Annotated in this window: 57 protein-coding genes (1 of these 57 running past the window's edge); 37 read left to right on the top strand and 20 right to left on the bottom strand. The window is 42.4% G+C overall.

What is annotated here, in order from left to right; translation table 11 throughout:
• Nucleotides 1-590 carry the 3' portion of a LysE family transporter gene (locus MMO42_RS15030; protein WP_241321133.1) on the top strand. The gene continues 1 nt to the left of window position 1, outside the view, so 590 of the gene's 591 nt are visible here — the last part of the coding sequence; the start codon is cut by the window's left edge — 2 of its three bases fall inside, at nucleotides 1-2; the stop codon is at nucleotides 588-590.
• 11 nt (nucleotides 591-601) lie between these two features.
• Here the strand turns inward: MMO42_RS15030 and MMO42_RS15025 are convergent, their stop codons facing one another.
• Nucleotides 602-1,240, bottom strand: coding sequence for a DedA family protein (locus MMO42_RS15025; RefSeq protein ID WP_241321132.1), 639 nt, complete (start codon nucleotides 1,238-1,240; stop codon nucleotides 602-604).
• 240 nt (nucleotides 1,241-1,480) lie between these two features.
• On the opposite strand from MMO42_RS15025, the gene MMO42_RS15020 reads away from it, so the two are divergent.
• Nucleotides 1,481-1,897 carry a DoxX family protein gene (locus MMO42_RS15020; protein ID WP_241321131.1) on the top strand — a complete coding sequence of 139 codons (417 nt, stop codon included), beginning with the start codon at nucleotides 1,481-1,483 and terminating at the stop codon, nucleotides 1,895-1,897.
• A 145-nt stretch (nucleotides 1,898-2,042) separates the two neighbouring features.
• Complete coding sequence (locus tag MMO42_RS15015) at nucleotides 2,043-2,414, top strand: NirD/YgiW/YdeI family stress tolerance protein (protein ID WP_005290979.1); 372 nt, start codon at nucleotides 2,043-2,045, stop codon at nucleotides 2,412-2,414.
• Between the two features lie 48 nt (nucleotides 2,415-2,462).
• Here MMO42_RS15015 and MMO42_RS15010 read toward each other — a convergent pair whose 3' ends face one another.
• The gene (locus tag MMO42_RS15010) at nucleotides 2,463-3,689 is read right to left on the bottom strand and encodes a DUF445 family protein (RefSeq protein WP_241321209.1); all 1,227 of its coding nucleotides are present in this window, start codon (nucleotides 3,687-3,689) and stop codon (nucleotides 2,463-2,465) included.
• Nucleotides 3,690-4,133: 444 nt separating this feature from the next.
• Between MMO42_RS15010 and guaA the strand changes: the two genes are divergently transcribed.
• From guaA to MMO42_RS14965, 9 genes are all read left to right on the top strand, one after another.
• Nucleotides 4,134-5,702, top strand: coding sequence for a glutamine-hydrolyzing GMP synthase (gene guaA / locus MMO42_RS15005; protein ID WP_241321130.1), 1,569 nt, complete (start codon nucleotides 4,134-4,136; stop codon nucleotides 5,700-5,702).
• A gap of 462 nt (nucleotides 5,703-6,164) precedes the next feature.
• A complete protein-coding gene (locus tag MMO42_RS15000) occupies nucleotides 6,165-7,049 on the top strand; it encodes a hypothetical protein (protein ID WP_241321129.1) in 885 nt (294 codons plus the stop codon).
• 312 nt (nucleotides 7,050-7,361) lie between these two features.
• The gene (locus tag MMO42_RS14995; protein WP_241321128.1) at nucleotides 7,362-7,883 is read left to right on the top strand and encodes a PadR family transcriptional regulator; all 522 of its coding nucleotides are present in this window, start codon (nucleotides 7,362-7,364) and stop codon (nucleotides 7,881-7,883) included.
• A gap of 13 nt (nucleotides 7,884-7,896) precedes the next feature.
• A complete protein-coding gene (locus tag MMO42_RS14990; protein ID WP_241321127.1) occupies nucleotides 7,897-8,286 on the top strand; it encodes a transcriptional repressor in 390 nt (129 codons plus the stop codon).
• Between the two features lie 21 nt (nucleotides 8,287-8,307).
• Nucleotides 8,308-8,604 (top strand): DUF3861 domain-containing protein, encoded by a 297-nt coding sequence (locus MMO42_RS14985; protein ID WP_241321126.1) that lies wholly within the window; start codon nucleotides 8,308-8,310, stop codon nucleotides 8,602-8,604.
• A 51-nt stretch (nucleotides 8,605-8,655) separates the two neighbouring features.
• Entirely contained in the window at nucleotides 8,656-8,925 is a 270-nt protein-coding gene (locus MMO42_RS14980) for a DUF2798 domain-containing protein (protein WP_005290995.1), read from the top strand.
• 169 nt (nucleotides 8,926-9,094) lie between these two features.
• On the top strand, nucleotides 9,095-10,042 hold the full coding sequence (locus MMO42_RS14975) for a pirin family protein (protein ID WP_241321125.1): 948 nt from the start codon (nucleotides 9,095-9,097) through the stop codon (nucleotides 10,040-10,042).
• Entirely contained in the window at nucleotides 10,039-10,437 is a 399-nt protein-coding gene (locus MMO42_RS14970; protein WP_241321124.1) for an OsmC family protein, read from the top strand. The genes MMO42_RS14975 and MMO42_RS14970 overlap by 4 nt, the downstream gene beginning before the upstream one ends.
• 97 nt (nucleotides 10,438-10,534) lie before the next feature.
• Nucleotides 10,535-11,188: a glutathione S-transferase gene (locus MMO42_RS14965; protein ID WP_241321123.1), complete on the top strand. Its 654-nt coding sequence runs from the start codon at nucleotides 10,535-10,537 to the stop codon at nucleotides 11,186-11,188.
• Between the two features lie 52 nt (nucleotides 11,189-11,240).
• Here the strand turns inward: MMO42_RS14965 and MMO42_RS14960 are convergent, their stop codons facing one another.
• From MMO42_RS14960 to MMO42_RS14950, 3 genes are all read right to left on the bottom strand, one after another.
• A complete protein-coding gene (locus MMO42_RS14960) occupies nucleotides 11,241-11,852 on the bottom strand; it encodes an SPOR domain-containing protein (protein ID WP_241321122.1) in 612 nt (203 codons plus the stop codon).
• 263 nt (nucleotides 11,853-12,115) lie between these two features.
• A complete protein-coding gene (gene argS / locus MMO42_RS14955) occupies nucleotides 12,116-13,921 on the bottom strand; it encodes an arginine--tRNA ligase (protein WP_241321121.1) in 1,806 nt (601 codons plus the stop codon).
• 172 nt (nucleotides 13,922-14,093) lie between these two features.
• Nucleotides 14,094-15,014, bottom strand: a complete 921-nt coding sequence (locus tag MMO42_RS14950; protein ID WP_241321120.1) for a Dyp-type peroxidase — start codon at nucleotides 15,012-15,014, stop codon at nucleotides 14,094-14,096.
• A gap of 157 nt (nucleotides 15,015-15,171) precedes the next feature.
• Between MMO42_RS14950 and MMO42_RS14945 the strand changes: the two genes are divergently transcribed.
• Nucleotides 15,172-15,795 carry a LysE family transporter gene (locus MMO42_RS14945; RefSeq protein ID WP_241321119.1) on the top strand — a complete coding sequence of 208 codons (624 nt, stop codon included), beginning with the start codon at nucleotides 15,172-15,174 and terminating at the stop codon, nucleotides 15,793-15,795.
• A gap of 9 nt (nucleotides 15,796-15,804) precedes the next feature.
• On the opposite strand, the gene znuB is transcribed toward MMO42_RS14945, so the two are convergent.
• Genes znuB through MMO42_RS14930 form a run of 3 tightly spaced genes read right to left on the bottom strand, consistent with a single transcriptional unit; the run spans nucleotide 15,805 to nucleotide 17,876 of the window.
• On the bottom strand, nucleotides 15,805-16,614 hold the full coding sequence (gene znuB, locus MMO42_RS14940; protein WP_241321118.1) for a zinc ABC transporter permease subunit ZnuB: 810 nt from the start codon (nucleotides 16,612-16,614) through the stop codon (nucleotides 15,805-15,807).
• Between the two features lie 3 nt (nucleotides 16,615-16,617).
• A complete protein-coding gene (gene znuC, locus MMO42_RS14935) occupies nucleotides 16,618-17,406 on the bottom strand; it encodes a zinc ABC transporter ATP-binding protein ZnuC (RefSeq protein ID WP_005291019.1) in 789 nt (262 codons plus the stop codon).
• Nucleotides 17,379-17,876 carry a transcriptional repressor gene (locus MMO42_RS14930; protein WP_005291024.1) on the bottom strand — a complete coding sequence of 166 codons (498 nt, stop codon included), beginning with the start codon at nucleotides 17,874-17,876 and terminating at the stop codon, nucleotides 17,379-17,381. Before MMO42_RS14930 ends, znuC begins: the two co-directional genes overlap by 28 nt.
• Nucleotides 17,877-18,096: 220 nt before the next feature.
• On the opposite strand from MMO42_RS14930, the gene MMO42_RS14925 reads away from it, so the two are divergent.
• The 11 genes from MMO42_RS14925 to MMO42_RS14875 all read left to right on the top strand — a co-directional run bounded on the left by MMO42_RS14925 (nucleotide 18,097) and on the right by MMO42_RS14875 (nucleotide 26,911).
• Nucleotides 18,097-18,936 (top strand): metal ABC transporter substrate-binding protein, encoded by an 840-nt coding sequence (locus tag MMO42_RS14925; protein WP_241321117.1) that lies wholly within the window; start codon nucleotides 18,097-18,099, stop codon nucleotides 18,934-18,936.
• Between the two features lie 170 nt (nucleotides 18,937-19,106).
• The gene (locus MMO42_RS14920; RefSeq protein ID WP_004801974.1) at nucleotides 19,107-19,505 is read left to right on the top strand and encodes an ATP synthase subunit I; all 399 of its coding nucleotides are present in this window, start codon (nucleotides 19,107-19,109) and stop codon (nucleotides 19,503-19,505) included.
• A gap of 99 nt (nucleotides 19,506-19,604) precedes the next feature.
• Entirely contained in the window at nucleotides 19,605-20,480 is an 876-nt protein-coding gene (gene atpB, locus MMO42_RS14915) for a F0F1 ATP synthase subunit A (protein ID WP_241321116.1), read from the top strand.
• Nucleotides 20,481-20,562: 82 nt separating this feature from the next.
• Entirely contained in the window at nucleotides 20,563-20,808 is a 246-nt protein-coding gene (gene atpE, locus MMO42_RS14910) for a F0F1 ATP synthase subunit C (protein ID WP_000424060.1), read from the top strand.
• Between the two features lie 39 nt (nucleotides 20,809-20,847).
• Nucleotides 20,848-21,318 carry a F0F1 ATP synthase subunit B gene (locus MMO42_RS14905; protein WP_005154451.1) on the top strand — a complete coding sequence of 157 codons (471 nt, stop codon included), beginning with the start codon at nucleotides 20,848-20,850 and terminating at the stop codon, nucleotides 21,316-21,318.
• 11 nt (nucleotides 21,319-21,329) lie between these two features.
• Nucleotides 21,330-21,866: a F0F1 ATP synthase subunit delta gene (locus MMO42_RS14900; RefSeq protein ID WP_241321115.1), complete on the top strand. Its 537-nt coding sequence runs from the start codon at nucleotides 21,330-21,332 to the stop codon at nucleotides 21,864-21,866.
• Between the two features lie 42 nt (nucleotides 21,867-21,908).
• The gene (atpA, locus tag MMO42_RS14895) at nucleotides 21,909-23,453 is read left to right on the top strand and encodes a F0F1 ATP synthase subunit alpha (protein WP_005186634.1); all 1,545 of its coding nucleotides are present in this window, start codon (nucleotides 21,909-21,911) and stop codon (nucleotides 23,451-23,453) included.
• Nucleotides 23,454-23,542: 89 nt separating this feature from the next.
• The gene (atpG, locus tag MMO42_RS14890; RefSeq protein WP_005154453.1) at nucleotides 23,543-24,412 is read left to right on the top strand and encodes a F0F1 ATP synthase subunit gamma; all 870 of its coding nucleotides are present in this window, start codon (nucleotides 23,543-23,545) and stop codon (nucleotides 24,410-24,412) included.
• A 27-nt stretch (nucleotides 24,413-24,439) separates the two neighbouring features.
• Nucleotides 24,440-25,834, top strand: coding sequence for a F0F1 ATP synthase subunit beta (gene atpD / locus MMO42_RS14885; RefSeq protein ID WP_004801985.1), 1,395 nt, complete (start codon nucleotides 24,440-24,442; stop codon nucleotides 25,832-25,834).
• Nucleotides 25,835-25,861: 27 nt separating this feature from the next.
• Nucleotides 25,862-26,281, top strand: coding sequence for a F0F1 ATP synthase subunit epsilon (locus tag MMO42_RS14880; protein ID WP_005291039.1), 420 nt, complete (start codon nucleotides 25,862-25,864; stop codon nucleotides 26,279-26,281).
• 144 nt (nucleotides 26,282-26,425) lie between these two features.
• The gene (locus tag MMO42_RS14875; protein WP_005291041.1) at nucleotides 26,426-26,911 is read left to right on the top strand and encodes a DUF2846 domain-containing protein; all 486 of its coding nucleotides are present in this window, start codon (nucleotides 26,426-26,428) and stop codon (nucleotides 26,909-26,911) included.
• Between the two features lie 85 nt (nucleotides 26,912-26,996).
• On the opposite strand, the gene MMO42_RS14870 is transcribed toward MMO42_RS14875, so the two are convergent.
• The 5 genes from MMO42_RS14870 to MMO42_RS14850 form a co-directional block, all read right to left on the bottom strand.
• The gene (locus tag MMO42_RS14870; protein WP_241321114.1) at nucleotides 26,997-27,602 is read right to left on the bottom strand and encodes a hypothetical protein; all 606 of its coding nucleotides are present in this window, start codon (nucleotides 27,600-27,602) and stop codon (nucleotides 26,997-26,999) included.
• A gap of 172 nt (nucleotides 27,603-27,774) precedes the next feature.
• Complete coding sequence (locus MMO42_RS14865) at nucleotides 27,775-28,320, bottom strand: glutathione peroxidase (RefSeq protein ID WP_005291047.1); 546 nt, start codon at nucleotides 28,318-28,320, stop codon at nucleotides 27,775-27,777.
• 117 nt (nucleotides 28,321-28,437) lie between these two features.
• Nucleotides 28,438-29,211 carry a helix-turn-helix transcriptional regulator gene (locus tag MMO42_RS14860; RefSeq protein ID WP_241321113.1) on the bottom strand — a complete coding sequence of 258 codons (774 nt, stop codon included), beginning with the start codon at nucleotides 29,209-29,211 and terminating at the stop codon, nucleotides 28,438-28,440.
• A 14-nt stretch (nucleotides 29,212-29,225) separates the two neighbouring features.
• A complete protein-coding gene (locus MMO42_RS14855; RefSeq protein WP_241321112.1) occupies nucleotides 29,226-30,440 on the bottom strand; it encodes an MFS transporter in 1,215 nt (404 codons plus the stop codon).
• A gap of 277 nt (nucleotides 30,441-30,717) precedes the next feature.
• Nucleotides 30,718-31,941: an MFS transporter gene (locus tag MMO42_RS14850; protein ID WP_241321111.1), complete on the bottom strand. Its 1,224-nt coding sequence runs from the start codon at nucleotides 31,939-31,941 to the stop codon at nucleotides 30,718-30,720.
• Nucleotides 31,942-32,089: 148 nt separating this feature from the next.
• Here MMO42_RS14850 and MMO42_RS14845 point away from each other — a divergent pair, with 148 nt between their 5' ends.
• On the top strand, nucleotides 32,090-32,734 hold the full coding sequence (locus tag MMO42_RS14845) for a TetR/AcrR family transcriptional regulator (protein ID WP_241321110.1): 645 nt from the start codon (nucleotides 32,090-32,092) through the stop codon (nucleotides 32,732-32,734).
• 103 nt (nucleotides 32,735-32,837) lie between these two features.
• The gene (locus MMO42_RS14840; protein WP_241321208.1) at nucleotides 32,838-33,758 is read left to right on the top strand and encodes a DMT family transporter; all 921 of its coding nucleotides are present in this window, start codon (nucleotides 32,838-32,840) and stop codon (nucleotides 33,756-33,758) included.
• 394 nt (nucleotides 33,759-34,152) lie between these two features.
• On the opposite strand, the gene MMO42_RS14835 is transcribed toward MMO42_RS14840, so the two are convergent.
• Genes MMO42_RS14835 through MMO42_RS14825 form a run of 3 tightly spaced genes read right to left on the bottom strand, consistent with a single transcriptional unit; the run spans nucleotide 34,153 to nucleotide 37,048 of the window.
• Nucleotides 34,153-34,722, bottom strand: coding sequence for a Sua5/YciO/YrdC/YwlC family protein (locus MMO42_RS14835; protein WP_241321109.1), 570 nt, complete (start codon nucleotides 34,720-34,722; stop codon nucleotides 34,153-34,155).
• A gap of 36 nt (nucleotides 34,723-34,758) precedes the next feature.
• Nucleotides 34,759-35,889 carry a DNA-processing protein DprA gene (gene dprA, locus MMO42_RS14830; RefSeq protein WP_241321108.1) on the bottom strand — a complete coding sequence of 377 codons (1,131 nt, stop codon included), beginning with the start codon at nucleotides 35,887-35,889 and terminating at the stop codon, nucleotides 34,759-34,761.
• 10 nt (nucleotides 35,890-35,899) lie between these two features.
• Entirely contained in the window at nucleotides 35,900-37,048 is a 1,149-nt protein-coding gene (locus MMO42_RS14825; RefSeq protein ID WP_241321107.1) for a LysM peptidoglycan-binding domain-containing protein, read from the bottom strand.
• A gap of 125 nt (nucleotides 37,049-37,173) precedes the next feature.
• On the opposite strand from MMO42_RS14825, the gene def reads away from it, so the two are divergent.
• The 3 genes from def to MMO42_RS14810 all read left to right on the top strand — a co-directional run bounded on the left by def (nucleotide 37,174) and on the right by MMO42_RS14810 (nucleotide 40,331).
• On the top strand, nucleotides 37,174-37,704 hold the full coding sequence (gene def, locus MMO42_RS14820) for a peptide deformylase (RefSeq protein WP_005154485.1): 531 nt from the start codon (nucleotides 37,174-37,176) through the stop codon (nucleotides 37,702-37,704).
• Nucleotides 37,705-37,723: 19 nt separating this feature from the next.
• Nucleotides 37,724-38,161 carry a DUF2946 family protein gene (locus tag MMO42_RS14815; protein ID WP_241321106.1) on the top strand — a complete coding sequence of 146 codons (438 nt, stop codon included), beginning with the start codon at nucleotides 37,724-37,726 and terminating at the stop codon, nucleotides 38,159-38,161.
• 73 nt (nucleotides 38,162-38,234) lie between these two features.
• Complete coding sequence (locus MMO42_RS14810) at nucleotides 38,235-40,331, top strand: TonB-dependent copper receptor (protein ID WP_241321105.1); 2,097 nt, start codon at nucleotides 38,235-38,237, stop codon at nucleotides 40,329-40,331.
• Between the two features lie 46 nt (nucleotides 40,332-40,377).
• Here the strand turns inward: MMO42_RS14810 and MMO42_RS14805 are convergent, their stop codons facing one another.
• Both MMO42_RS14805 and MMO42_RS14800 read right to left on the bottom strand, forming a co-directional pair.
• On the bottom strand, nucleotides 40,378-41,139 hold the full coding sequence (locus tag MMO42_RS14805; protein ID WP_241321104.1) for a hypothetical protein: 762 nt from the start codon (nucleotides 41,137-41,139) through the stop codon (nucleotides 40,378-40,380).
• A 315-nt stretch (nucleotides 41,140-41,454) separates the two neighbouring features.
• Nucleotides 41,455-44,949: a PAS domain-containing hybrid sensor histidine kinase/response regulator gene (locus MMO42_RS14800; RefSeq protein WP_241321103.1), complete on the bottom strand. Its 3,495-nt coding sequence runs from the start codon at nucleotides 44,947-44,949 to the stop codon at nucleotides 41,455-41,457.
• Nucleotides 44,950-45,134: 185 nt separating this feature from the next.
• On the opposite strand from MMO42_RS14800, the gene MMO42_RS14795 reads away from it, so the two are divergent.
• Together MMO42_RS14795 and MMO42_RS14790 are read left to right on the top strand one after the other, a co-directional pair.
• Nucleotides 45,135-45,467, top strand: a complete 333-nt coding sequence (locus tag MMO42_RS14795; RefSeq protein WP_016164811.1) for a DUF485 domain-containing protein — start codon at nucleotides 45,135-45,137, stop codon at nucleotides 45,465-45,467.
• 1 nt (nucleotide 45,468) lies between these two features.
• Entirely contained in the window at nucleotides 45,469-47,184 is a 1,716-nt protein-coding gene (locus tag MMO42_RS14790) for a cation acetate symporter (RefSeq protein WP_171552429.1), read from the top strand.
• A gap of 50 nt (nucleotides 47,185-47,234) precedes the next feature.
• Here the strand turns inward: MMO42_RS14790 and MMO42_RS14785 are convergent, their stop codons facing one another.
• Nucleotides 47,235-48,443 (bottom strand): oxygenase MpaB family protein, encoded by a 1,209-nt coding sequence (locus MMO42_RS14785; RefSeq protein WP_241321102.1) that lies wholly within the window; start codon nucleotides 48,441-48,443, stop codon nucleotides 47,235-47,237.
• A gap of 85 nt (nucleotides 48,444-48,528) precedes the next feature.
• On the opposite strand from MMO42_RS14785, the gene MMO42_RS14780 reads away from it, so the two are divergent.
• A complete protein-coding gene (locus MMO42_RS14780; protein ID WP_005291095.1) occupies nucleotides 48,529-49,125 on the top strand; it encodes a TetR/AcrR family transcriptional regulator in 597 nt (198 codons plus the stop codon).
• Between the two features lie 45 nt (nucleotides 49,126-49,170).
• Nucleotides 49,171-49,854, top strand: coding sequence for an ion channel (locus tag MMO42_RS14775; RefSeq protein ID WP_241321101.1), 684 nt, complete (start codon nucleotides 49,171-49,173; stop codon nucleotides 49,852-49,854).
• Here the strand turns inward: MMO42_RS14775 and MMO42_RS14770 are convergent.
• Nucleotides 49,848-50,804, bottom strand: a complete 957-nt coding sequence (locus MMO42_RS14770; protein WP_241321100.1) for a LysR family transcriptional regulator — start codon at nucleotides 50,802-50,804, stop codon at nucleotides 49,848-49,850. The two genes, MMO42_RS14775 and MMO42_RS14770, sit on opposite strands and share 7 nt — an antisense overlap.
• 229 nt (nucleotides 50,805-51,033) lie before the next feature.
• On the opposite strand from MMO42_RS14770, the gene MMO42_RS14765 reads away from it, so the two are divergent.
• The 4 genes from MMO42_RS14765 (at nucleotide 51,034) to betT (ending at nucleotide 57,222) form a co-directional block, all read left to right on the top strand.
• Nucleotides 51,034-52,242: an acyl-CoA dehydrogenase gene (locus tag MMO42_RS14765; protein ID WP_241321099.1), complete on the top strand. Its 1,209-nt coding sequence runs from the start codon at nucleotides 51,034-51,036 to the stop codon at nucleotides 52,240-52,242.
• 228 nt (nucleotides 52,243-52,470) lie between these two features.
• A complete protein-coding gene (locus MMO42_RS14760; RefSeq protein WP_241321098.1) occupies nucleotides 52,471-53,787 on the top strand; it encodes an MFS transporter in 1,317 nt (438 codons plus the stop codon).
• 15 nt (nucleotides 53,788-53,802) lie between these two features.
• The gene (locus MMO42_RS14755) at nucleotides 53,803-55,026 is read left to right on the top strand and encodes a CaiB/BaiF CoA-transferase family protein (RefSeq protein WP_241321097.1); all 1,224 of its coding nucleotides are present in this window, start codon (nucleotides 53,803-53,805) and stop codon (nucleotides 55,024-55,026) included.
• Between the two features lie 219 nt (nucleotides 55,027-55,245).
• On the top strand, nucleotides 55,246-57,222 hold the full coding sequence (betT, locus tag MMO42_RS14750) for a choline BCCT transporter BetT (protein WP_241321096.1): 1,977 nt from the start codon (nucleotides 55,246-55,248) through the stop codon (nucleotides 57,220-57,222).
• The last annotated feature ends 449 nt before the right edge of the window (nucleotides 57,223-57,671 follow it).

Here is a 57,671-nt window from a genome sequence, read left to right as displayed (position 1 = left end):
TGATTGAGAGTTGGTTTTTTGTTTTGGCAATGTTGGCAGTATTACTGATCCCTGGTCCGACCAATGCTTTGCTTGCCAGTGCAACACATCAACACGGTGTCGCTAAAACCATGACATTTATCCCGATTGAATGGTTGGGATACCTGTATGGTGTGAGTTTATGGGCATTATTCATTCATTTGTTTGACCCGATTTGGCCTGCAATTGGCGGGATTCTACATACGCTGAGCTTGCTCTATGTACTTTGGATGGCTTTTCACCTCTGGAAAGGTTCGCATCTGCAAAAACTAGATCAACATCACCAGCATATCCGTAAAAGACAATTATTTATCTCGACCTTAAAAAATCCTAAAACCGTATTATTGGCTTCAGGAATTTTCCCGAGCGAAACATGGAATTCGATTGAGCAGGCTACGCTGGTTTTTGCGGTATTCAGTTTAATTCTGATACCTGTAAGTATCTTCTGGATGCTATTTGGACGTGCGTTACTGGCGGGAAGTCTGGTTGGAATCAAAGCCGACCACTTATATAAAGGATCGGCAATGTTATTGCTGCTTTGTATGTTGCCAATGATCTTTCGGTTGTTTTAACAGACCTAGAGTTATTGTGCTTTACGAGCATTCATCTTTTGACGAATAAAGCCAATTACACCCGGTAAGACACTGATAATAATGATACCGAAAATTAAATGGGTGAAGTTATCTTTTACGATCGGCATATTGCCGAATAAATAACCCAGCGTAATGAAAGATGCAATCCAGAAAAATGCACCAACCACGTTATAAGTGAGGAAGAATTTATAATTCATGCTCCCTGCACCTGCAACGAATGGAGCAAACGTACGGGCAAAAGGAACGAAGCGGGCAAAAATGATGGTCTTACCGCCATGACGTTCAAAGAACTGCTGGGTTTTAATCAAATGCTGTTTATTGATAAAACGAGAATTGGTTTCAAAAACACGTGGACCAATATAACGACCAATATGGTAGTTCAAAGTGTCACCGAGTACTGCTGCAATAAACAGCAAGACACCCAATACCCATGGATCCATTGCACCTGTTGAAGCTGCCAATGCACCTGCAGCAAATAACAAGCTATCGCCTGGTAAAAATGGCATCACCACTAAACCAGTTTCAACAAAAATGATTAAGAATAAAATGGCATAGATCCATACGCCATAATTGGTAATAAACTCTAAAAGGTGTTCGTCAACGTGCAGAATAAAATCAATGAGTTCCATGAAGATGTTAACACTATAAATGTGAGCTAAATCCTAGCAGTGCATCTGTAGAATGTCAGTATAAAAAGCAAATTAATTGGTAACTTTCAGAGATGGGAAATTAAAAACAAAGAGTTAGGGTGAAATGGGTTTTATTGTTTCAAATAAGGAACGATGTGTTAACTAAACTAGTGTTTATTGCAAAACTAAAGATACATAAACTTGCTAACAAGTTAAAAAACAAACAGTGTGGAATCAACCATGTTTAATCCGAATGTTGTTGTAAAAAATATCGTAACCCAATCTGGCGTGGCAAATGTTGTAATTTTAGTTGCGCGTTTATTAATGGCCTATATCTTTCTTGTTGCTGGTTGGGGCAAGATCGTAGGTTATGCGGGTACCGCAGGCTATATGGAATCAATGGGTGTTCCTGGTGCGCTATTGCCATTGGTGATTCTGATGGAATTTGGTGGTGGTTTGGCGCTATTGTTTGGTTTCCAAACACGTTTTGCTTCTTTGGGTTTAGGGCTTTTTAGTATTATTACAGCCTTTATCTTCCATGCTGGTGCAGAAGATGCCATTAACTTTATGAAGAACTTTGCCATGGCAGGTGGTTTCTTCGCCTTGATGCTCTATGGTGCAGGCCGTTTTAGTCTTGACCATTTGATTGAAAAATAACCATTGTAATGAAAAACCCCGCTTTAATCGGCGGGGTTAAGCGCATGTATCTATTACATAAATTACGCTTGATTACAAACTTAAGCCGACATCATCGGCTATTTCTGTTTAGATTATCAGGTGTTAGAACAAAATAGGACATGAAATGAAAAGAACGATTGCAACTTTTGGGATGGTGGTTTTAACGGGATTGTCTACGGTGACATGGGCAGGTAAAGATGACCATGTGATTGTGCAAGAGGCCGCAAAGAATGTGGTGACAGTCAGTCAGGTTGCCAAACTGAAAGATGAAACAGGCGTGACGCTGACAGGTCAAATCACCAAGCATTTGCAAAGTGATCATTATGAGTTTAAAGACCAGAGTGGCACCATTGGTGTTGAAATTGATGATGATATTTGGCGCCAAGCAGGAATTAAAGTGGGCGATCACGTGCGTTTAGTCGGTGAAGTCGATACGCATCGTTATAAACCGACGGATATTGAAGTGATTAAAATCGAAAAGCATGCGCATAAATAATGCTATTAAAAAAGGAAGCCGAGGCTTCCTTTTTTATCGTTGAAATGATCAAAGCATAAAATGAATTTGCATTTCCCCGACCAGAAAACCGAGCACAGCACCGACAATAATCAATGACCACTCATCTTCTTTAAACGCAGGGCGTAGCATGCCTTCAAACTCTTCAGGGCTCAGTTTCTGCATGCGTTCAACCAATGTATTACGTACATTCATCGCATCTTCAGCATAAGATTCAACATAACGCATGGTATCTGGAAGTTGTTTTAAAATGCGTTCTGCCACTTCTGTCTTCAGATTTTGATATTTTTCACCACCAATGGCATAGACCACCAACGGACGGACAATACCCGCTTGTAAATCAATTTCTTGCTTGACTTGGCGACTCACTAACTCGATGACTTTATCGGAATGTGTGCCTGAGAAAAGCTCTTCCATCATGTTACGTGAGGTGAGTAGTTGCTTTGAAATCAGGGCCGCATAATCAGCCGCGACTTCATTTTGGCGTTTAATGAATAAACCTTGCCAGGTATAACCCATGATCTTTTTTGGGTATAACGGTCGGAACATCATCTGCAAGGCCATCCAGTCACTAAAGAAGCCGACAAAGCCGCCAAACATTGGCAACATCCAAGGGTATTTACCTTGGGTGACGATCCAGCACAACATTTGTACGACACCGATAGCAAAACCAAAAACAAAGCCGACATTACTAAAGAATTTGAATTCCTGTTTGCCGACTTTCTTAAAAATTTCGTTGAGGAGGCGTTTATCTTTGAGTAGATTGTTGACCACCATATGTTTGATATCGAAGTACTTGGTCACATCCTTTTGTACTTCGCTCATGATGTGTTCAACGATTTCAGGCGCTTTGGCTTGAACCCGCTTAATCAGTTTTTGTCGTGCAAACTCGGGCATGCCTTCCCATAAGCCCGGCTGGTATTGCTGCGCAACTTCTCGGGTAATGTCTTCAGCTGCCGCCATCAAAGGTTTTTCAATTTCTTGGGCAATACGTTTAGGGTCAAGTCGGGCAAAAATTTCTTCCGGTTTGATGAGCTTGGAGGTCATCAATTCCACCGCAGTGGTGGCCATTTTCTCTGCTTTGCGAGGAACAATCCCTTGCCATCCGAGTGGAAGACCAAATAATCGCAATCCTTTAAATTCAAGTGGTGAAAACATCATTTGAATTGCAATGACTTTGGTCACATAACCAATAAAGCCACTGATAAATGGGATTGAGATGTATAACCAGAAATTCTGTTGAAAATCCGCAATCATTTCTTGAAACATTATTTTATTGGTCCTTCAAGTCCTAATTGTTGCTCGTGGTCGGGCAAGCGCTAGATGATAGTTAAATATTTTAAGATATTGGTGATGTACCCATACCTTTAGGTTTTTTAGTTACCTTTTTATTTTTCCTTTGATCAAGGACATCGCAATCGCATAAAAAGGGAACGATGCTGTCGATTGAATACCTTTCCATGGTAATGCTCATTTCAACTCATTATCTTAGCACCAATTTTTGTTTTGTGTTGAGCAGAATAGGCAACAATTGTTGATTTAACTCTCCTTATTCGCAGCTTGATTGTGAAATTTTAGTTTAAATATCAGCGCTTATTCGCCAGCCCAACTAAAAAATCAGATAGATGATGAATTGCGGTGCGTCAAAGCGTGAAAAATGTTAGAATGTGGCGCTTAATTCATTTGCCTTTAAGATGAACCATGACGACCAATACTCAAATTACTGAAGATCGTATCCTTATTTTGGATTTCGGCTCTCAATATAGCCAGCTCATTGCACGTCGTGTGCGTGAAGCGGGTGTCTATTCTGAAATGTATGCATTCGATATGTCTGAAGCAGACATTCGTGCGTTTAATCCGAACGGGATTATTTTATCAGGTGGCCCTGAGAGCGTACATGAAGAAGGAAGCCCACGCGCGCCACAAGTTGTATTTGAATTGGGCGTACCAGTGTTAGGTATCTGTTATGGTTTGCAAACCATGTCTGAGCAACTTGGCGGTAAAGTAGAGCCAGGTACAGTGCATGAGTTTGGTTATGCAGAAGTTGATATTCTGGTCCGTGATAAATTGATCGGCAATTTACAAGATCGCGAAAACCAACTTCATGTATGGATGAGCCATGGCGATAAAGTCAGTGCCATTCCAGAAGGTTTCCAAGTGACTGCGAGCACACCAAGCTGCCCGTTCGCTGCAGTTAGTGATGAAGCACGTCGTTTCTATGGTGTTCAGTTCCATCCAGAAGTGACTCACTCAGCAAAGGGTGCTGAATTACTGTCTAACTTCGTACATCAGATTTGTGGTTGTCGTGGTCTTTGGACACCTGAACACATTATCGATTTACGTGTAGAGCAGTTACGTGAGCAAATCGGTGATGAAAAAGTTCTATTAGGTTTGTCTGGTGGTGTTGACTCTTCAGTTGTGGCTGCATTGTTACATAAAGCCATTGGCGATCAGTTAACGTGCGTATTTGTAGACAATGGTTTGCTTCGTTTGAACGAAGGCGATCAAGTGATGCAAATGTTTGCGGACAACATGGGTATTCGTGTGATCCGTGCTGATGCTGAACAGCGTTTCTTGTCTGCATTGGCTGGTGAAGTTGATCCTGAGAAAAAGCGTAAAATCATTGGTCGTGAATTTATCGAAGTATTTGCAGAAGAAGCACGTAAACTTGATGGCGTGAAATTCTTGGCACAAGGTACGATTTACCCAGACGTGATCGAATCCGCCGCTACTAAAAATGGTAAAGCACACGTGATCAAATCACACCACAACGTGGGTGGTTTACCTGAAGATTTAGAATTTGAATTGGTTGAGCCTTTACGTGACTTGTTTAAAGACGAAGTACGTAAATTGGGTACCACCATTGGCTTGCCACATAGCATGATTTATCGTCATCCATTCCCAGGTCCAGGTTTGGGCGTGCGTATCTTGGGTGAAGTGAAAAAAGAATATGCAGATATTCTTCGTCTTGCTGATGATATCTTTATGCAAGAACTTCGCGACAGCGGTTGGTATGACAAAACTGCTCAGGCATTTGCAGTATTCCAACCTGTAAAATCAGTTGGTGTTGTAGGTGATGGTCGTCGTTATGCATGGGTGATTGCGCTTCGTGCGGTTGAAACGGTTGACTTTATGACAGCCCGTTTTGCGCACTTACCATATGAACTGGTGGATAAAATCTCAACCCGTATCATGAATGAGATTAAAGATGTTTCACGTGTTGTATATGACGTGTCATCTAAGCCACCAGCAACGATTGAATGGGAGTAATTCAGGGATTTCAAGAAGCAAAGCTTCTTGCCTGAATTACGCCAAAGGCTATGCCTGCGGCAGTAGGGGCTTTCTAAAAGCGAAGCCTCTTACCAGAATTACACCATGAGCGAGTTTTAAAGTGAAACTTTAAAATGAAGTGCAAGATGCTGTGGCAGAGGGATTTCAAAAACCTCTAAATGGATCAAAAAGCCGACTTGGAAAAGTCGGCTTTTTGCTGTTTATTATAAAATATAGTTTTACGTAATTGATTTATTAAGTAAAAAAGCTTTATTTTTGATAAAGTGTATTATGTTAATTTTATATAACTTTCATCATACTAATCTTCTCTCTTGGTTTAACAGTACTCCTAAATCTGGTAGGTAGATTTCGTTAGCTCGCTTTTTATAATTTTCTTTACTCTTGCAATAATTTCCTTTGTAATCAAAATACTCAATTATTCTAAGAAACTGGGAATCTTATATGGGTACCTCTCAAAACATAGCAGAATTTGATAATGATAAAATTGAACCAGCTACTACAAAGTTTACATGTGGGATTGTTATGCCAATTGCATCTATGGGCGATTACACTGAGTCTCATTGGTCTGATGTTTATAGCATAATCAAAGAAGCTGTTAATCTTTCGGGTTATGAAGCTAGACTAGTAAGTGAATCAAAGGATTCAACTGTTATTCCTAAGTCTATTGTTCAAAATCTTTACGATGACGATATTGTCATTTGTGATGTTAGTGGGAAAAATCCTAATGTAATGTTTGAGTTAGGAATGCGATTAGCTTTTGATAAACCTGTAGTACTTATCAAAGATACTATTACAGGATATTCTTTTGATACGTCAACTATTGAACACCTATCCTACCCTAGAGATCTTAGGTATTCTGAAATACAAAGATTCAAGACAAAGTTAGCTGAAAAGATAGTAGCTACTTACAAAGCATCCCAAGAGCAAGGGTATAGGAGTTTTTTAAGTAACTTTGCAACTATTAAGATTGCTCGATTGGAACAAACGACGTTAAGTGAATCTGAAGTCTTAGAAACTATTTTATATAAACTAGATCAGGTTGAAAGTAAGTTAAAGGAACATCCCCAGTCTCCAAAAGGTTTAGGCTTGAGACTTTATCCATTTCATGAAGAACGAATATTTTGCACAGAAGATGAGCTGAAGGAATTTACTGAGTTTGTAGAGAATCTTTATGGTTCAAACATTATAGTTCGTACAAAACCTTCTTCGATGGGAGGGATTGATCTAATTCTAATAAGCCGTAGACCATTAAATGATGAAGATAAGTCATTGATATTGATGGAGTTGAAACCTAGATTAGATTCACTTGATGAATTACCTTTCTAGTTATCACTACTTACAGAGGGAAGTAATGCTGTTGCTTAGAGCCTATTAAGAGCTTTTCAATACTGCGAAACGGCAAAAACGTATATTTAGCCCAAATCTGTTTTTTATAAATAGATTCGATACTTGTTGCTTGTATTAGAGAGCGCCAGTCGCTCTTTTTTATTACTTAACTCCCCTAAACCTCTTACTTAAAAAATAAATAATCTATTCAATATCAAAATCTTAAAACTTAAAGATATATCTTAACTTGCCATAAGATCATTTAAGATATATCTTAATATGCATAAATTAGGCAATATGAGAAAAATAAAGATGAAACATGCATCAGATCATCACGAACACGATATCCAGCATCGAGAGCATCACCGTTCAGGCCGTCGTGGACGCTTATTTGAATCAGGCCGTATGAAACTTCTAGTTTTACATTTGATTCAGCAAAGTCCCAAACACGGTTATGAAATCATTAAAGAAATTAGTGATTTAGTCGGTGATGGCTATAGCCCAAGCGCGGGTACGATTTATCCTACGCTGACCAGCCTAGAAGAAATGAATTTGATTACTTTGCTGGATGTTGAACGCAAGCAATATCAAGTGACTGAATATGGCGAAGCCTATTTAAAAGAACAGCAAGATATGTTGTTGGCGCTGCTGCAAAAGCTGCGATTGAGACGCGAAATTCACAATAATGATCAGTTGATTGATATTCATCGTGCTATGGAAAACTTAAAAACAGCACTACGTCTAAAACTCAATATCGTTGATTTGCAACAAGAGCAGATCCATCAAATTGCTGAAAAAATTGATCAAGCGGCTATTGCGATTGGGCGGTTATAAGTTGGAGGCGAATATGCTAGAGCTACAGCAGAAAATCAAACAGGCAGGCTTGCGAGTCACGCACCCACGTATGGCGGTATTGTCCATCTTGGCACAGCAGTCAGATGATCTTACGGTAAAGCAGATTTATCAGCAGCTTAACTTACAGCAACAGCAATTAAGTCTAGCTACGGTCTATCGGGTGGTTAGTGATTTGGTGGTCGCAGGTTTGCTTGCCAGTTATCAATTTCATCGTGCTGAGACAAAATTTAATCTACCGACTTTGTCTAAAAGCCAATTGCTACAAATTCGTTGTGCAGATTTAACCACAGCAAAACAAGCACAATTTTTACAGTCATTGAAGGTTGTGTTTAATCAATATCAAGTTGACCTGATGCAGGTCGAAATTAAAGAAAGTGCTTAGAAAGGCATATTGGAGAACCTTATGAAACAACATCAATATCATGTCACAGTGCAACATTTAAAAGATGCGAAGGGGCAAGTCTCGACCTATACCGAGCGTTTAGAATTTTATACAGGAAATCATGATGATATTTTTGAGATCGTGGAACGTTTAAAAACTGCGGCGTTTTTTGATGATCAAACCACCAAATCATTTGCAGTCGGTTTAAAACTGTTTAGTGAAGTGATGCTTGAGAATCGTGATCACCCGTTGTTTGAAGAGTTTTTGCCTCAGTTTGGTCAGTTTATGAAAAATCTAAAACAGCAGGTGAAAAAGTAGAGATGAAACTGCACAACCCAATTGATCTGATTTTATGGAAACGCGCTTAACATGCAGGAATTAAAAATAACACCACGTCTTATTACCAAATTGCCTGCCAAATATGCGGCTTGGATCTTGCCGCTGATTTTATCTTTTTTAATGAGCGGATCCTTGTCATTTGTGAATATGTGGATGAGCCTTGGTTTTATTCCAGAATTTTTGCACAAGTGGTTGGCGACATGGATGTTCTCTTGGTTGATTGCTTATCCGTTGGTTCTGGTTTTATTGCCATTGGTTCGCCGTCTAACGGGTTTGATTGTCGATATGCAGCCTAAATAACGTTTTATGGGCTGATATTTTTACAGAAGAGTCTCATTTCATTTTGAATTGATATTGTCTCATTGATAACACTCTGTGTATTACTAAAAGACTATATTGATGAGTGATTGTATTGTTAAGATCAATAAATCAACTCATTGCAATAGCATAGGTAAAAGAGAGCAATATCATGAGCAATAATAACGATTACGATATTTCTGATTCAAAAGACTGCGAAACTTACATCAATCAATTTATTCAAGAATTCACCATTCGTTCGGCAGAGATTGGTAGGGGAACGATCATTAAGCGTGCTTTACCTAGCCGTCAGAAGCGTTTGGTGGGAGCATGGTGTTTTCTGGATCATGCTGGACCTGTAAGTTTTCCTGCGGGTGATGGCTTAGATGTGGGACCACATCCACACATTGGTTTGCAGACTTTCACCTGGATGATTGAAGGTACCATGATGCATACCGATAGCTTGGGTTCCAAGCAGTTGATTCGTCCTAAGCAAGTGAACTTGATGACTGCGGGTCGAGGAATTTCACATACCGAAGTTGCGCCAGATAGTGAAACGAAAATGCATGCCGCGCAGCTCTGGATTGCTTTGCCAGATGACAAGCTCAATATAGATCCTAAATTTGAGCACTATCCAGAATTGCCAGTGGTAAGTAAGGATCAGGTTGAGTTTACCGTGTTGGTCGGTGATTTCTTGGAAACAACCTCACCAGTTCAAGTACATACGCCTTTGGTCGGTGTGGATCTCACTGCACAAGCCGATACCAAGACCCGTATTCCATTGAATCCCAAATTTGAATATGCCTTCATGGCACTAGAGGGGACAGCTCGAGTCAATGGTCATGAACTCAATGCTGACAATATGGTGGTATTGGAAACAGGTTTAACTGAAATTGAAGTCGAATTAACACAAGGCCATCGTTTATTGCTGATTGGTGGTGAACCGTTTGAATCTCCAATCCTGTTATGGTGGAATTTCGTAGGTCGTACTATGGACGGTTTAAAACAGGCACGTGAAGACTGGATTAATCATGATGCACGTTTTGGGGAAATTCCAGATTACCAAGGCAAGCGTTTGGAAGCACCTGTATTACCAGATCAAATGAGGGCATCAAAATGAGTATTATCGCGAACGCGGCAGTTCAGACTTTACCCGAACCGTGGAAGGGTGAGGTGAGTAGTGGTACGCATCAATTTCTAACTGATAAACCTGAAGCATTTGGTGGGCATGATACTGGCCCAGCGCCTTATGACTTTCTTACTGCGAGTTTGGCATCCTGTACCATGATTACCTTGCGTATGTATGCCAAACATAAGGAAATTGATTTAGGCGAGTTTTCTGTTGAAGTCGATTTTCATACTAATCGTGAACAACAGGAACGTATTGAGCGTCGGGTAATATTTAAACAACCTGTTTCACCAGATTTACAAGAAAAACTTCTTAATGTGTGTAGCAAAACGCCTGTCACTAAAACTTTGTTACGTAGTTTAGACATTCACACCATGATTCTTTAAGACTAAAGTGCTATTGTGCTTGGGCAAAACATAATTCTAAGCGTAACTGTGAGAGGGACTAAAACCATAGTTACGCAGCTAAAAAGCAGGCACAAAAATGATTACCTTACATTACCTACAATGCTCACGATCGTTCCGCATATTGTGGGCGTTAGAAGAACTTGGTGTGGATTGCCAAGTTGAGTATTACCAAAGGTCAGCCAGTTACGCAGCACCAGAAAGCCTCAAACAAATTCATCCTCTCGGTAAAGCGCCTATTTTGGTCGATGGGGATGACGTGATTGTTGAATCTGCTGTGATTCTAGATTATTTACAGCAACAGTATGATCCTCAAAACAAATTTAAACCTCAACAAGCATCTGATCAACGCCAATATTCTTATTGGATGCACTATGCCGAAGGTTCATTGATGCCTCTATTGGTCATGACTTTGGTGATGAATAGTGTCAGTAAACATGTCCCTTGGGTAATTCGTCCAATTGCAGAAAAAATTACCGATGGTGTTAAGGCAAGTTTTGTTCGTCCACGGGTTAAAGAGCATATCCTGTATCTGGAGCAATACTTGTCCGAACATGATTATTTCGCAGGAGATTTTTCTTTTGCTGATATTCAAATGGCATTTCCATTAATTGCCATTCAAAATCGTTTACATGGTAAATATCCAAATATTCAGGCGTTTGTACAACGTGTCCAGCAACGTCCAGCGTTTCAACGGGCGGAGCAACGAACTTTACATTCTCAGTGCGCATAACTTTGAGCATAAAAAAAGGGAACGCAATGTTCCCTTTTTTTATGCGATCTTGTTAGCGTTTAATCACGATGGAATCGATGCCGCTATGTTGTAAAGTTTGCTGCGCTGCAAGAGCCGATTCTTGGCTATCATACGGTCCTGAGAAAACGCGATACCATGTTTGACCATTTTCAACGCTTTTCACCACATCCGCTGATAAACCATTCAAAATAATTTCTGCACGACGTGCGTCTGCACTGTCTGGGTCAGGGTAGCTACGGACTTGCAAAATATAGGTGGCATGTGCAGGAGCAGTCGTTTGTTCGCCTGATGCACTATTTGCTGGATCTTCTGTGGTTGTGGTTTCAGGCTTTGGTGATTCAATAATCACCACGTTGCCTTGAGGTTTGGCCTCAGGTACAGCTTGTTCAGGAATTGGCGTTACTTGCTGTTGCGGAAGTAGGTCATAAAAACGGTAATCTTTATTGGTGTTTTCTTCTTCATAGTGTTCAGACGTTACCTGATTTTTTGCAGGAACAGGCTGCCATGGTTGCCAAAGCATGAGCATCACGGCAACACATAGGATCGCAAGAATTGCGACAAGCATTCCTAACCACTTTGGAATGAGTGGTTTTTTGGGCTTGTTTGGTCGTTCAGATACACCACGTTGCGTTTTTCCAAACACCAGAAATTCCTCTTGATCCTATTAGATTAGTTGTAACTTGAATCTACTTAAAAACAAAGCATTATGTTTAAAAATAATGCTTTGTTTACCATATTGTTTAACAATTATGGCTTAAGTTTACATGTGTTTAAGCTTTGCTGATTACCGTTCACCTCAGGCATAGCCTAGCCATGTGTGAAGCTATCGCTCACTTGTATTACATGACTACTTCGGGCACAGCCCTCCGTCTTGCGACCATGTGTGAAGCTATCGCTTCACTTGTATTACATGGTCTCAGGAGCGGATACGCCGAGTAATTCTAAACCATTGCGTAAAACTTGCTGTACGTTGATTGAAAGCAATAAACGCGATTGTGACAATGGGATATTTGTTTCATCTAGAATTCGAACATTATCCAAGTTATACCAACCGTGGAATAACGCAGCTAATTCTTTCAGATAGTTGCCAATCTGGTGTGGTTCATACACATTTGCTGCACGAACTAAAATATCTGGATAAGCTGCGAGCTTAGCTAATATTTCAAATTCTGCTTCTAAAGTTAGTAATTTTGCATCGTAATTTTGAAGAGCAGTGCGATCAAATGGAATATTCTTTTCTGGTGCACGAATATCTACCATACGGTTAACACGCGCATGTGCATATTGAATGTAATACACCGCATTGTCTTTACTTTGTGAAACTGCAAGGTCTAAGTCAAAGTCGATGTGTTGTTCAGATTTACGCATTACATAGTAGAAACGTGCAGCATCATTGCCGACTTCCTTACGTAAGTCACGTAACGTCACGAACTGACCAGAACGAGATGACATCTGTACCATCTCGCCACCACGCCATAAGCTGACGAACTGAACCAAAAGTACCGTCAATTTCTTCGAATCATAGCCCATTGCATCAATGGCCGCTTTTACACGTGAGATATAACCGTGGTGGTCTGAACCCCAGATATCAATTAGATCTGTATAGCCACGTTGTAGCTTATTTAGATGGTAAGCGATGTCAGAGGCAAAGTAAGTGGTTTGACCATTACGACGTTTCACCACACGGTCTTTTTCATCACCAAACTCAGTGGATTTGAACCAGATGTTGCCATCTTTTTCATATAGGAAGCCACGTTGATCCAGTGTCTCAAGTGCTTCATCAATTTTGTCTGTTAAAGAGTCTTCGCTAAACCATTTGTCAAAAGTCACACCAAAGTCAGCCAAGTCATCTTTAATATCATCCAAGATGGCATGTAGAGCTGCTTGATGGAACACACGATAAGCTGTGCCTAAATGTTGTTGTGAGTTTGCGATTAGACCATCGATGTGCTTTTCTTTGTCGCCAGAAAGCACGACTTTGTTGCCTTCAGCATCGAGTTCTTCTGCATATTGAACGTCTTCTGGTACATCTTTATAGATGTCAGCAACCGCACGAACGTGTGCATCACCATCTTTATCAATAATGCTTTGCGCGATTTCTTTAACGTAGTCGCCTTGATAGGCATTTTTAGGGAATACCAGTGTCTGACCCGTTAATTCTAAATAACGTAAATAAGTTGAAGTCGCCAAGATATCCATTTGACGGCCAGCATCATTGACATAGTATTCACGGTCAACTTTTGCACCCGTTGCTTCGAGTAAGTTCGCAACCGTCATGCCATATGCTGCACCACGACCATGACCGACATGCAGGCTAGAGGTTGGGTTGGCAGAGACAAATTCAACTTGGATTTTTTTAGCAGCATTGGCTTGGCTACGACCATAATCATTTTTTTGTGCTTGGATTTGGTCGAGTACTGCGTAGCGTTGGTCTGCATTTAAAAAGAAGTTAATAAATCCAGGACCTGCAATTTCTGCTTTGCTAATATCTGCCACTTCAGGCAATGCCGCCAAGATTTTTTCAGCAAGATCGCGAGGTTTCATACCTGCAACTTTTGAGCCGATCATGGCGATATTTGAAGCAAAGTCTCCGTGACTTCGGTCTTTGGTACGGGTTAAATGGCTCGTGTTGGTCCAATCGGAAGGAAGTACACCTTGTTGTTGCAGGGTTTGTACCGCATGATCGAGAGCTGCTTGTATTGCCGTATTCATAGTTACCGAAAATAAATGTCGCGGAAAAACGACCAATATAGCAAATTTTGTCGGCTTAAGGGGAGTGGGATTCGTGCGGAATTAACATATTCGCAAAAATCTTTTCTGAGTGAGTCGGAACGCTGTGATGAGGCAGATGCTATGTTATTGAGAAACATAGCATCTGATGGTTTTAGTCTTCTAAAATTTGTTCTAATAATTCATCGCTCGGCGCAAAATAATAAGCACCGTCAATGGCAGTGGTGAAATGTAGCAAACGATCGTGAATGCCATCACCCGTGGTTCCAAACATACGCTTTAGCATCTCATCAATAATACTTAAATTGTTGGTATATGTGACAAAGAATAAGCCTTGTTCACCTTTGCCATCGCCATAAGGCAAGCTGTGACGCAAGATTTCCATTTCCTCACCTTCATCGTCTTCAACAACTGTACGTGCCACATGCGAGTTTTCTGGTTTTACATCGTCATCCAGCTCAATTGACTCAAGTTTAGTACGGCCAAACACATGTTCCTGTGCATCGACTTTCAGCATTTGCCATTTTGTCAGATCGTGAATATAACGCTGTGCAAAGATAAAGCTGCCATCGGCAAAGGCACCTGCTGTTTCTGGCAGTAATGCTGCTTCTGCACGGTCATCTGGAAATTGCGGATTCTCTGTTCCATCAATAAAGCCAGTCATGTCACGGCCGTCAAAGAAGCGGAAACAGGCACGTTCATCCAAGACCTCGACTTTGTCTTGAATTCCTGTAAAAAAAGCTTGGCTCATGGCAAAACAAATATCTGCACGCGCACTGGCAAGATGAATAAATACATCGGCTGGCACTACAGGCATGTTAAATGCGCCCCGTTGCGGGTCGAGCTGTTTAAATCCTTCAGGTGTTTCTGAGTTGAGTTGTGCCCAAAGTTCGGGACCAAAAGCGATGGCTGTTTTAATCTGGTCATTTGGGTGCTGTGTGATCAGGCGGTCACGTGTTGAAAGGAGAGCTTCAATCTGTTGTTTTAATTCGGCAATCGTTAAATCTTTTAAACGTAAAACAATAAAGCGGGCATGGTCAGAAGGTAATGGAAGAATGACAGATTGCGCAGTCATTAAAAACTCCTTAGTTATTTTTAAGGGGGAAAACAATAATTGTGCCTGATGTTGCTTAGGCTGAGTAGCTTATTTGTGAAATTTTATTGCCTAAAAATGCATCGTAAGTGGTCAGTAAAACGGTATAATTCATCTTTTATTGTTTGACGCTGTCGTTATGTCTTTGCAGGTTTGGTTTGCTTTTATGTTGGCGTGCTGGGTGATTAGCATCTCGCCAGGCGCAGGCGCAATTGCATCCATGTCGAGTGGTCTTAATTATGGCTTTCGGCATGGTTACTGGAATGCTATTGGGCTACAGCTTGCATTGATGCTTCAGTTCATGATTGTAGCCGCAGGGGTCGGTGTGCTATTTGCGACAACACCTTGGGCTTTTCAGATAGTGAAATGGTTTGGTGTGGCTTATTTGGTTTATTTGGCCTATAAGCAATGGACTGCACCCATTCAAAGCATTGAGATTCAGCAGGAACAACCTCAATCAGCGACTGCCTTAATATTAAAAGGCTTTGTGGTGAATATGAGTAATCCTAAAGCGATTGTATTTTTGTTGGCTGTTTTACCACAGTTTCTAGATTTGAGCCGACCACAATGGCTGCAATACCTGATCATGGCGGTTACGATGGTGACAATCGATCTGATTGTGATGGCGGGTTATACTGGGCTTGCATCGAAAGTATTAAGACTGCTTCGTTCCCCGACACAGCAAAAATATTTAAATCGTGGTTTTGCAGTGATGTTTAGTGGCGCAGCGCTTTTACTCAGTGCGATCCAACAGTCAAGCTGACTGCCCCGATTAGGCCGATTGAGCTTGGCTTTTTAATTTTTGCGTGATGAAAATCGCGGCAAAGCAAAGTGCCATACACAGCACAATACTTAAGCCTGTCGAAATGTTGAGGGCAGCACTCGACCATAGGCCAACCGTGACACCGAACTGTGCCAACACAAATGCCCAAATCACCATTTGTTTAGGTGAATGCGCTAATAAGCGTGCGCTCAGGGCTGGAATCACTAGTAAAGCACCCATCAATAATGAACCGACCGCACGTAACGCCAATACAGTAAATAATGCCAATAGCAACATAAAGATCAAACGTTGCCAATTGGCACTGACTCCTTCACTCATGGCGATATCTGGATCAATCGCAATTTGAATCTGTGCGGACCACGAGCGATAAAGTACGATTAATGCAGCCGCAATGACAACCGCAAACATCGGTAGATCAGTCCACTCGATACTCAGCAGGTCACCAAACAAATAGCTTAACAGTTCGGGGCGTAAGCTAGGTACTTGCTGAATCAGTAATAGACCAGAACAGAGTAAGGTGGCGGAGCTTAAAGCCAGTAATGCATCATTTGGGAGACGCGAATCGTGTAAAACCCAAAGAAGAGCCACCAGCAACAGCGCAAGGCAAGCAACACCAAGCCAGAAAGGTAAATTCAGAATCCCTGCAACAGCTACGCCAAGTAAGGTGCCGTGTGCCATGGTATCCGCAAAAAAAGACATTCTACGCCACAGCATCAGGCAGCCGAGAGGGGCAGTCAGGAAAACCAGAAGTGACCCCATAATCCAAGCAGGGAGGAGGAGTTGTAACCATTCCATCATGGCTTAGACCTTTGGCTCAGGGTGAATGTGTGGGCGTGGATCGTGCGAACAAGGTTCAGCATGGTCACTGTGTCCACAGTGATTGTGATGATGCTGATAGAACATGCGTTGAGTGCCAAAAATCGCTTGGTATTCAGGATGTTGCTGAATGCTTTCAGGCAGGCCACTGCAACAAATATGTTTATTGAGACATACCACACGATGTGTACCTTGCATGACCCATTGTAGATCATGTGACACCATCAGGACGGCACAACCATAGCGCTCAGGCAAACTACGTACATATTCATACAGTTCAGCCTCAGACTGAATGTCTAGACCTTGCATTGGTTCATCGAGTACCAGAATATCTGGCTGACGTAATAAAGCACGCGCCAGTAAAACCCGTTGCCGTTCACCGCCAGAAAGTTGCTGTACTTTAGATGACTGTAATTTTTGAATGCCTGTGTCCCGAATAATCTCTTCACGTAAAACTGTTTCACAGACTTCTAGATCTAGCAAATCTTGTACGCGTAAAGGTAGGCTGGCAGAAGGATTGAACTTCTGTGGCACATAAGCCAATTTTAATTTTTTAGAAAAATGAACTTTGCCTTTATTCGGCGGCATGATACCCAATAGCACTTTGATTAATGTCGATTTGCCTGCGCCATTGGGACCAATCAGCGTCACAATCTCTTTTGCTTGCAAGGCAAAATCTACGTTTCTTAAAATATCCAGCTCATCACGTCGAACCGAAATATTCTCCAGTTGAATAAGTGGAGTGCTTACTGACGGGTTCTGCACTGATGACATTTTCCAGAAATTTCAATAATGCTGTGTTGAGCGGAAAATTGGTCTGAGGCCGCAAGTTGATCAAGTTGTTGGATCAAACCTTGTGCGGATGCCTCTTTGACAGAATGGCATTCCGTACAAATCAGGAACGCTGCCTGATGGCCTTCACGTGGATGGCAACAAGGGATATAGGCATTAATAGAGGTCAGTCTGTGGATTAAGCCTTTTTCTAATAAAAAGTCTAAGGTACGGTATACCGTAGGAGGCGCAGCAGGGCGGTCTGCCTGACCTTTAATTTTAGCCAATAAATCATACGCACCCATTGGTGCAGAGGCATTCAAAATGAGTTCAAGTACTTCTTTACGTAAAGGTGTGAGGCGAGCGCCAGTCGCAGTACATAAAATTTCTGCTTCGGCAAGGCGCGCTTTAATATCGTGATGACCGTGAACACCATGTAAAGCATTGTCATGTTCATGTGAACAAGAACTCATAGATTGACCTCATTGTTTTTGTAGAGCGGATTGAATTCTCACTGACATGAAGTGTCTGAGTTGTGCTTCAATCGCCCCGTTATCATAACATGCTATTTATGATAACTATCTATATAAGTTAAATGCACGACGGATAGTGCAGCGAATCTAAAAATAGACATAGGCATTTTTTAACTTTTGTTATATTATAACATGCTTCGCTAAATTGAGTAATGTTGAGATGTCTCGCCTATTTGTTTTTGTCTTGTTTTCGATGTTAAGCACATGGGGCTGGACACAAAGCTTGGTGGTTTCAACACACCCGATTTATCTGATTGCCAAACAAGTAACAGAGGGAGTAGAAGAGCCGATTCTGTTATTAAAAGATCAAAGTGGTCATGACGTACAACTGACACCCGCACACCGTAAAGCGATTCAAGATGCGTCTTTGGTGATTTGGCTTGGGAAAGCGCATGAAGCACCGCTCGAAAAAATGCTTAATCAGAACCGTAAAGCAATCGCAATTTTAGATTCAGGCATTTTAACAACCTTACCATTGCGTAATTTACGTGGTGCTTCTCTGGCGAACACTGTTGATAGTCATGTTTGGTTAGATCCAAATAACGCGGTACGTATCGCTTTCTTTATTGCAACCTTGCGTTCGCAGCAATATCCAGAAAATAGAGCCACATATATGGCCAATGCCAAAGAGTTTTCTCAACAAATGCGACAAGCGTCGCAACAGTATGAAAGCTCAAACAAGGCAAAGAACTATTGGTCTTATCATGATGCTTATCAATATCTAGAAAGAGCATTGAACCTGAAATTTGCAGGGGCATTGACTGATGACCCGCATATCGCACCGACTGCAGCTCAAATTAAGTACTTAAGAGACAACCGTCCGCAAAATAAAATGTGCTTATTGGCCGAAACGACAGCAAGTACCAGTCAGTACCAAAAAATGAACCCAGTAGTTTTCCAATCTGTCGATGAAAGCATGCGTGGTGAAGACAATTTTGTAACAGCATGGAAAAAATTGGCTTTAAAAACTGATAAATGCGTAATAAGTGCACAAAATTGATCAAAAAAATAAAAATCAATTGACTCTAGCGTCAAAAAATATGGTAACGAAAAAAGCAGACTTAAGTCGAGAAAAGATTGCATGTTCAGGGGTGTAACTCTATAATGCCTGCGATTCGAAACGATCATGATTAAAACTTGTCAAGCAGTTATGCTGTAAGTGGGTAAAAAATGAGCCAAACTAGTCGCATGATTGACCGACGATTAGCAAAAGCTTTGGTCTTCTTACAAGCCTGTATGATTCCTGTTGCAGCTTTGCTTGCATGGGCAATGAAAGATACAACTGCTGCTTTGAGTGCTGCGCTTGGGGCTTTGGTATGTTGGTTGGCACATTGTTATTTTGCTTGGCAGTCGTTTAGAACGGCAGGCGCAAGAGCATCAAAACAAGTCATGCTGAATATGTACCGAGGAATGCTCGGTAAGTTTGCGATTGTGATTGTGGGTTTTATATTAATTTTGAGCAATGTTAAACCGCTGTCACCGGTTGCATTGTTTTGTGGATTTATTCTCGTACAAGCGATGTCGTGGGTCGCGCCATTTTGGGTGGCACGACTACAAAAACGAGGATAAGGCACATTTTGAGATTTTTGGAAGTAGAGGCGGGATCTTTGCCATCCGCTTGATTCGTTTCTCTTCTTTTTAATGATTGACATTGACCAGGTGTGATTTATGGCTGCTGAAGAACATGCCCTGACTTCGACCGAGTATATCAAGCATCACTTGACCAATATGACCTATGGCAAAATGCCTGACGGTACATGGAAATTGGCTGAGACTGCTGAAGAAGCTCATTCGATGGGGTTCACTGCAATTCACTTGGATTCAATGGGTTGGTCTATCGGACTTGGTGTGATTTTCTGTTTGTTGTTTTGGACAGTTGCGAGAGCTGCGAATGCAGGTGTTCCAACTAAATTCCAATCAGCGATTGAAATGATTATCGAGTTTGTGGACTCAAGTGTTCGTGATACTTTCCACGGCAAATCACGTTTAATTGCACCATTGGCATTAACCATTTTCGTGTGGATTTTCCTCATGAACGCAATGGACTTAATCCCTGTTGACTGGATACCATTCCTAGCTCAACAAATTGGCGCAAACGTATTTGGTATGGACCCTCACCACGTTTACTTCAAAGTTGTTCCATCTACTGACCCGAACATTACCCTTGGTATGTCGTTGTCTGTATTTGTTTTAATTTTGTTCTATAGTATTCGTGAAAAAGGGATCGGCGGTTTCGTCGGTGAATTGGCACTTAACCCATTCAACCCAAGTAACAAATTTGCAAAAGCGTTATTGATTCCAGTGAACTTAATTTTGGAATTAGTAACTTTCCTTGCTCGTCCAGTTTCGTTGGCTCTACGACTGTTCGGTAACATGTATGCGGGTGAGTTGATCTTCATCTTGATCGCATTATTGCCGTTCTGGATCCAGTGGGCGTTATCTGTGCCTTGGGCTATTTTCCACATTCTTGTAATCACGCTGCAAGCATTTATCTTTATGATGCTGACCATCGTTTACTTGAGCATGGCAAGCGAAAAGCATTAATGGTATTGCCTAACTATCACCTGATCGTTGGGCTTAAATTTTAGTTTAATTTGGTAATAACCTAACCTCTGAGGAATTTTTCATGGAACTCACTTTAGGTCTAGTTGCAATTGCATCTGCTATCTTGATCGCTTTCGGTGCTTTAGGTACTGCGATTGGTTTTGGTCTTTTAGGCGGTCGCTTCTTAGAAGCTGTTGCTCGTCAACCAGAATTGGCTCCACAACTTCAAACTCGTATGTTCTTAATTGCGGGTCTTCTTGATGCTGTGCCTATGATCGGTGTTGGTATTGGCTTGTTCTTCATCTTCGCTAATCCATTTGTAGGTTAATAGCTTAATTCCTAAATCCACATATTGAGGAATAGCGAAATGAATATCAACCTCACATTGATTGGCCAAGCAATTGCATTTGCGATCTTTGTCGCATTCTGCATGAAGTTTGTTTGGCCTCCACTAATCAATGCGATTAGTGAGCGTCAGCGTAAAATCGCTGATGGCTTAAACGCTGCTGAAAAAGCAAAAGCTGACCTTGCTGATGCGCAAGCACAAGTTAAGGCGGAATTAGACGCAGCGAAAGCACAAGCGGCTCAATTGATCGAACAAGCGAACCGTCGTTCAGCACAATTGATCGAAGAAGCGCGTACCCAAGCATCTGCTGAAGGTGAGCGTATTCGTCAACAGGCGAAAGAAACTGTTGATCAAGACATCAATGCTGCTCGCGAAGAATTACGTCAACAAGTTGCTGCTTTGGCAGTTGCTGGTGCAGAGAAAATTCTGAACCAACAAGTTGACGCAGAAGCTCATAATGCCATGCTGAATCAGCTGGCTGCTAAACTTTAAGCGAGGCGAATATGGCTGAACTCTTGACGTTAGCACGCCCGTATGCCAAAGCAGCATTTGCTTATGCTTCTGAGCAAGGTGCAACTGACAATTGGTCGAATGCATTACAAGTGCTCAGTGCTGCGGTGCAAGATGAAGCATTTTCCGCTTATTTAAATCGCCCTGAGCTGACTCCTGCGGAACAAGTAGGTCTTTTTGCAAAGGTTTTAGGTGAAGATCAAACTGCATCAGTGTCTAACTTTTTGACATTGCTTGCGGATAACGATCGTTTAGTTTTATTGCCTGAAATCGCAGCAGAATACGAACTACTTAAATCGCAGAACAACAACACATTGGAAGTGGATATTGAATCTGCTTTTCCAATCGATGCGACACAAGAGCATATTTTAGCTCATGCGCTTGAAAAACGTTTTAACAGAACAGTTCATGTCACTGTTAACGTTAATCCAGCGTTGATCGCGGGTGTTGTGATTCGTGCAGGCGACCAAGTGATAGATGACTCTGCGCTTAACAAGCTTGAAAAAATGCGGACTCGTCTTCTTGCGTAATAGCAAAAAGACTGAACTTAAAAAAGATTGAGGAATAGCGCAATGCAACAACTGAATCCATCCGAGATCAGTGCGCTCATTAAACAGCGTATCGGCGATCTGGACACCAGCGCGACCGCGAAGAATGAAGGTACCATCGTCATGGTATCTGACGGTATCGTGCGCATTCACGGTCTTGCAGATGCAATGTACGGTGAGATGATCGAATTCGACGGCGGCTTATTTGGTATGGCACTGAACCTAGAACAGGATTCAGTGGGTGCCGTTGTTTTAGGTAACTACCTAAGCCTTCAAGAAGGTCAAAAAGCTCGTTGTACAGGTCGTGTATTAGAAGTTCCGGTTGGTCCTGAACTTCTTGGCCGTGTAGTAGATGCTTTGGGTAACCCAATTGATGGTAAAGGCCCAATTGATGCAAAATTAACTGATGCTGTTGAAAAAGTAGCACCAGGCGTAATTTGGCGTCAGTCTGTCGACGAACCTGTTCAAACTGGTTATAAATCAGTTGATACCATGATCCCTGTAGGTCGTGGTCAGCGTGAGTTGATTATTGGTGACCGTCAAACTGGTAAAACAGCAATGGCGATCGATGCGATCATCGCTCAGAAACATTCTGGCATTAAATGCGTATACGTTGCGATTGGTCAAAAACAATCAACAATTGCAAACGTTGTACGTAAGCTAGAAGAAACTGGCGCTATGGCGTATACAACTGTTGTCGCAGCTGCGGCCGCTGATCCTGCAGCAATGCAGTATTTGGCTCCGTACTCTGGCTGTACAATGGGTGAATACTTCCGTGATCGTGGTGAAGACGCGTTAATTATTTATGATGATTTGTCTAAGCAAGCTGTTGCTTACCGTCAAATTTCATTACTTTTACGTCGTCCACCAGGTCGTGAAGCGTATCCAGGTGACGTATTCTATCTTCACTCGCGTCTTCTTGAACGTGCTTCGCGCGTTTCAGCTGACTATGTTGAGAAATTCACGAACGGTGCAGTAACTGGTCAAACTGGTTCTTTAACTGCGTTACCGATCATTGAAACTCAAGCTGGTGACGTATCTGCATTCGTACCAACCAACGTAATTTCGATTACTGACGGTCAGATCTTCTTAGAAACATCATTATTCAACGCAGGTATTCGTCCTGCTGTGAACGCGGGTATCTCTGTATCGCGTGTTGGTGGTTCTGCTCAAACGAAGATCATCAAAAAATTGTCTGGTGGTATCCGTACTGCTTTAGCGCAATACCGTGAATTGGCTGCGTTTGCTCAGTTCGCTTCTGATCTTGATGAAGCAACTCGTAAGCAACTTGAGCATGGTCAACGTGTAACTGAGTTAATGAAGCAAAAACAATATGCTCCTTACTCAATTGCTGACCAAGCTGTTTCTGTTTATGCATCTAACGAAGGCTATATGGCTGACGTAGAAGTGAAGAAAATCGTAGACTTTGATGCTGCGTTAATTTCTTACTTCCGTTCTGAACAAGCTGCGTTAATGCAACAGATCGATGAAACTGGTGATTACAACAAAGACATCGAAGCAGCAATCAAATCAGGTATTGAAAGCTTCAAAGCGACTCAAACTTACTAATTTTAGCAATAGCTAGAACTTTAGTTAAGTTTGGTTCACGGATCAACCTTCGGAAGCTCGCAAGAGCTTTCGAATACTAGGTTAAGCGTATGGCAAATTTAAAAGAAATTCGCGCCAAAGTAGCTAGTATCAAGAGCACGCAGAAGATTACTCGCGCGATGCAAATGGTAGCTGCTTCTAAAATGCGTCGTGCGCAAGAGCGCATGGCTCAGGGCCGTCCGTATGCCGATAATATGCGCCGTGTAATTGCTCACTTAGTCCAAGCAAACCCTGAATATAAACACCGTTATATGGTTGATCGCCCTGTTAAGCGCGTTGGCTATATTGTGGTGTCTTCAGATCGTGGCTTGGCTGGTGGCTTAAACATTAACTTGTTTAAGAAAGTTGTGCAGCATGTCAAAGCACAACAAGAGCAGTCAATTGAAGTTGAATTTGCTTTGATTGGTCAAAAAGCGGTTTCGTTTTTTAAGAGCTACGGCGGTAAAGTGCTCGGTGTGACCACTCAGTTGGGTGATACACCAAGTTTGGAACAGTTAACGGGCTCAGTGCAAATTATGCTTGATGCATTTGATAAGGGCGAATTAGATCGTATCTACCTCGTATCAAATGGCTTCATCAATGCAATGACACAACAGCCTAAAGTAGAACAACTCGTTCCTTTAGCACCAGCAGAAGAGAGTGATGACCTTAACCGTACTTATGGTTGGGATTACCTCTATGAACCAGAAGCAGAAGAATTGTTAAATGGTTTGTTGGTCCGCTATATCGAGTCTATGGTTTATCAAGGTGTGATTGAAAACATCGCCTGTGAGCAATCTGCACGTATGGTCGCTATGAAAGCAGCGACGGACAATGCAGGCGATCTCATCAAGAGCCTACAACTCATTTATAACAAGCTGCGTCAAGCCGCGATTACTCAGGAAATTTCCGAGATCGTTGGTGGTGCCGCTGCCGTTTAACATTATTTTTGAATTGAGGAGACAGCAATGAGTAGCGGTCGTATCATTCAGATCATCGGCGCGGTTATCGACGTCGAGTTTGAACGTAATAGCGTTCCTAAGATCTATGAAGCTCTCCAAGTTGATGGTACTGAAACGACTTTGGAAGTTCAGCAACAGCTTGGTGATGGTGTAGTTCGTACTATCGCAATGGGTTCTACAGAAGGCCTTAAACGCGGTCTTAACGTAACCAGCACTGGCGCACCGATTTCTGTTCCAGTCGGCCCAGCTACGCTTGGTCGTATTATGGACGTTTTAGGTCGCCCAATTGATGAAGCGGGTCCTGTAGCAACTGAAGAGCGTTTACCGATTCATCGTCAAGCACCTTCTTATGCTGAACAAGCAGCTTCTACTGATCTTTTAGAAACTGGTATCAAAGTCATCGACTTACTTTGCCCGTTTGCGAAAGGTGGTAAAGTTGGTTTATTCGGTGGTGCGGGTGTTGGTAAAACCGTTAACATGATGGAGTTGATCAACAACATCGCGAAAGCACACTCAGGTTTATCTGTGTTTGCTGGTGTTGGTGAGCGTACTCGTGAAGGTAACGACTTCTATCACGAAATGAAAGATTCTAACGTTCTTGACAAAGTAGCAATGGTCTACGGTCAGATGAATGAGCCACCAGGTAACCGTTTACGCGTAGCGTTGACTGGTTTGACTATGGCTGAATATTTCCGTGATCAAAAAGACGAAAACGGTAAAGGTCGTGACGTATTATTATTCGTCGACAACATCTACCGTTATACACTTGCAGGTACTGAAGTATCAGCATTGTTAGGTCGTATGCCATCTGCAGTAGGTTACCAACCGACACTTGCAGAAGAAATGGGTGTTCTTCAAGAGCGTATTACGTCTACTAAATCTGGTTCGATCACGTCGATCCAAGCAGTATACGTACCTGCCGATGACTTAACAGATCCATCGCCTGCGACAACGTTTGCTCACTTAGACGCAACAGTTGTATTGAGCCGTGACATCGCATCTTCTGGTATTTATCCAGCGATCGATCCACTTGACTCAACTTCACGTCAGTTAGATCCATTGGTTGTTGGTGCTGAGCATTATGAAATTGCACGTTCTGTACAGAACGTATTGCAACGTTATAAAGAGCTTAAAGACATCATTGCAATCTTGGGTATGGACGAGTTAGCAGAAGAAGATAAATTGGTTGTTTACCGTGCGCGTAAAATCCAACGTTTCTTCTCTCAACCGTTCCACGTAGCTGAAGTATTTACTGGTGCTCCTGGTAAATTAGTACCACTTAAAGAAACGATTCGTGGCTTTAAAGGTCTATTAGCTGGTGAATACGATCACATCCCAGAACAAGCGTTCTATATGGTTGGTGGTATTGACGAAGTGATTGCTAAAGCCGAGAAACTTTAATTAGCAACTCTAATTTAGGAGGTTCTCATGGCGACTATGCAATGTGATGTCGTAAGTGTTAAAGAGTCAATTTACTCTGGTACAGTAACGATGTTAATCGCTAAAGGTGCGGGTGGTGAGCTTGGTATTTTGCCAGGGCACGCGCCACTTGTAACCTTGCTCCAACCTGGACCGATCCGTGTTCAGTTGGAAAATGGTACAGAAGAAATTGTTTATGTATCAGGCGGTGTGTTAGAAGTTCAGCCTCATGTTGTTACGGTTCTTGCAGATACTGCAATCCGTGCTGACAACTTGGATGAAGCTGCAATTGTAGAAGCTCGTAAACAAGCTGAACAATTGCTAGCAAATCAAAAGAGTGATTTGGACTCGGCTGCTGCACTAGCTGCGCTTGCAGAAACTGCTGCTCAGTTAGAAACGATCCGTAAGATGAAGAACCGCGCATTGTAATTTGCAGGTTTGACATAAAAAAAGCCACCGAAAGGTGGCTTTTTTTATGGAAATAAAAAGTTTAAATGTATTTAAATAGTTCTCATTATCATATAAATTTGTTGTGCTTATTTATATTATTGTAAAGTCCAAGGGAACTTAAAAATGCAATTTAAAATCGTTCTTCCACTTATTATTTCAAGTCTATTTGTTGGTTGTGCTTCTGTTCCAAAAGCTAACCCACAGCTTTCACAACAAGCAAAACAGTTATCTAATCCTGCTGATGGAAATGCCGCGATTTATGTTTATCGTTCAAATAGCGTGGTCGGTGGAGCAATCAAGAAAGATGTCTGGGTGGATGGTGAATGTTTAGGGGAGACCGCACGTGGCACATTCTTCTTAAAAGAAGTTACAGGTAATCAAGAGCATACGATTTCTACTGAGTCTGAATTTTCACCAAATCATTTAGTCCTTAAGACTGAAGCGGGCAAACGTTATTTTATCCAGCAATTTATTAAGCCAGGTGTATTTGTTGGTGGGGCAAATTTAAAACAAGTCGATACAACCACAGGTGAAAAGGCTGTGGCTGAATATCAACTCGCAGAATCTGGTAAATGCAGTAAAGCGACAATTTCACTTGATAAGAAATAACAGCAAAAGCCACCGAAAGGTGGCTTTTTATAGAAAGAATGCATAGAGCATCAAGTTTGAATCATTGGGACAAAAGCTACCAAAATTAACTTGCGGGCTGTTCGGACTCAGCTTTATTTCCTAAGACCAAAGTTGCCAATTTCACCATATCCATCTGAATGGTATTGAACTGCTTTTCAATCTTGGCAAAATCAATTTTTGAAAGATCTGTTTGACCATGCAACAACGGCATATTGAGTAACTGTTGATTTGCAGCCAATAAGCTTTGGCGAATTTGATCCACTTCCGTACTTTTTAAATTGAGTGACAGCAAGGCATCATGTAAACCATTCAATTCTTGGCTGAGTGCAGTGGTGGTGCTTTGTAAAGTTTGGACATTTTTATCTTGAATCGCTTGTTCAAGGTTGGTTTGTGATTGTTTAAGCAGAGTGACGTAGTCATCCGTCTCAATCTGTAATTTAGCGATATCACGGGCAATGTTTAACATATTGCCACGACTTAAGTTCTGAGTTTCTTGAACGGTCGTTGTGTCAGCTTGTTGATCTTCAGATGCTGTTGTTGATTGTTCCAACTCAGTTGTTTGTTCTGCCTGCTCATTGTCCTGTGGTGTTTGATCACAGCCTGTGAGCGTTAATGCTGTCGCAAATGCTGAAGCAGAGAGAATGGCTTTGATAGAGAAATTTTCCATCATGGCTGAACGACACCAGATTATGAGAGGGAAATCACTATAATGAGAAAATATGGAAAAAAAAGTAATTTTTGCAATTCAGCAACAGTTTGATGAAAGTCGGGAAGGGAAGGACCTGCTTGGTTTGAAATAGAAAAGAACAGATGAACTGCTCTTTTCTATTGTTTGATCATGCTTATTTTGCTAATTCAGCTTCAATCGCGCTGACAATACGTTCATCATCCGCAGTAATGTCTGGTGCAAAACGCGCAACAACTTCACCGTTCTTATTCACCAAGAATTTTTCAAAATTCCATAACACTTCTGGTGGATTATTGGGCGTTAAACCATAATCAACCAGATCTTTCCACCATGGGCCTTCACCCTGACGTTCTGGAATCGCTTGGGTCAGGGTTTGATATAAGGCATGCTTATCCTCACCTGCAACCGAGATCTTGGCGAATAGTGGGAAATGGACGTCATAATTCAGCGAACAGAATTGTTGAATTTCATCGTTACTGCCTGGTTCTTGCTCTAAGAAGTTGTTCGCAGGGAAACCTAGAATTTCCAAGCCTTGATCTTTCTTGGCTTGATAGAGTTTTTCCAAACCTTCGTATTGTGGTGTTAAGCCACATTTTGATGCGACATTAACAATTAGCAGTACTTTGCCTTGATATTGATCAAGATCAACATCTTGACCTTTAATGTCCTTTACGGGAATGTGATAAACCGACTGGCTCATGGGATACGTCCTAATTTGTTGTTGTGACAAGACTTGTTTGTTTTAACTGCAATTGCATCAGAGTGCAATCATCTTCCTCTCAATCCATACAAATAATGAGCAAAACCAACCCTTTGTTTAAAGCGCAGCATTTTTGAGTTGAATTGGAGTTTGTCCAGTATAGCGTTTAAAAAACTCAATAAAACTAGAACTATGATGATAACCCAATGCAAAAGCCAACTGTTTAATGGTCATTCCTTGTCGAATTTGGCTGATCGCAAAAATAATTTTGGCTCGATTACGCCATTCAGACAATGACAGTTGCAACTCTTGCTGACTCAGACGTAATACATGACGTTCACTGACAGAAAAGCCATGTAGAACTTGTTGCAGACTGGCATTAAATAAATTGGGGTCAGACAATTTTTCCAAGATTGGCGACAGAATTGGATGGTTCGTTTGCGGTAAATAATGTGAATAAGCTGGTGCTTGTTTGAGCTGATCGAATAAAACCTGTAGTAGATGCTCAAGATATTCAGGTGCGGCTTGATGTTTTTGCTGTTCTAGAATTTGCACGACCAAGGCTCTGAAAAAAGGTTCAATGCTAAAGCAACGGCAGATATCACCTAAAAATGCACCAAAGTTAGGATGCAAGCGAATGCAAATATAATGGATTTCATGCTCAACAGGTAGCGATTGGTGTTCAGTTCGTGGCGGCAGCCACAGCCCATAACTCGGTGGAGAAAGGTAATATTTTCCTTCAATATCAAATTCTAAAGTGCCATTTAAACTAAAATTGAAATCCCCCCAAAGTGAAGAATGTGGCGTGACAATATCATCTTTTTGATATAGAAATTCATGTACTTCGATACCATGTAAAAATGGGAATTGTTCAGTCGCTGCAAGCTTCATTCAGGGGACTCATTTTAGTTTTCGTAACCCACTTTAGGATTGTTTAAGCCTTTGGCTAAAGTGAAGATGCTAATTAAAGCTAAGGCAACAAAGCTAATTACACCATAAATTAAGATATTTTCATTGAAATGATCAACTACGTAACCACCGAGTAATGATCCAGTTGCGATCATGACTTGGAACATGCCGACGAACAATGGCATACCTTTCTCTACGGCATGTGGTGCGTGTACAAACATCCAGATATTGGCTGAGGTTGGGAAAGCACCGAAAGCAAAGCCCCATAACGCAGTGAGAATAATTGCACCGAGCTCGTGAATTGCAAAGATCGGGAAGCCAAAGAACACAATGGCAAAACAGATTCCTACAAAGGCAAGGGTATAACGTACATTTAAATTACCGCTATAGCCTGCAAATGCATTACCAAAAATACCTGCAATACCATAAAGCAACAGCAGTGAACTAATGGTGGTGCCATCAAAGCCAGCGATATTTTTAAAGAAAGGTGCCAAGTAGCTATACGCACAGAAGTGAGCTAGGCCGATCAGCAAGACAATCAGCATCCCGCTACGTGCTTTGGGTGTACGTAATAATGCAGGTAGATCGCGTAAATGAATAGCAGACTCAGGTTTCAGCTCAGGTAAGAAAATCACTTGTAGGATTAAAACCAGTAGTCCAATGACTGCGGTAATCCCAAAAGCACTGCGCCAGCCATAGAATTCACTCAACCATGTCCCGATTGGAACACCTAAAACGGTTGCAAATGTAACACCGGCCATCACAATCGCGGTGGCTTTGGCAATGGGTAAATGGGGTGGCGCAAGCTTGCCACTTAAGGCGATTGCAGTTGCCCAGAACCCACCGATTGAGATACCAAGGACTAAGCGGCTCAGCAGTAACACATTGAAGCTATCTGCAAAAGCAGTAATGGTATTGGCAATGACCATAATCGCGGTGAGGAGAATCAATACATAGCGACGATCTAGCTGCTTGACTGAGATGGGCAATAGTGGCGCAGCAATAGCAGCCATAACGCCTGGTAAAGTAATGATTAAACCTGCTGTACCGACGGAAATATTTAAGTCAGCTGCAACACTATTGAGTACGCCAACGGGTAAGAATTCACTGGTGACCAGTGCAAAAGCACCAATGGCAACAGCTAAAATCGCATACCAACTGCCTTGCGTGGTTTCGATGGGTCGTGCATCTGAAGAAGTGGATTGTTCCATGTGAATATCCTGATTTGTCAGTAGGATGACAAAAGGGTGAAGAATAAATGAATTTTTTTATAACGATCGATATAAAATAAAATAGAGGATAAAAATTGCGACGTCAATTAATTTATTAACGATCGTTATGAAAATATATGTGACTCTTATGACAAATCAACATGAGTCTTTCTGTGTCAGAGCTAGGGGACGATTCTGAAAAAAACAGCCGTCCCGAAGAGTTGAATAGGATAGAGCACTCATGCTTTAGATAGAAAAATGATCCATTCAGCCGCCATTATGAGTTTTCATAACGGGTTTTAGGATTGTTCAAGCCACGCGCCAATGTAAAGATCAAGATGAGAGAACAGAGCACCAGAGGTAACATCGCAAAAAATAAGATTGTGCCATTAAAGTGATCGACAATAATCCCACCGAACATACTGCCTAACGCAATCAGGATTAAAAAAGTCAAAGTGACCATTGGCATCCCTTTCTCAACCGCTTCAGGTGCGTGCGTAAACATCCAGATATTTACCGCAGTTGGGATAATGCCATAAGCGAAGCCCCATAAAGCAGTTAACACAATGGCAAGCATGACATGCGTACCAAACAAGGGCAGAGTTAAAAATGCAAGGAAGAAGGCAATACCACTCACTGCAAATGTATAACGGATATTGATTTGACCGAGGTAGCCTGCAAAAATGTTGCCAAAAATCCCTGCAATGCCATATACCAACAATAAACGGCTAATCAGATTGTCAGAGAAATCCATCTGATGTTTAAAAAAGGCAGAAAAATAACTATAAATGGCAAAGTGAGCAAAGCCCATAAAAATAAAAATGATCAGACCCTTACGTGCAGCAGGATGTTGCACCAGGATTGGAAGCTCTTTCCAACGTAATGAAGAGGATGGTTTTAATGATGGAAGGTACAGATATTGGAAGATAAACAGTAGCACGCCCAACAGTGCAATGACCGTAAAAGAAGTCTGCCAACCATTATATTGAGCCAGCCATGTTCCCATGGGCACACCCAATACACTGGCTAAAGTTACCCCAAAAGCCACCCATGCAGTCGCTTTGGCAATGGGTAAATGGGGTGGTGCAAGACGGCCACTCAAGGCGACAGCTGTTGCCCAAAAACCACCAATTGCGACGCCCAAAATAATACGACCGATTAATAACGTGATGAAATTAGGTGCAAATGCAGTGAGCAAATTCGCAACACTCATCAACAGGGTTAAAATCAGCAGCAAAGAACGCCGATCTAGCGTTTTGGCAGAAATAGGAATAAGTACTGCGGCAAACATCCCGACAATTGCAGTTAAAGATACGGTTAGACCTGCTGTGCCAACTGAGATTTGAAAGTCCCGTGCAATTTCGTTGAGAACACCAACGGCAAGAAATTCACCCGTAACCATAGCAAAAGCGCTGAGAGTTACAGATAAAAGTGCAAACCAATTGCCTTGAGCAGGATTTGATTCAATGGGGAGTATCTCGGTTGAAGATGGGTTTTCCATGTGAATTTCCTTATTTGTCATTAATATGACAAAAGGGTGAAGAAGAAATGAATTTTTTTATAACGATCGATATAAAATAAAATAGTTGATAAAAGTTACTGCGTCAATTAATTTAGTAATGATCGTTATGAAAATATTTGTGACTCTTATGACAAATGCACATGAGCCTCTGCCAACACTGGGTGAGGATAGCTTGAAAAAAAAGCGCGGCCGTCCAAAGTGCTTTGACGAGCAGCAGGCTTTGGAAAAAGCCATGTTGTTATTTTGGGAGCATGGTTATGAAGCCACATCGATCAGTGATTTAACGCAAGCGCTAGAGCTGACTGCACCGAGCTTATATAGTAGCTTTGGTGATAAAGCTGGGCTGTTTTATAAATGCATTGATTATTATTTGGCACATGAAGCTTGTCCGATTGTTCCTATTTTCTTAGAAGCCAAAACTGCCAAAGTTGCATTTGAGCTTTATTTGTATGACAACGTTAAACGTTTGGCTCAACCCAATAAACCAGCAGGTTGTATGTTGGTTGTTGCGACCATGAGCTGTTCCGACAATGCACAGGCGGTGCAACACAATATTCTGGAAAAACGTTTGCAGACCAAGCAAAAACTGTTTGAGCGTTTAGAGCAGGGAGTTGCCAACGGTGATTTATCAGCAACAGCGCCTCTACAGGAAATGACAGACTTCTATGCAACGGTTGTACAGGGCCTGACTATCCAAGCACGAGATGGCGCAACAGTGGAACAATTGCACAAAGTGGTTGAGCATGCCATGCGAGCTTGGGAGTTGTTCTAGACTGTGATGTCGTGACTGCGATATAAATGTCTGAAATACGATATTTCAATTATTTTGGACATCTTCCACAATACTCACATTGCCGAGATATAGTGAGAAAATGATGGGTCAGTTGAGTAAGTACCAAAAATGGGCCTTCGTATTGCCCTTGATTGCGGTATTGATTTGGTCGATGAATATTGCAGTGACACGCTATGTGGCGGACTACATTTCACCTGTCAGTATTAGTTTTTATCGCTGGTTGGTTGCCTTTCTTATTTTAACGCCGTTTATGTTGCCGAAAGTGTGGCAGCAGCGTGATTTAATTCGTCCATTTATTCCTAAATTAGCAGTACTCAGTGCTTTTGGGATGGTATTGTACCAAGGTCTATCTTATACCGCTGCGCACTATACCACGGCGACCAATATGGGCATTGTGAATGCCTTTGTGCCAATTTTTACTATCTTTATTTCTTATTTTATTCTAAAAGATGCACCAAATCGCTTTGCCATTTTTGGCAGTTTATTATCTTTTGCCGGTCTGATTTATGTGATGAGTCAAGGCCACCTGTCAAAGCTATTTGATCAGGGTGGGCATTGGGGTGATGCGGTCATGGTATTGGCTGTTGGTTTCTATGCTTTTTATGGCGTGTTTTTGAAAAAATGGCAATTACAGCTTCCTTTAATGAGCAGCCTGTATGTACAAATCGGTTTTGCGTTGTTGTATCACGTCCCATTCTTACTCTGGTTTGGCCTAGATGGAATTAATGCACAGAATGCAGCGAGTGTTCTCTATGCAGGCATGTTCCCTTCGTTGATCGCACCGTTATTATGGATGGTGGCAGTACAGGCCATTGGCCCAAACCGGACCAGTATTTTTATGAACTTAATGCCTGTATTCACTGCGATTATTGCGAGTTTTTGGTTGTCAGAGCACTGGACCATTTACCATACCATTGGGGGTCTAATGATCCTGATGGGGATCATTATGGCGCAGAAGAAAACCGTTAAAGCATCAGTTCCACTGGCTGAGTCTGCATCTTAAATGTGAAAATGCGTGGTGTGTTTGTTCAAAATAACAACAAACGCACCAAAAATATTTTTTTATGACTGTGCTTTCTATATGATTTGCAAATATATTTTTAAGATTTACTAAATTTATGATCAAAAAAAAGCTGAATAAAAATATCAATATAATTTTATTGAAAATAAGCAAGTGACAAAATTGGTACGCTTTTCACACTTTTTGTTAGATAAATAATATATTTGTATAAATGGGACGATTCCCTCATAATACCAACCACAGCAAGATGATTCATTTTTAGAATGAATAAGTTGCTTACCAAATTTACGAACCCTCTGGATGTGATTATACACATCCTTTTTATGCTCAGTTATCCCTATATAACTGAGCTTTTTTTTGTCCGCTATTCACCTAATTAGGCACGAACAACTTCACCTGTCAGTGCATTCAAAATGCGACTTGGTTCTCGGCTCAATCCTAAAGCACCTTCGAGATAATTTAATTTATTGTCAAAATAACCTTGAGCATCTTCTAGGCTATGGGCAGGGGTAAGGCCCGCAGGGTTCGCACTGGTAGAGACGATGAAACCACCAAATTGCTGGCAGAGTTGCATGCACAGTGGATGCGTGGTCACCCGAACTGCAACTAAAGGGTGCTGGCCTTTAATCCATGTTGGGATGTGTTGATCAACAGGGAGTAACCAAGTGGTGGCCCGCTCTGTCGGAAGACGGTTTGACCAACTGGCGATGACTTGCTGACGCAGATCGGCGTTTAAGTTTTGCAGTAAATGTTCGACTTGATCTAAATGCCCTGCCAATAAAATCACCCCTTTTTCAACGGGACGATGTTTTAGCTCTAAAATGTCTTGAAATGCTTGCTCATTAAATGGATCACAGCCTAATCCCCAGACGGCTTCTGTTGGATAAGCCAGAACTTGCCCTTGTTTTAAAAGTTGAGCTGCTTCAGAAATTGAGGAAGTAATCATGGGATGTATGTGAAAACAGGAGAGGGTGTGACTAGTTTAATGCATTGGGCGGCAACGTAAATAGCGTCCCGCTTGTTGCATGCATAAACCGAGTAATTCTAACTCCATCAATTGTGCAGTCAGTTCTGCAATTGGCATCGGGTGACGTTGGATCAACTGATCTAAGTCTTGTCCCACCCAATCTAAAACTTGATAAAGTGCAATCAGATGATTGGGCAGGCTTGGAGGGGCGGCGGGTGCTTGTTCGGTGGTTTGTTGCTGGGTTTGCCATTGCGTTGGTAATGCAAGATCTTCGATGACTTGTTCGGGATGATCGACCAGAATCGCACCTTCTCGAATCAGTTGATGACAGCCTTGATGATGCTCACTATAAATATGTCCAGGAATTGCGAACACCATTTTACCTTGTGTTGCCGCTTCATTGGCGGTGATGAGAGAACCACTTTTGAGTGCTGCTTCTACCACTAAGACACCGAGGCTAAGACCACTGACAATGCGATTCCGCCTTGGAAAATGTTGTTGTAAGGGCATCGTGGTGGGGAGAAACTCGGTGACAATCGCACCAGATTGCACAATTTGTTGTGCCAGTTGAGTATGTTGTGATGGATAAACCGTATCCAAACCTGTGCCCGTAACGGCAATGGTGCGCTGATGTGCCAATCCACCTTGATGTGCGGCTTGATCAATCCCATGTGCGAGTCCGCTACTAATATAAAAGCCTTTTTCACTTAAATAATAAGCAAAATCATAGGCAACCTGCCGTCCATGTGGACTTGGTTTGCGGCTGCCCACCATGGCAATTTGAGGTTGTAATAATGCTTGTGCCTGACCTTGTCCAAATAAAATCGGTGGACGATCTACATACGGCAGCAGTTGAGTTGGGTAGCCAATATCATCAGGCGTTAAAATAAAGTCGCTATGTTTGCAAATCAACTGAATCTGTTGTTCAAATTGTTGTTGACCTTGCGGCGTTTGGAATTCTGCTAAACGTTTTAAATGATTGGCATGTAAGCCAAGTTGAGACCATTCAGAGAAACGCTGTGGTAGCGTGGCTTGTTCACAATTGCCAAAATGTTGCTGAATTTTGGCAAAACTTGAGAGTGAATGTTGAACCAAGTACCACACCAACACCGTGTGATAGTGATGAGGCGATAGTTGATTCAACATAAGTGATTACTTAGTCATCGAGACGAGGTGGTTTAATATCTGAACCAATCTTGATTGGTAGCTCGCTCTCGAGTACATAGGCATAGCTGATTCGATCAAAACTCTTAAAAACCATGACGCTACCCAAATATTGCCCAGGTAGTTTTACTTGCTCTTTGGTCTTCGGATCTCGTACAACTTCGCCATCTTGGTAAATACTGAACACTTGCCCCGTTTCTACCCCATCGATAGTACCGCGATCGACAGTGACGACGCCATTTTTGGCCGCTGTACCAATCGATCCCATCACGCGAATGATTTTGCCACCGTCTTTCACTTGATTGGCATCAATAGGATAGAACAACGTCGGTAACATGGCATCTTGTTCAGCCATGACGCGATCGCCACGACGAACTTCACCGTTATAACTATCTGTCAGCTCAACTGTAGTGATGTCGTTTTCATTACGAATCGCAACGCCTGACGCGACTTGGGTCAGTTCAACACCAAGAACCTGCTTTTTGCCATTTTCCAAGACAACATAAGGTTCGCCTTCGCGGAATACGCCGTAACGTTGACCGTTTTCAAGTCCTTTACCGCGAGCATAAACGCTTTGACCTTTACCTGCGAGTACACGATTATCTGCTGTACCCAAAATATAAGGGGTATTGGCAATCGCATCTGCTGGCAGAACTGAAGTACGTTCTAGCCATTGTTGAATATGAGCCAATGGAATCACTGGAACACTATTATTCAATGCTTCGACACGAACTTGCGGACGTAAGTTTGATGTATTGCCTGTATAGCGGCGAATGATACCGTCACAGCCATCACCTTCATCTTTACCGATTAAAGGTTTGCCGTTCAAACTACAAAGTAGTAAGCGATCCCCTGGATAAATCCAATGCGGATTTTTCACATGTTTATTGCTTGCCCAAATTTCTGGCCAGCGCCAAGGCTTATTTAAAAACTTACCTGAAATATCCCAAAGCGTATCGCCTTTTTTCACCACATAGACATGCGGTGCCCCCACTTTTACCGAAGGTGGGCTGACATTCGGGCTTGCTGCATGAGCAAAATTCACGCTCATACCCAATCCCGCACAAATCGCAGCGGCAATCAGTTGTTTTTTTAACCCCAAGGCATGAAATGAGTGTATGCCGTTTAAAACCTTTTTCATTATCATAATTCCTAAAAATTATGTGTGTAGTTGCGCTATAATAACGACTTTACACACAATTTTTTTTTGATCAAGCATTCCCTTCAGTTGGTTTTCTGATCAATGGCTTAAGTGAGGACGACAGTATGGCCTTATTACCTATTCTAAGTTTTCCTGATTCCCGCCTTCGTACCATTGCCAAGCCAGTCGAAGAAGTCACTGATGATATTCGTCAGCTTGCAGCAGATATGTTTGAAACCATGTACGAGGCACCGGGTATAGGTTTAGCGGCAACTCAGGTTGATCATCATATTCAGCTTATTGTTATGGACATCTCTGAAGAGAAAAACCAACCGATGGTGTTCATTAACCCCAAAGTCACTCCACTGACCGAAGATACTCAGCCTTATGAAGAAGGCTGTCTCTCTGTGCCTCAAATATACGACAAAGTTGAGCGTCCGTCACGCGTAAAAATCGAGGCAATTAACCTTGAAGGTCAAGCATTTGTGTTAGAAGCTGACGAACTTCTCGCTGTTTGTATTCAACATGAAATGGATCACTTAAATGGCAAGCTTTTTGTTGATTATTTATCGCCATTGAAGCGCCAACGTGCCCGTGAAAAAGTGGAAAAATTGGTTCGCCAACGCGAAAAAGAAAAAGTTGCAGTCAAACGTTAAGCTTTAAAATCATTTAAAGATGTTTTCTTTGTTTCGTTGTGGCCTGCTACTTGCGTTAACCGCGGTCTGTTTACAGATTGCGGTTTTCTTGCAGCCGCTACTTCCGAAGCAATATCAAATCGCGCCTGTGTGTGAAACGATTACTAAGGCCTTACTTTTGCCTCAAGCAGAAACAGCACATAGTCACTCGGCACACAGGTCGCAGCATCACAGCCATCAACTTGAACAAACGCAAGTTTCGATGCCACAACATGACCATCACGATCTGAATCATCAATGTCAGTACTGTACGGTCTATGCCAATCTGGTATTACCCCCTGAATTGGGCGTGAAAGAGGTTTTAGTCCGAATCCAAGTCCGTTTAGTTGCTTATCAACAAGCGTTTAAGCATGTTTATTTTGCACTACAGCGGCTGTTCTTATTACCTCAAGGGAGAGCCCCACCACTCTTTGCATAAATTAAAACGTCAATTTCATTAGGGTTTTCAAAACTCTAGCTTAGTTTTACTTATGTTTTAAGAGAGACCAATCATGGCTCAACCTAAATTTTTATTACAACCGCTCACGGTTGCGATCTTGGCTACCTCAAATACGGCACTGGTTTGGGCAAATCCAGTTGTACCAGCAGACAACTCACATGCGCATGTTGCACTTGCACCAATTGTTGTGACGGCACAACAACCCAATGAGAACAATGGTTTGGTGGTACAAGCTGATCCTAAACAGCCGATCCAACCAGTCCCTGCAACCGATGGGGCAGATTATTTACAAAGTATTATGGGTTTTAATGCCATTAAAAATGGCGGTACCAATGGTGATGTCACCTTCCGTGGCATGTTTGGTTCACGCATTAAAATGCTAGTCGATGGCAGTGAAAACCTTGGGGCATGTCCATCTAGAATGGATGCGCCAACCTCATATATTCAACCTGAAAGCTTTGACAAAATCACCGTCATTAAAGGGCCACAAACGGTTCAATATGCAACGCCTGGTTCTGCGGCAACCGTGATTTTTGAGCGTCAACCTGAGAACCTGAGCAAAGATCAGCCATATCGAGGACAGGCCAGTGTGGTGATGGGCTCTTATGGTCGTCTTGATCATAATGTTGAAGCAGCGGTGGGTGATGAAACTAAATACGCCCGTCTCAATGCCAATCGTTCTGAAGCGAATGATTATAAAGATGGTGATGATCAATCTGTTCATTCGAATTGGAAACGCTGGAATGCTGACCTGGCTTTAGGTTGGAAGCCGACAGATGATTCATGGTTAGAACTACGTGCAGGTAAAGGTGATGGCGAAGCCGCATATGCGGGTCGTCCTATGGATGGTTCACAGTTTAAACGTGAAAGCCTTGGTTTACATGCAGAGCAGAAAAACCTGACTGATGTGATTAAGAAAGTCGAAGCACAGGTGGACTATAGCTATAACAATCACATCATGGATAATTTCCGTTTACGTACCCCGCCAATGACAACCATGAAGATGCATGGGATGGAGATGACGGTACCCAATAAAATGGAAATGGAAGTTGCTCGCCGTACCTTGAACACCCGTTTAGCTGTTACCACCGATTGGGACAAGTTCAGTGTCGTGTCTGGGGTTGATACTCAGCACAACAAGCATGGCGGCAACATGATCATGTATGCCATGCCAAGCATGAACTCACCATTTAGCAATGATCTCAAATTCCAGTCTTATGGCGCGTTTAGTGAATGGACTTATAACACTGACGCGAATCAAAAATGGGTCGCTGGTGCGCGTGTAGATCAAGTTAAAATTGATAGTCTGGAAAATGGCAAAAATCGAAGTGATACCAACCCAAGCGGTTTTATCCGTATCGAAAAAACCTTACCTGAACATGGCTTAAAAACCTATGCAGGTCTGGGCTATGTGGAACGTACCCCAGATTTTTGGGAACTCTATAGTACATCAACTGATCATGGTGTGGGTTCAACCGATATGATGGGTAAAACCAGTTATCGGATGCTTGATAATTTAGATAATTTGCAAAAAGAACGTACGGCTCAGTTGGATATGGGCTTTCAGGCTGAGCATGGTGCATGGAACACATGGGCATCTGCGTATGCTGGTTTAATCAAAGACTTTATTCTGCTGCAATATAATGGTTCAAGTGATCGCTCACCTTTGGCGCGTAATGTGGATGCAACTATTGCTGGTGCAGAAGCAGGCGTTGGTTATCAATTTACAGATCATCTTCAAGCTGATGTTTCAACCATGTATGCATGGGGTAAAAACACCTCAGATGGTCGTGCTTTACCGCAGATTGCACCGTTAGAAGGACGCATTAATCTCCGTTATGTCGAAGAAAAATATAGCTTGGGTTTATTGTGGCGTACGGTTGCAAAGCAAAATCGTATCAGCCTGAATGAGGGGAATGTGGTTGGCTATGATATGAACCAAAGCAAAGCATTTAATACGTTAGCTTTGAATGGCACATACAAATTAACAGATGCCGTTGATGTTTCTGTTGGTGTCGATAATGTTTTGGATAAAACCTATACCGAGCATCTCAATAAAGCAGGGGCTTCGATGTTTGGTTATGGCGCCAGTGAGCAGTTCAATAATATTGGACGAAACTACTGGATGCGCATGAGCATGAAGTTCTAAGTGATAAAAAAACAAGGTGGAGATGTCCACCTTGTTTTTTTTGGGTTTAAGCCAAGCAGTCTTGTTTTGGCATTAAACTATCGCAATACAACGGATTTAAAGCACATTGCAAATCATCAATCTGTTCTTGGGTGACATAGCCTTTGGCTTTTAAGTATTCTGCTACGCGATCATCACGTAGACTTAAAAACGCCGCATCATAAACGCCTAAATCGACAAATAAAGCGGCGGTTTCCAAGCTATTAAAGTGATCTAAAAACACATCATTTTCATACATCAGGAAAATATGGGTGAGTACTGCATTAGCATCGACTTTTAAGCGCTGTGCTAATTGTTCAGGACGTGTTTTGATAAACAGTAAATCTGACAGTTCATCAAACTGAGTTTTATCCAATTGGTTTTCACCACCTTTGGCATGTGCCAGCCATGCTTTGAAGACCAAAACCGCACCGCCACGTAACAGCATACTCCAGATTTGATGACGTGTTTCATGGTCAAGATGAGATGATTCTGTTTCGAGTACTTCTAAAAAAGTCTCTTCTTGCTCTGCCAGTTTTTCAAATAAGCCGAGACCTTGTGGGTGATAAGCAGCAGGTGCAAACACATCAAAATTCAGTTGATTAAATACATTGAGTGCCAGCGGAACAGCAGCTTGGTAAAGCGTATTCAGTGCACGTAAATGTGTTTCATCCAGTTTGCTATGAAAGAAGATATTCTGCCAGTCCAATTCAGGTAAGAGTGCATTGGCACTGTATTGGCGATAGAACTGTTGTGAGCTATGGTCTGTTGTGGGGTGACTGTTATTCATGATCAATGTCCTTTTTGACAATTTGTGATGAGAAACCCAAAAGGAGTAGATCTAGGTCTCTATTAACTTGATCAATTTATGCGGTATCAGGAAAACAAGTAGAATACGACTAAAGTTGTAGATGTGATTTATGGGGTAAAATTCAATAATAAAAACAGTTGCTTAGTAAATTGTAAGTAAGTGTACAAACGTTCACTAATGTAAGTGAACGTTTTTGCCATAGCCAAAAATCATTTGAGCACTTTGGTCAATTTAGCAGCAAAAAAACAGCATTGTTTTGATTATTTTGGCCTATGTTGCAAAATATTTTGCTAGTTATTGCATTGGCATAATTTTTAGACCAGATAACCATGCCCTTAAGCCAGCAGGTTTCAGTGGTTTTTTCAGTAACACAATATTCTGCTGTTTTAGATACTGCGGTAGCTCTGGGTCAGAGTCTGCAGTAATCAATGCCACTGGAATATGTGCGGGACGATGTTGTTCGATAAAATCTAAACCACGTTGATCATGATTTAAATGCTGATCGATGAGCCAGACCTGAATATCTTCTTGTTCAATCAATTGCAATGCTTGTTCAGGCTCGGTGGCTGTGAAAATCTGATAGCCCCACTTACTCAATAAGGTTCGCATACCTTCTAAAATGGTTTCATCATTGTCCAAGCACAACACTTTATAAGCCGTATGCTGTAGTGCTGTGATATGCGGTGTTGCCATTTGAACTTTAGGTGCTTCCGCGAGTGGGACTTCAATCATGAAGCATGAGCCTTTGCCCAGTTCAGAATAAACATGCACAGGAAAGTCCAACAGACTGGTCATGCGTTGCACAATCGCAAGGCCTAACCCCAGTCCTTGTTCGCCCCACGGTGAGGTATGCCCACAACGTTCGAATTCCTGAAACAATTTGACGCGTTGCTGTTCATTAATGCCCGGTCCCGTATCCCAAACACCGATACGAATATGATTGGGTCGTTGCGCTGAACGTAATACACCGACCACCACACGCCCTTGAGCAGTATAACGGAGTGCATTACTGACAAAGTTTTGAATAATCCGTCGCATCCATTGTGGATCGGTATCGACCCAGAACTTGGTATCGTGCACGGACAGTTGGATATCGCGCTGTGCAGCAATCGATTTGAACTGCAACTCCAAGTCATTCAATAAATCATGCAATGAATAGGCTTGGCGTTTAGGTTGAATGGTGCCCCCTTCTAAACGGGCAATATCGAGCAGGGCAGAGAGCATACTTTCTGCACCGTAGAGTGCTCGATCCAGCTGTTGTAAGGTCTGTTGATCTTCAGTTGAATGCACACTTTGCTCTAGAGCGGTACTAAATAAGCGAGCCGCATGCATCGGTTGAAGTAAATCGTGACTGGCTGCGGCCAAGAAGCGACTTTTCGATTGGTTGGCTTTGTCGGCCTGTTCCAACGCCAATTGTTGTTCGGTCAGCGCATTCGCAAGCTGTTGGGTACGGTCACTGACACGTTCTTCCAACACAGCTTCATTTTCACGGAATGCCGTAATATCAGCGAAAGTGGTAACAAAACCACCGCCTTCAATCGGATTACCACGCATCTGAATGACTAGACCATCTTTACGAATCCGCTCGAACTCATGGGCACTCCCCACTTTCATCCAATGCAGTCGTTTACGTACATGTTCTTCGACGGGGCCGGGGCCACATTCACCCCGTTCAGCGTTATAGCGAATCAAATCAGAAATTGGACAGCCGACATAAACCAGATCTTTCGGATAATCAAACAGCTTCAGGTATTGATTGTTCCACGCCACCAGACACATATTTTTATCCACCACACTGACCCCTTGGGTCATATGGTCGATCATGGTCATGAGGAGATTTTGATTGAAACGTTGCCATTGTGAGGCTTGGTCGAGAATATTAGCGACTTGCCCGAGTGCCAGACCGTTATTAATCATGGCAGTGGTGAGCAAAGTACGGGCAGAGGCTGCACCAATAATCCCCGCCAAATATTGCTCGGTGAAACGCCACCACATGCCATTGGCGACATGATTTTCATTCAACACGATATGGTTTTGTTCACAAAACTGTTGAAATGCCTGAATCGTCAGTTTATCACCAGTGACACGTTTGGCTAAGGCGAGCAAGTCACCGACTTTGAGACGTGCTGCATTGAGGTGCAGGTCGGTCAGATCATTATTGGACTGAGCCGATGGCAGCGGTTTACTTTCATAATAAAAGAAGCTTTCGGCCTGAATTTGTTCAGCCACGCTGGGACGATACAGACGAGATACCCAGATATACAGCACCACGTTCAGACCTAAAGACCACAATACCCCATGGGTAAGCGGGGCAAATGATTCAAACCCAAGCAATGCCTCTGGACGTAGACCATTAATATCAAAGGGACCAAACAGTAATAGATGTTGTGCAAATTCTTGATAATGATCAGGTAAGCTACGTAATACCGTTGGAAATAAAAGTGTATAACTCCACATGGCAAAACCCATGAGTAAGCCAACATAAACCCCTTGGCGACTTGCACCACGCCAATAGAGTCCGCCGATTAAAGCTGGAGAGAATTGTGCCACCGCACTGAAGGCCAATAAACCAAATACGGATAGCTGATTGATATCATTAAAAAAGTGGAAAAATAAAAAACCCAGCAACATCACGCTGACAATACTAATGCGACGGGTCAGTTTGAGTACACGCGGTAAATGCTGATCATGACGGGAAATGATTTTAAAGCGCCACAGGGCAGGCATGATCAGGTCATTACTGAGCATAATCGATAATGCCACAGAGGCAACCAAAAGCATGCCAGTCGAGGCTGAAAAACCACCCAAGAATGCCAGTAAAGCCAGCCATTCTTGTTGATAGCTTAGAGGGAGTGCCAATACGGCAATATCTGGTGTACCGAGTGATTCGGGTAAGGAGTGTAATGCCCAGCTGGCAATTGGAATGATCGCAATAACGGTAAGAATCAAATAAGCAGCGAACCAGCGGCGTGCACCACGGATATGTTTTTCATCGCGTAATTCCACCACAGCCACATGAAATTGGCGCGGTAAGCAAATCATTGCTAACCCTGCGAGCAGCGTCTGAACCCAAAATGTTTCAGGCACACCGAGTTGTTGTAGGTCATGGAAATGTTGATGAACGTCGCTGCTGACCTGTTTAATATTATCTGGTGATTGTAATAAAAAGAATCCAGCCACACAGAGCAGGGCGAATAGTTTGACGAATGATTCAAATGCCACGGCCAGCATTAAACCACCGTGTTGTTCGGTATTGGCAATATGCCGTGTACCAAAAATCATGGCTAAAATTGCCAGTACCGCGGTCAGTACCAACACACTATTGGTGGTGGTATGAATATGAGCGTTCTGTTCAAGAATCACCGATGCACTCAGGGCAATTGCACGTAATTGCAAAGCCAAATAAGGCACAATCGCAATGACCGCAAGAATCGTGACCAGTGCAGCCAAGCTACCACTTTTGCCATAACGGGCAGCCACAAAATCGGCAATTGAAGAAATAGCATGATGCTGACGAATCCGACCTAAGCGCTTCCAGATGTCATAGCCAAACCAGATAAATAACAAGGGTCCCAGATAGATCGGCAGGAAAATCACACCTTGACGAACCGCGGCGCCAGTTGCACCATAAAAGGTCCACGAAGAACAATACACACCCAAGGTTAAGCTAAACAGCAGCATACGACCACGCGTACTTAATCGACTCGCATGCTTTTCACCAAAAAAAGCACAGCCGAATAACAGCACGATGTACAGGGCCAGTACCCCAATAATAAGCCAACTGTTCATATTGCTCACGTGATCAACTTCCATTTTCTATCATACCCGAAGCACAGGTAGAGCAAGGAGTAGAGATTTGCATTTAGAGACCAAAGTCTAAGTTACGAGTCAAGCATAATCTTGTTAATTTGAATAATGAAAAATCCCATGTGAAAAAGGGGTCCACGGTTGGACACAAAAATAAGGAGTTGGTTATGGATGATTCACAGGTAGATCGAATTCTACATAATCCTAAGTTTCAAGAGATGGTCAGCAAAAAACGCACCTTAAGTTGGACATTAACAGCAATTATGCTGTTTATCTACGTTGGTTTTATGCTTTTGGTTGGCTATAACAAAGAGTTTTTAGCAAGTTCATTCAGCGGCGGTGTAACCACGTGGGGAATTCCTCTTGGTTTAGGCATTATCGTATTGTCATTTATCTTATGTGGTGTGTATTCATATATTGCCAATACTAAACTTGACCAACTGAATGAAGCAGCCCTCAAGGAAGTTGAGGCCATTGCACATGAAAAAGGGATGCACTGAGATGAAAGGGACATCATTCAAAGCGAAATTATTCGCACTGTTAAGTTTCTGCTGTTCGAGTGTCGCATTTGCAGGGCCAGACCTAGGTGCTGCTGAACAGCAAGCAACCAACTGGCATGCGATCATTATGTTCACGATCTTTGTCGGTTTTACCTTGTTCATTACCAAATGGGCGGCAAAGCAAACTCAATCTGCACAAGATTTCTATACCGCTGGTGGCGGGATTAGTGGTTTCCAAAATGGTTTAGCCATTGCTGGCGACTATATGTCAGCTGCATCTTTTTTAGGTATTTCCGCACTCGTATTTAGCTCGGGCTTTGATGGCTTACTTTACTCTCTTGGTTTCATGGTGGGTTGGCCAATCGTACTTTTCCTTGTCGCCGAACGTTTACGTAACTTAGGGAAATATAACCTTTCAGACGTGGTGTCATTCCGCTTGGAAGAAAAACCTGTGCGTACCTTGGCAGCATTTAGCTCACTCGTCGTGGTCGCCTTCTATTTGATCGCACAGATGGTTGGTGCAGGCCAGTTGATCAAACTGTTGTTCGGTTTGAACTACAACATCGCCGTGGTGATTGTCGGTCTATTGATGATGGCTTATGTGATCTTCGGTGGTATGTTGGCAACGACTTGGGTACAGATCATCAAAGCGGTGATGCTACTCAGTGGTGCTACTTTTATGGCCTTTATGGTGATGAAAGCGGTTGGCTTTAGCTTTACCAATATGTTTAACCAAGCCATTGGTGTGTATAGCCAAGCGCATAGCATGAGCTGGGAAGAAGCATCAAAAATCATGGGGCCAGGTAAACTCGCGGCCAATCCAATTGATGCATTATCACTTGGTCTTGCCTTGATGTTTGGTACAGCAGGTTTACCTCATATCTTGATGCGTTTCTTTACCGTAAAAGATGCCAAAGAAGCACGTAAGTCAGTCGTAGTTGCGACAGGTTTTATCGGTTACTTCTACTTATTAACGTTTATTATCGGTTTCGGTGCGATTCTGTTTGTTGCAAACAACCCTCAATTCCTTGATGTAGCAAAAGCAGCAGTCACAGGTAAATTAGAATTAGTCGGTGGTAACAACATGGCTGCGGTTCACTTAAGTGATGCTGTTGGCGGTGACTTGTTCATGGGCTTTATCTCGGCAGTTGCGTTTGCAACAATCCTTGCTGTAGTGGCTGGTTTAACCCTTTCAGGTGCATCTGCAATCTCACATGACTTATATGCCAACGTATTCAGAAAAGGTAAAACTACACCTGAGTCTGAATTGAAGATGTCAAAAATTGCAACTTTAGGCTTAGCGATCTTTGCAATGATCTTGGGTATTTTGTTCGAGAAACAAAACGTTGCCTTCATGGTTGGCTTGGCATTCTCGGTAGCATGTTGTGCAAACTTCCCAGTGTTAGTGTTATCTATGTTCTGGAAAGGTTTGACCACTCGTGGTGCGGTGATTGGTGGTGTGGTTGGTTTAGTCGGTGCAGTGAGCTTGATTATTCTGTCTAAAGCCGTTTGGGTCGATACATTGGCGATTTCTGAAACTGCGCCAAACCCATTCAATGGTCCAGCATTATTTGCAATGCCATTATCATTCCTTTGCTGTTGGTTCTTCTCTGTAACTGATAAGTCAGCACGTGCAGAGAAAGAGCGTAAAGCGTTTGATGCTCAGTTTGTTCGTTCAATGACAGGTATCGGTGCCTCTGGCGCATCAGATCACTAATTAAAATAGATTGTAAAAAGCCCTCATTGATTGAGGGCTTTTTTTATGACTTATTGATGCATACTGGCCAGTTGTTGTGACTGATTGCGATACAGCGACAAGCCAATTCGTTGCAGATGACGTCCATTTTGTTCAAGGAAGCTGTTTAATTTTGGAATATGTTTGGCACTGGTATACAGCGCTAAATTTCGACCAATTAAATAATAAGCAAACCATGATGCCGATTGCGGAGCTAAACCTAACTTCTGCATTTTCTTACGACCAATAAAGAACTGGGTAATTTCTAAATGCTGCTTATAAGCTAGTTTTTGTTGGAAAGATCGTAGATAACGGTACTTTCGTTCGAATGGTTCTTTAGAAAGGCTGGAGCCGAGCGAGATACTGCTAGCATCCGATTGCGGATGTGCAAATTGCATCCAGTAAATCAGTTTCCAGCCATCTGCTTCATGATCGACTAACCATTTTTCTTCAACGCCCATCAACCAACCTGCATATTTCCAGAAATGTAAAAAGCTATCGACTTCTTGTTTACTCGGAAAAATCCCCAGAGCACGAATACCAATCAGGACTACGCCACTAAAGGCAATATTGGTCATGGCCTGATCATACTGGTTGATGGGGAGGCCCCAAGTCTCGCTATCCCATTTCTCTGATTTTTGCAGTTGATGACGGACTAAGGCATGAATGAATCGCACAAAAATTGTGGAGGTAAAACCTTTGCTAAAACGTTCAAAACCATCTTGTTCGGTGATGTCGACCCACCATTTGGTGGTTTCAGCGAGACGTGTTCCCGCCTGTTTTTTTAATGCGCCTGTCAGCACCAAAGGTTGATTAAAACCAGGGTACATATAACCCGTCATTAATGATAAATCTCGCAGGATCAGTCCGTTATTGATGCCTAAACGATAAGTAAATTTAAGTGCTTCATCGACTTTGGCTTGCTCATACCACGCAGGTTTTTGTTCAACGAATTGAAAGAAGGCAGTAAGTTCAGGAATTGGATGCGGTAGTTTGTCTAGACCTTCATATAACGCCGTTTCAAAATATTTACGATGTAATTTAGGGTTTTGTAGCACCCAAAGCAGCACTTGATCCATGGGTTCATCACCACTTTGCAGGGCAGTATTCAATGCAAGATATTCCTGATAACTTGGCTGAACTTCCTGTCGGGTCATATAGCTGAGAATCTTGGTTTTGATATTGGATTGAATCATGTCTTCAAACGCCGCCAAGCGTTTAGGTTTAACGATGCTTTGCATTGCATAAAGCCTCTGATTGTTATTTAATCAAAGCTTAATATGAATAATTATTCGCATTCAATTCGCATTTTAATTGAGGCTGAGCATGAGAAAACGACCACAGCAGCAACGCGCCAAAATGATTGTCGAAAGTATTTTGGAGGGGGCACAGAAATGTATTTCTGAATATGGTGTACTGCAAGTGACGACACCTAAAATCTCTGAAAAATCAGGGGTGAGTGTTGGATCCATTTATCAGTATTTTGAAAATAAAGAGCAAATCATCGCGGAACTATTACTGCGTAAAAGCGAAAATTTGGGACAAGCCGTAAAGCAGTTGGTGATGCTGCAACAACAAACCTCTATTCAGGACATCATCACATTAAGCATTGCATTTGGCTTTGAATCATTAAAGTCTGATCAGGGCTTTTTTATCGAAATTTTAAAAAACTGGCATGCGTATAGTGATTCGGAAGCTGCACAAGTGCTGGAGCAGCATTTCTTGGAAATCGGCATGTATTTGTTTGGACGTTATTATCCGCACTGGGATTTTGAAACCTTAAAGCACAAGTCCTTTGTGATTATTAACAGTACCTTATTTACCATGATGCGTTATGCCAGTAAAAATACGTTTCTGATCGAAGAGCAGCGCTTACAACAAGAACTGTCTAAAATGATTGTTTCTTTTTTAGATGCAGTATGATGCACTCAACATCATGAAAAACATAATAAGATTCAGGACAGCAACATGCAAAGTTTAAAACAATTTTGGAGCGGCTTTCGTTTACTGCCATCGGCATGGTTGTTACTGGTGCAGTTGGCTTTGTTGATTTTAGCAATGCTCACCTACGGAGATAGTGAGTTTCGTGCCTTGGCGTGGTCATTGGGAGTATTGGCCTTATTGATTATTGCCAAGGTGATCCGACAAACACCTGTGTTTACCTTTTGGGGATTGGTCTTTGTCAGTGGTGCGTTCTTATTTTCGATCTTAATTTTTATTGGCTATAACCATCAGACCATTCAAATCATTGCACATAGTTTTGAAGCTTTGGCCTATTTTTATGCGGCCTATGGTTTGCTTCGTTATATGTTTGCAGATCGTTATCTGACCAAAGATGAATTGTTTGCTGCAGGGGCGGTATTTACCCTCCTCGCTTGGGGCTTTGCCTTTTTATATAGTATCTGCCAGTTGATATTGCCCGATAGTTTTCAAAACCCCAATCACCCCCAAGCCTTACAGCATTGGCTTGATTTATTATTTTTGAGTTTCAGTCTACAGTCCGCAACAGGTCTGTCCGACTTAATCCCCATTAGTCCTGCGGCCAGAGTTCTCGCGATGCTACAAATGTTTGGCGGGGTGATGTACCTCGCCGTGGTGGTATCTCGCTTGATTGCATTGCAATATATTGCCCATCTGCCTAAAAATCAGTAATCTGATATCGACATTGAACGGGTCGCAGTTTCCTGTTCCAGCCATTCGATGAATTTCAGCATAATTGGGTTATGCGGTTGTTCAGCATAGACAAAATAATAGCAACGCGAACCGCTCAGTTTATGTGATGACACAATGATTAGCTCCCCTCGGCTGAGTTCCTTTTCGATCAGCATTTGTGGAATCAGTGCCACGCCAAGATGATGTGTTGCGGCAACAGCCAGCATTGAAAACAGTTCATGCCGCTGACCTTCCATGGCATAAGGCGCGGTATAAGCTAAGCTGTCGAACCATTCTTTCCAAATCGCGGGGCGAGTGGTTTGTTGTAATAACGGTAGTTGTGATAGTTGGGCTGCTGTCAGGTCCAGTGTCGATGGCGATGCATTTTGAACAAGATCAGGAAAGAACTTTTTGATCAGCGTTGGTGAACAAACCGCAACCACTTCTTCCTGCATCAAAAAATGTGCGGTGGTTCCTGGCCAGTTTTCAACTTGAGCAGGTGTACCTGCATAGATGGCGGCATCAAAAATCTGTTCACTGAATAAAAAGGGTTTGGTGCTGGTCTCAAGATGGATGGTAATTTCAGGATAGATTTCATTAAAACGGTGCAAGCGTGGCAGCAGCCAGCGCGTTGCAAAAGTAGGAACCACCCCTAATTTGAGCGTGCCACCTAAACCTTGATGTGACATCAGGTCGAGCGTGCTGTGTTCCAGTCCCAGCAAATGCGTCTTGATATTTTTTAAATATTGTTCACCCGCAACGGTTAGTTCTACACCATGTCGCACTCGATGAAACAAGGGCAGATTGAGAAACTCTTCCAGTTGTTGAATCTGTCGGGATACAGCACTTTGGGTCATGCTGAGTTCCTGCGCTGCATGGGTATAGGTTTTGTGTTTGGCTGCGGCTTCAAAGCAAATCAATGATTGCAGTGAAGGAATCATACGTCGCATAACAGCATCCTTGTGTTGAGTGCGAAAATGAACGATGGCGTTCGGATCACTCAGGCGTTGTAAATTATTCTCAGCTTTAGTTTTAACAGAACAAAGGGCCAGATTTCAATTGAGCTATGCGTAAATTGCATAGCTGTATGAAAAAACATCGTTTGCTTGAGGGCTCAATCTCGCCTAGCATCAAGTGTATAACTGATATCTAGATTGATCAAAAGGAATGTGAAAACCCATGGCAAATCAAGGAAAGCGTGTCTCTTTTAACTGGCAAGATCCATTTTTACTCGAACAGCAACTCAGCTCAGAAGAACGCATGATTCGTGATAGTGCTCAGGCCTATTGTCAAGACAAACTCATGCCACGCGTATTGGAACAGTTTCGTCATGAAAAAACAGATCCACATATTTTTCGGGAAATGGGTGAGCTAGGTCTATTAGGCCCAACGATTTCAGAACAATATGGCGGTGCGGGACTGAACTATGTCAGTTATGGTCTGATTGCGCGTGAGATTGAACGTGTGGACTCGGGCTATCGCTCTATGGCCAGTGTGCAAAGTTCGCTGGTGATGGTGCCGATTGCTGAATTTGGCACCGAAGCTCAGAAACAGAAATATCTGCCTAAGCTGGCGACAGGTGAATACATTGGCTGTTTTGGATTGACTGAGCCTGACCACGGTTCTGATCCAGGCAGCATGCTGTGTCGTGCCAAAAAAGTTGCAGGTGGTTATCATCTCAGTGGCAGTAAAATGTGGATTACCAACAGTCCAATTGCAGATGTATTTGTGGTTTGGGCCAAAGAAGTCACTGAAGCAGGTAATGTCGGAGAGATTCGCGGCTTCATTCTTGAAAAAGGTTGGGAAGGGCTGTCTGCACCTGCCATTCATGGCAAGGTCGGACTCCGTGCATCGATTACGGGTGAAATCGTGATGGATCAGGTCTTTGTTCCAGAAGAAAATGCGTTTCCTGAGGTACGCGGTTTGAAAGGACCGTTTACCTGTCTGAACAGTGCACGTTATGGTATCGCATGGGGTGCAATGGGCGCTGCGGAATTCTGTTGGCATACTGCACATCAATACACCATGGATCGCAAACAGTTCGGTCGCCCGTTGGCAGCCAATCAACTGATCCAGAAAAAGCTGGCGGATATGCAAACTGAAATTGCTCTGGGTCTACAAGTCGCTTTACGTTTTGGGCAAATGAAAGATGCAGGCATTGCTTCAGTCGAAGGCACGTCGCTGATCAAACGTAATAACTGTGGTAAAGCACTCGAGATTGCACGACTGGCGCGCGACATGATGGGCGGCAATGGCATCAGTGATGAGTTTGGCGTAGCACGTCATTTGGTCAATCTAGAAGTGGTGAATACCTATGAAGGTACCCATGATGTGCATGCTTTGATTCTCGGGCGTGCGCAAACGGGGATTGCTGCATTTTCTAACTAAAAATTCATGACTCGTTGAACACAAAGATGCGCTTTCGGGCGTGTCTTAAGGCAAATTCATGCCTAAAAAATATCGACCTATACCAATTAAAATCGTCAAGGATTCATCAAGTGTATTTTAGGTGGAAAATGACACTTTGCTGAAAACAATAAATAGAACGAGAGCAAAGTACTCATCGCCAGAATGATTGATGAAAGACCAGACCCATTTGAGAAAATGAGGTGTCAAATGAACAATGATGTTCAAACGGTAACAAGCTCAGGTATGAGCAAATGGCCTTCCAATCTAGGAACCTATGAGCGAATTACGCCACATACATGGAAATTTGCATTGCTATTTGCTTATTTCGCCATGGTGGTGGATGGCGTTGATATTATGTTGCTGTCATACAGTCTCACTAGTTTAAAGGCAGAATTTGGATTATCGACCTTTCAGGCGGGTGCGCTTGGCAGTGCATCTCTCGCTGGGATGGGAATTGGCGGCATATTGGGTGGTTGGGCCTGTGACAAATTTGGACGGGTGAGAACCATTGCCCATTCGGTGACTTTCTTTTCGGTGGCAACCTGTTTATTGGGCTTTACCCACAGCTTTGAACAATTTATGTCGTTACGCTTTATTGGGGCTTTAGGGATTGGCGCCCTTTATATGGCCTGCAATACCTTAATGGCGGAATATGTTCCGACCTCCTATCGCACCACAGTACTGGGGACCTTACAAACAGGTCAGACGGTGGGTTATATTGTTGCAACATTACTGGCAGGTGCCATCATTCCAGAACATGGCTGGCGTATTTTATTCTTCATTACGGTGATTCCAGCCGTAATTAATATTATTTTGCAGCGTTTTGTGCCTGAGCCTAAATCTTGGCAGCTCTCAAAAATGAAGACATTGCCTGCTCAAACGCAGGAGGTGGTTACGACGCAGGAACAACCGAAAAGCCAAAGTATTTATAAACAGATTTTTGCCAATCTAAAACATCGGAAAATGTTCCTACTCTGGATGAGTACAGCCTTCTTTTTACAGTTTGGTTATTACGGCATTAACAACTGGATGCCGAGTTATCTGGAAACTGAAGTGAATATGAACTTTAAGTCGCTCACCAGTTATATGGTCGGCTCTTATACTGCGATGATTTTAGGCAAAATTCTGGCGGGTTATTTGGCAGATAAATTCAATCGCCGCGCCATTTTTGTGTTTGGGACCTTGGCCAGTGCGATCTTCTTGCCGATCATTATTTTCTTTAATACGCCTGACAATATTCTGTATTTATTAATTACTTTTGGATTCCTTTATGGGATTCCGTATGGGGTCAATGCGACCTATATGGCGGAATCTTTTTCGACGGATGTACGTGGCACTGCGATTGGTGGGGCTTATAACATTGGTCGAGTGGGCGCAGCAATCGCACCCGCAACCATTGGTTTTTTAGCCTCTGGTGGAACATTCACGATGGCATTTATTATCATGGGGGCCGCTTATTTTATTGCAGGGGTACTACCAGGGTTATTCATTCGAGATCGCCAATACGATCCACAAAAAGCATAATCAGGAGGGAATATTATGGGTGCATTAACTGGTTTGCGTGTACTGGATCTCAGTCGGGTTTTGGCGGGACCATGGTGCAGTCAGATTCTAGCGGATTTAGGTGCTGATGTGATCAAGATTGAACGCCCTAAAACAGGCGATGATACCCGTATGTGGGGGCCACCGTGGATGAAAGATGATGCTGGTCAGTCCACACGCGAGGCGGGATATTATCAATCCGCCAATCGGAATAAATACTCTGTCGCCATTGATATTGCTTCAAAGGAAGGCCAAGCCTTGCTTCGCGAAATGGTCAAGGACAGTGATGTCCTGATTGAAAATTATAAAGTCGGTTCATTACGCAGATACGGGTTGGACTATGCCAGTTTGAGTGAAATCAATCCACGACTGGTCTATTGCTCTATTACGGGTTTTGGGCAAACAGGACCCCGTGCATCTGAGCCAGGCTATGATTTTGTCATTCAAGGAATGGCAGGGTTGATGAGTATTACGGGTGAAAAAGATGATCTACCAGGTGGAGGTCCACAAAAAGTCGGGGTAGCCGTTGCGGATTTACAAACAGGTTTATATGCCACCGTGGCGATTCAAGCTGCACTTTGGTCTCGGCAGACGACCGGAAAAGGGCAGCATATTGATTTGTCCTTGCTCGACGTACAGGTCGCAGGCTTGGCCAACCATGGGATGAACTATCTAATCACAGGTCAGGCACCAAAACGTTGGGGAAATGCACACGCTAATATTGTCCCTTATCAAACGTTTAAGGCAAAAGATAAAGATTTTATTATTGCGTGCGGCAATGATGCTCAGTTTAAAGCGTTGTGTCAGGCCATCGGTCGTGCTGAATGGGCAGAGCAACCTAAGTTTAGATTTAATCAGGATCGGATTGCGCATCGTGGGGAATTAACCAGTTTAATGGATCAGCATTTTCTCACGCAATCTGCACAGTATTGGGTAGAGCGGATTCATGCGGTCAAAGTGCCTGTAGGGATGATCAATAATGTGGATGAGGCCTTGCAAGAACCACAAGTACAAGCGCGGGAAATGGTGGTTTCTATTCCACATCCACAATATCGCCAGTTTAAAATGATTGCATCGCCGCTGAAATTGTCTGCAACACCTGTGGAATATCGTCTTGCACCCCCACGCTTGGGGGAACATACCCAAACGGTTTTAGCAAAGTATTGTTCAACAGAGGTCTTGGCGGAGTTAGCCGAACAAGGAGTGATTGGGCATTTATAAAGTACACTCGATCCTCAATTGAGGATCGGCTTTTAAAAATTATAGAATGTTGCGAGCTATCTTCTCATTCTGTTACAGCATTACAACTGCTTTATTTTTCACATTTTTTATAATTAGTATCGAGTTTTACATGCTTTAAGCTCGCTTTTATTCACATTGTGAATGTCTTCTTTGGCTGTTATGGCCTATCCATGATCATTAGAATAACGTGAGGGAATTATGCCTTCCAAGCCATCTTCGCATTTTGCGAATGTGAATCCAAACGTGTTTTTAAGCACGGTGATTATCATTGCGATTTTTCTCGCAATCGTCATTATCGCACCCAGTTCATTTGAACTTCTTACGCAGCAGTTAAAACAATGGATCACTGATTCATTTAGCTGGTTTTACGTTCTATCAGTCGCGGTCTTTCTGATCATACTGATTTACATTGCCTGCTCCGCCAGTGGAAAAATCAAATTAGGTCCTGATCATAGTCAGCCTGAATATAGTAATGGCTCGTGGTTTGCCATGCTGTTTACAGCTGGGATGGGGATCGGTCTGATGTTCTTCGGTGTGGCTGAACCTGTTATGCATTATGTCAGCCCACCTAGTGGTGATCCTGAAAGTGTAGAGTCGGCGCAGCAAGCATTGCGCATTACCTTTTTTCACTGGGGATTACATGCCTGGGCCATTTACGCGCTCGTTGGTCTCTCCTTGGCTTACTTTGCTTATCGTCATAATTTGCCTTTAAAAACCCGCTCTGCTTTATATCCCATTATTGGCAAGAAAATTTATGGCCCATGGGGCGATAGTATTGATACTTTTGCCACCATTGGTACGGTTTTTGGTGTTGCAACTTCCCTTGGTTTCGGGGTAACCCAGATCAACTCAGGGCTACACTATCTCTTTGGGATCGAGCAAAGTAGCAATGTTCAGGTCATTCTAATTATCTTTGTCAGTACCTTGGCATCTTTATCTGTGTTCTTGGGACTAGATAAAGGGGTGAAGCGTCTTTCTGAACTGAATCTGATCTTGGCTTTGGTGTTATTGGCATTTGTGTTCATTGCAGGTCCGAGTATCTACTTACTACAAACGACCATTCAAAACACGGGTTCTTACATTTCTAACCTGTTTAGTATGACGTTTAACTTATACGCCTATCAACCAAATGGTTGGATCGGTGGTTGGACCATTCTCTATTGGGCATGGTGGATTTCATGGTCACCATTTGTGGGGATGTTTATTGCACGAGTTTCGCGTGGTCGAACGATCCGTGAATTTATCGTCGGTGTATTACTGATCCCAACGGGTTTTACCATCATCTGGATGGGATTTTTGGGTAATGCTGCCTTATTTAGCATTATGCAAGAACATAATGTCACCCTGATTCAGGCTGTACAAAGCGATTCATCGGTTGCTCTATTCGAATTCCTGAATCATTTACCGTTTTCAGGGGTAATGAGTTTACTTGCGACTGTATTGGTGATGTTGTTCTTCGTCACATCGGCAGATTCAGGTGCACTGGTCACAGATTATCTGACTGCGAAATCTGAAAATTCACCGACATGGCAAAGACTGTTCTGGACAGTATTGATGGCCGCTTTGGCGATTATTTTGCTGTTAGTGGGTGGTCTGGCTGCTTTGCAAGCCTCAATCATTATGAGTGCTTTGCCTTTTACCTTGGTGATGTTGTTGATGAGTTGGGGGTTATTGAAAGCCTTGAAACTTGATGTAACCAAGATGAATGCCATTCAGGAGGCACGAATTACACCGAGAGCCATTCATAATCCACGGAGTTGGCAACAACGTTTAGGTTTGATCATGCATTATCCGCATACTGAAGATGAAGTGCAGCAGTATATTAATACTGAGGTACGTAAAGCATTTGAAAGTATTCAGCGTGAATTTAAACGCCGTCATCTAGAAGTAGATATCCGCGAGATTGAACATGGTTTACAACTGCATGTGGATCATCATCATGAGATTAACTTTACTTATAAAGTGATTTCACACGCGACTGTTCCGCCCAGCTTTATGTTGGGGCGTGCAGATGAAGATGAAGCCAATTATTTCCAAGCAGAAGTTTTCTTAAGAGAAGGCGGTCAAAATTATGATGTGATGGATTGGACCCAAGAAGATTTAATCCAAGACATTATTGACCAGTATGAGCGTCATCTTTACTTCTTGAATATTGTTCGAGGTACAACGCCTTAGATTGAGGAGTGTACTCAAACAATAAAAACAACGGCTTTGATTTGATCAAAGCCGTTGTTTTCTTTTATATGATTAAGTTTTGGGCATCAGAGGATGATAAATAGGATTCTTGAATTGCTTTATGGATGGAGAAGTGGTGAAAAAATATCAAAAAGAATCTGTTTTTTGTTTGGAATTGCAGCGGAATACATAAAAAACCAATAAATAACAGTATCTTAGTCCTATGGTTGAGTGTTTAAATTCTCTTTTAAGATAATTAATAAATTTTAAATTATATAAATCAGTGAATTAGATCAGTTAAAGTTTAAAAATAAAACAACCGATTTTTTAATTTTCTAAAAGTGCTTGCACCCTGTCTGAAATGCTGTAGAATGCACATCCATCGGCGGTGATGCAGATAAAAACTTGTTGAGAAACAAGGATTTGGCTTAAGGGTTAAATTTTTGGGT

Origin of the sequence: Acinetobacter sp. ANC 3882 (assembly GCF_022549545.1) — a bacterium.
Lineage (GTDB): Bacteria > Pseudomonadota > Gammaproteobacteria > Pseudomonadales > Moraxellaceae > Acinetobacter.
This window is presented reverse-complemented; position numbering and strand designations above follow the sequence as displayed.

Bases quoted from the DNA above. Each gene is read 5' to 3' on its own strand.
- MMO42_RS15025 (WP_241321132.1), bottom strand. From the start codon at position 1,240: ATGGAACTCATTGATTTTATTCTGCACGTTGACGAACACCTTTTAGAG.
- MMO42_RS15020 (WP_241321131.1), top strand. From the start codon at position 1,481: ATGTTTAATCCGAATGTTGTTGTAAAAAATATCGTAACCCAATCTGGC.
- MMO42_RS15015 (WP_005290979.1), top strand. From the start codon at position 2,043: ATGAAAAGAACGATTGCAACTTTTGGGATGGTGGTTTTAACGGGATTG.
- MMO42_RS15010 (WP_241321209.1), bottom strand. From the start codon at position 3,689: ATGATTGCGGATTTTCAACAGAATTTCTGGTTATACATCTCAATCCCA.
- guaA (WP_241321130.1), top strand. From the start codon at position 4,134: ATGACGACCAATACTCAAATTACTGAAGATCGTATCCTTATTTTGGAT.
- MMO42_RS15000 (WP_241321129.1), top strand. From the start codon at position 6,165: ATGGGTACCTCTCAAAACATAGCAGAATTTGATAATGATAAAATTGAA.
- MMO42_RS14995 (WP_241321128.1), top strand. From the start codon at position 7,362: ATGAAACATGCATCAGATCATCACGAACACGATATCCAGCATCGAGAG.
- MMO42_RS14990 (WP_241321127.1), top strand. From the start codon at position 7,897: ATGCTAGAGCTACAGCAGAAAATCAAACAGGCAGGCTTGCGAGTCACG.
- MMO42_RS14985 (WP_241321126.1), top strand. From the start codon at position 8,308: ATGAAACAACATCAATATCATGTCACAGTGCAACATTTAAAAGATGCG.
- MMO42_RS14980 (WP_005290995.1), top strand. From the start codon at position 8,656: ATGCAGGAATTAAAAATAACACCACGTCTTATTACCAAATTGCCTGCC.
- MMO42_RS14975 (WP_241321125.1), top strand. From the start codon at position 9,095: ATGAGCAATAATAACGATTACGATATTTCTGATTCAAAAGACTGCGAA.
- MMO42_RS14970 (WP_241321124.1), top strand. From the start codon at position 10,039: ATGAGTATTATCGCGAACGCGGCAGTTCAGACTTTACCCGAACCGTGG.
- MMO42_RS14965 (WP_241321123.1), top strand. From the start codon at position 10,535: ATGATTACCTTACATTACCTACAATGCTCACGATCGTTCCGCATATTG.
- argS (WP_241321121.1), bottom strand. From the start codon at position 13,921: ATGAATACGGCAATACAAGCAGCTCTCGATCATGCGGTACAAACCCTG.
- MMO42_RS14950 (WP_241321120.1), bottom strand. From the start codon at position 15,014: ATGACTGCGCAATCTGTCATTCTTCCATTACCTTCTGACCATGCCCGC.
- MMO42_RS14945 (WP_241321119.1), top strand. From the start codon at position 15,172: ATGTCTTTGCAGGTTTGGTTTGCTTTTATGTTGGCGTGCTGGGTGATT.
- znuB (WP_241321118.1), bottom strand. From the start codon at position 16,614: ATGATGGAATGGTTACAACTCCTCCTCCCTGCTTGGATTATGGGGTCA.
- znuC (WP_005291019.1), bottom strand. From the start codon at position 17,406: ATGTCATCAGTGCAGAACCCGTCAGTAAGCACTCCACTTATTCAACTG.
- MMO42_RS14930 (WP_005291024.1), bottom strand. From the start codon at position 17,876: ATGAGTTCTTGTTCACATGAACATGACAATGCTTTACATGGTGTTCAC.
- MMO42_RS14925 (WP_241321117.1), top strand. From the start codon at position 18,097: ATGTCTCGCCTATTTGTTTTTGTCTTGTTTTCGATGTTAAGCACATGG.
- MMO42_RS14920 (WP_004801974.1), top strand. From the start codon at position 19,107: ATGAGCCAAACTAGTCGCATGATTGACCGACGATTAGCAAAAGCTTTG.
- atpB (WP_241321116.1), top strand. From the start codon at position 19,605: ATGGCTGCTGAAGAACATGCCCTGACTTCGACCGAGTATATCAAGCAT.
- atpE (WP_000424060.1), top strand. From the start codon at position 20,563: ATGGAACTCACTTTAGGTCTAGTTGCAATTGCATCTGCTATCTTGATC.
- MMO42_RS14905 (WP_005154451.1), top strand. From the start codon at position 20,848: ATGAATATCAACCTCACATTGATTGGCCAAGCAATTGCATTTGCGATC.
- MMO42_RS14900 (WP_241321115.1), top strand. From the start codon at position 21,330: ATGGCTGAACTCTTGACGTTAGCACGCCCGTATGCCAAAGCAGCATTT.
- atpA (WP_005186634.1), top strand. From the start codon at position 21,909: ATGCAACAACTGAATCCATCCGAGATCAGTGCGCTCATTAAACAGCGT.
- atpG (WP_005154453.1), top strand. From the start codon at position 23,543: ATGGCAAATTTAAAAGAAATTCGCGCCAAAGTAGCTAGTATCAAGAGC.
- atpD (WP_004801985.1), top strand. From the start codon at position 24,440: ATGAGTAGCGGTCGTATCATTCAGATCATCGGCGCGGTTATCGACGTC.
- MMO42_RS14880 (WP_005291039.1), top strand. From the start codon at position 25,862: ATGGCGACTATGCAATGTGATGTCGTAAGTGTTAAAGAGTCAATTTAC.
- MMO42_RS14875 (WP_005291041.1), top strand. From the start codon at position 26,426: ATGCAATTTAAAATCGTTCTTCCACTTATTATTTCAAGTCTATTTGTT.
- MMO42_RS14870 (WP_241321114.1), bottom strand. From the start codon at position 27,602: ATGATGGAAAATTTCTCTATCAAAGCCATTCTCTCTGCTTCAGCATTT.
- MMO42_RS14865 (WP_005291047.1), bottom strand. From the start codon at position 28,320: ATGAGCCAGTCGGTTTATCACATTCCCGTAAAGGACATTAAAGGTCAA.
- MMO42_RS14860 (WP_241321113.1), bottom strand. From the start codon at position 29,211: ATGAAGCTTGCAGCGACTGAACAATTCCCATTTTTACATGGTATCGAA.
- MMO42_RS14855 (WP_241321112.1), bottom strand. From the start codon at position 30,440: ATGGAACAATCCACTTCTTCAGATGCACGACCCATCGAAACCACGCAA.
- MMO42_RS14850 (WP_241321111.1), bottom strand. From the start codon at position 31,941: ATGGAAAACCCATCTTCAACCGAGATACTCCCCATTGAATCAAATCCT.
- MMO42_RS14845 (WP_241321110.1), top strand. From the start codon at position 32,090: ATGACAAATGCACATGAGCCTCTGCCAACACTGGGTGAGGATAGCTTG.
- MMO42_RS14840 (WP_241321208.1), top strand. From the start codon at position 32,838: ATGGGTCAGTTGAGTAAGTACCAAAAATGGGCCTTCGTATTGCCCTTG.
- MMO42_RS14835 (WP_241321109.1), bottom strand. From the start codon at position 34,722: ATGATTACTTCCTCAATTTCTGAAGCAGCTCAACTTTTAAAACAAGGG.
- dprA (WP_241321108.1), bottom strand. From the start codon at position 35,889: ATGTTGAATCAACTATCGCCTCATCACTATCACACGGTGTTGGTGTGG.
- MMO42_RS14825 (WP_241321107.1), bottom strand. From the start codon at position 37,048: ATGAAAAAGGTTTTAAACGGCATACACTCATTTCATGCCTTGGGGTTA.
- def (WP_005154485.1), top strand. From the start codon at position 37,174: ATGGCCTTATTACCTATTCTAAGTTTTCCTGATTCCCGCCTTCGTACC.
- MMO42_RS14815 (WP_241321106.1), top strand. From the start codon at position 37,724: ATGTTTTCTTTGTTTCGTTGTGGCCTGCTACTTGCGTTAACCGCGGTC.
- MMO42_RS14810 (WP_241321105.1), top strand. From the start codon at position 38,235: ATGGCTCAACCTAAATTTTTATTACAACCGCTCACGGTTGCGATCTTG.
- MMO42_RS14805 (WP_241321104.1), bottom strand. From the start codon at position 41,139: ATGAATAACAGTCACCCCACAACAGACCATAGCTCACAACAGTTCTAT.
- MMO42_RS14800 (WP_241321103.1), bottom strand. From the start codon at position 44,949: ATGAACAGTTGGCTTATTATTGGGGTACTGGCCCTGTACATCGTGCTG.
- MMO42_RS14795 (WP_016164811.1), top strand. From the start codon at position 45,135: ATGGATGATTCACAGGTAGATCGAATTCTACATAATCCTAAGTTTCAA.
- MMO42_RS14790 (WP_171552429.1), top strand. From the start codon at position 45,469: ATGAAAGGGACATCATTCAAAGCGAAATTATTCGCACTGTTAAGTTTC.
- MMO42_RS14785 (WP_241321102.1), bottom strand. From the start codon at position 48,443: ATGCAAAGCATCGTTAAACCTAAACGCTTGGCGGCGTTTGAAGACATG.
- MMO42_RS14780 (WP_005291095.1), top strand. From the start codon at position 48,529: ATGAGAAAACGACCACAGCAGCAACGCGCCAAAATGATTGTCGAAAGT.
- MMO42_RS14775 (WP_241321101.1), top strand. From the start codon at position 49,171: ATGCAAAGTTTAAAACAATTTTGGAGCGGCTTTCGTTTACTGCCATCG.
- MMO42_RS14770 (WP_241321100.1), bottom strand. From the start codon at position 50,804: ATGCGACGTATGATTCCTTCACTGCAATCATTGATTTGCTTTGAAGCC.
- MMO42_RS14765 (WP_241321099.1), top strand. From the start codon at position 51,034: ATGGCAAATCAAGGAAAGCGTGTCTCTTTTAACTGGCAAGATCCATTT.
- MMO42_RS14760 (WP_241321098.1), top strand. From the start codon at position 52,471: ATGAACAATGATGTTCAAACGGTAACAAGCTCAGGTATGAGCAAATGG.
- MMO42_RS14755 (WP_241321097.1), top strand. From the start codon at position 53,803: ATGGGTGCATTAACTGGTTTGCGTGTACTGGATCTCAGTCGGGTTTTG.
- betT (WP_241321096.1), top strand. From the start codon at position 55,246: ATGCCTTCCAAGCCATCTTCGCATTTTGCGAATGTGAATCCAAACGTG.